Raw genomic sequence first — 57297 nt, 5'->3', positions numbered from 1 at the left:
CCGGCGGCTTTACCCAGGTGTTGATGGAACGCGGCGCCAGCCGCATCTATGCCGTCGATGTGGGCCACGACCAACTGCACCAGCGCCTGCGCGGCAGCGACCGCGTCATCAGCCTCGAGGGCACCAATGCCCGTGACCTGACCGCCGAAACCGTCCCCGAGCCCATCGATGTGCTGGTGTCAGATGTGAGCTTCGTTTCGGTGATCAAGGTGCTGGCTGCACCCCTGGCGCTGTGCACGCCCAACGCCGACGCCGTGATCCTGTTCAAGCCGCAGTTCGAAGTCGGCCGTCGCAATGTCGGCAAGGGCGGTATCGTCACCGACGCCGCCGCCATTGACGCGGCACTGGCCGATGTCATCGCCTTCATGACCGAACAGGGCTTTGCCCACCGCCACTCGGTTACGTCGCCCATCGCCGGTGGCGACGGCAATGTGGAAACCGTGCTGGTGTTCGGGCGGTAGGTTTTTTTCGCGTGGATACCCCCACCTAACCTCCCCCTGATAGGGGGAGGAACAGAGCGAGCACCGGACACAATCGCGCAAAACCCACCGCGCGGATTCCTCCCCCTATCAGGGGGAGGCTAGGAGGGGGTGCTCCGATCTCTCAACCAGCCCCCGCCCCTTAGTTCCGCTCAAACCCCAACGCGCCCTCGCGGCCGGTCTGCCCACGATGCCGCAGCGCATGATCGGCCAGCACCAGGGCCATCATCGCCTCGCCCACCGGCACGGCGCGGATACCAACGCAGGGGTCGTGGCGGCCCTTGGTGATGATGTCGGTGTCCTCATTGGCCGTGGTCACGGTCTGGCGCGGCGTCAGGATCGAGGAGGTCGGCTTGACGGCAAAGCGGCACACCACCGGATCGCCGTTGGAAATGCCACCCAGAATGCCGCCCGCCTGGTTGGACAGGAAATACGGGCGATCCGCCCCGGCGCGCATCTGGTCGGCATTCTCGATGCCGGTGAGGCTCGCGGCCTCAAAGCCAGCGCCGATTTCCACTGCCTTGACGGCGTTGATGCTCATCATCGCCGAGGCCAGATCGGCGCTCAGCTTGCCATAGATCGGCGCGCCCCAGCCGGGCGGCACATTCTCGGCCACCACTTCGATCACAGCACCAACCGAATTGCCGTCCTTGCGGATGCCATCGAGATAATCGGCCCACAGCGCCGCCGCTTCGGCATCAGCGCAGAAGAACGGGTTTTGCCCGACCTGATCCCAATCGAAATTGCCGTAATTGATCTTGTGCGGCCCCACCTGCACCAGGCTGGCGCGTATGGTGATGCCGGCCAGCACGAGGCGAGCCACGGCGCCGGCGGCAACGCGGGCTGCGGTTTCGCGCGCCGAGGTACGGCCACCACCGCGATAGTCGCGAATGCCGTATTTCTGGTCATAGGTGTAGTCGGCATGGCCCGGACGGTATTTGTCGCGGATTTCGGCATAGTCCTTGGAGCGCTGGTCGGTGTTTTCGATCAGCAGCGAGATCGGGGTGCCGGTGGTGCGCGGCCCGTCAGTGCGTTCGTCCTCGAACACGCCGGAGAGGATTTTCACCTCATCGGCCTCGCGGCGCTGCGTGGTGTATTTCGACTGGCCCGGCTTGCGGCGGTCGAGGTCGCGCTGGATGATTTCGGGCGTCAGCGTCAGGCCCGGCGGGCAGCCGTCGATGACCACGCCAAGCGCCGGCCCGTGGCTTTCGCCCCAGGTGGTGAAGCGGAACAGATGGCCGAACGTATTGAATGACATAAGCGTGCCCTTGCGCGGATTGCAGGCTTTCTAGGCAGCGCGGGCACGCAGGTCAATCGGAGCGCTAGTCCCCGGCGCGCAGCAGCTCCATCTTGCCGGGGGTGAAATGCATGATCACGTCCTGCGGCGGCGCCCAGTTGATCACCTCAATGATCGGCGCATGCTCGATCAGCACCCGCAGCGTGCGGGCAATGCCGCCATGGGCCACGACCACCGAAGGGCCCTTCAGCACAGCGGCAAACTCGGCCAGCCGCGCTTCGACATCGCGATAATTCTCGCCATTTTCGGGGCGATAGTCCCAATAGTCCTCAGTACGCTCACCCGGCGCGATCGCCATATTGGCCGGCAACTGCTCAAACAGTTCGCCCTCCAGCACACCGAAGGAAATCTCCATCAGGCGCACGTCGTACTGCACATCCGGCAGCGGGCCATCAAAGCCGGCGCGAACGCGGTCCATGGTGTCGCGGGTGCGATTGAGCGGGGAGGCGTGCCATTCGAAGGCCTGGGGATCGAGCCCGCGCGCCTTGAACAGGGCCGCGAGCGTCTTACCGTTCTGGCTGGCCTGGCCCCTGCCCTTGTCGTTGAGCGGAATGTCCTTGCGCCCCTGATAGCGGCGTTCAGCGTTCCAGGGTGTCTCTCCGTGCCGGACGAAGTAGATTTCCGGCCAGACCAAGGCTGTCATCGTGCTTTCCCCCGTGCAGAAATCCTGCACGTCCTACATAAAATCCCCACGGCCCGGCGACGTCCTGTGCTGGAACCGACCGGCAGGTTGTGGCACATGGAGGCCCGGTGGGGCAAGTTGGCCCGCGCTCGAAATCCTGTGTTCAAGGCTCCCATACCCATGTCGCTCAGCACCGCCGAGATCATCGCCCAGCTCACCGCCCTGCTTGGCCCCGGCGGGGTCATTGCCGATCCCGCGCAGATGGGCGCCTATCTCAATGAGCCGCGCAAGCGCTTCCATGTGCCCGCCATCGCCGTGGGGCTGCCGGCCACGGTCGAACAGGTGCAAGCCATTGCCCGTTTCGCCAATGAACACGGCGTCGGCCTCATTCCCCAGGGCGGCAATACCGGGCTGGTCGGCGCCCAGGTGCCGCTGCGGGGCGATGAGGTCATCATCAGTCTGTCCCGGCTCGACAAGGTGCGCGCTATCGACATCGCCGCCGGGACCATGACCGTCGAAGCCGGGATGATCCTCGAAAACGCCCACAAGGCTGCCGAGGCCGAGGGCGCCATGTTCCCGCTCTGGCTGGCCTCGCAGGGTTCGGCCCGCATTGGCGGCGTGCTCTCGTCCAATGCCGGCGGCGTCAATGTGCTGGCCTTCGGCAATGCACGCGAACTCTGCATGGGCGTCGAAGCCGTCTTGGCCGATGGCCGGCTCTATCAGGGCCTCAGTTCGCTCAAGAAGGACAATACCGGCTACGACCTCAAGGACCTGCTGGTCGGGGCCGAGGGCACGCTGGGGATCATCACCGCCGCAACGCTCAAGATCTTCCCGCAGCCGGAGGAATTCGAAACCGCGCTGGTCAATGTCGCTTCGCCGGAGGTCGCGCTAACGCTGTTCCAGTCGCTACGCGAGCGCGCCGGCTCCCGCCTCAATGCGTTCGAGCTGATCCCCTGGATTGGCCTCGATATCCAGCTGCGCCATGGCATGCTCGACCGAGACCCGACTGCCGGCCCCTCCCCCTGGTATGCGCTGGTGGAAATCTCGCGGATGAAGGGCGGCACATCCGGCGCGCTGCAATCAGCACTGGAAGCGGCGTTTGAAACCGGCCTCGTCGACAATGCCGTCATTGCCGAGTCCCTCGCCGATCGGACCCGGATGTGGGACTTCCGCGAACAGATGAGCGAATGCCAGTCGCGCGAAGGCGCCTCGATCAAGCACGACGTTTCCGTCCCGATCGCCGCCGTGCCGCAATTGATTGCCGAAGGTTCGATTGCCGCGCAGCGCGTGGTGCCGGGCATCCGCCCGGTGCCGTTCGGGCATATGGGCGATGGCAATATCCACTTCAATTTCAGCCAGCCGGTCGGGGCCGATGGCAAGGCCTTCATGGCCGGCGCCGAGCCGGTGCACGCCGCGATCTACGAGATCGTGCTGAAGCTGGGCGGCTCGGTTTCGGCCGAGCACGGCATTGGCCAGCTCAAGACCGAACTGCTGAAACAGGTCAAGGATCCGGTGGCGCTGGAGATGATGCATGCCATCAAGAATGCCCTCGATCCCAAGGGCATCATGAACCCCGGCAAGATGCTGGGCTAAGCGCGCACCTATATGTGCCTACTTGATCGCATGGACGTCTGGCCCCATTTCGGGATCAAACATCCATTCCAGCACCAGGTTTGCTCATGCTGCTCGACATTGGCTTTCTCGACGATGCCACACGCCCACCCCCGCAGAAGCTGGAGGGGCTGACCGAGGCACAGCGCGCGCCCGGCCTGCACCTCAAGCAGATCCACGACCACCTGCGCCACAATATGCAGACATTGGGCGCGCTGATCGAACGCGCCAATGCCGGCACGGTCACGCCTGCCGACGTTGCCGCCGAAACCGGTGACCTGGCGATGATCGCCAATTACCGTCGTTTCGGAAACCTCTGCGGCCAGTATTGCCAGGTGGTCAACACCCACCACTCGATCGAGGATCATCACCTGTTCCCGGTTCTGGCGCAGCAGGGCGAGGCCTTCCGCAAGATTGCCGAGCGGCTGCAGGCCGAGCATGTCGTCGTACACGAATTGCTGGTGCGGCTGGTCGATGCGCTCAATGCCCTGGCTCGCGAGCCCGGCCCCAGTAATTTCGCCGACGCCCGCACGGTCTACGAAGCGCTCGAAGGCGTGCTGCTCTCCCACCTCGGCTACGAGGAAGAGGCCATGGGCGATGCACTGGGGTACTTCGATATCATGTAGGCTGCGGTGCGGAGCTAGCTCCAAGCACAACCTTCGCGGCACTTACCCTACTCGCCCCACCCACCGCGCTGCCCCCGGGCTTGACCCGGGGGTCCCTCTCAATACGGCACAAGCGGCGAATGACCCACGGGTCACGCCCGTGGGCAGTGCGGTGGGGAGGATAGACGAAGGCGACACACGCTCCGCCCCAAAACCCTAGAACAAATCCAGCTGCCCGCCCCCGGCAACCCGTTTGGGCCGCGCCACTGCTGGCTCCGGCTTCTCCAGCGTCAACGGCGCGATCAGCCCGGGATCATCATCCCGCGCAGAATTGACCCGCGTCGATACCGGATGGAACTTCACCACCCCATCGGCCAGCGGCAGTGCCAGCTGGTGGGCGGCCTTGGCCGTCACCCCACGCACATCCAGCCATTGCTCGATGGCGTCGCCCTCAAGAATTGCCGGCATGCGGTCATGCACCACCGATAGCTGCGGATTGGCTGGAACGGTGATGGTAGCAACGCTGTCGATCTCTTCGCCCTCCGGCCCGACCCAGGTGGCATAGAGCCCGGCCAGTGCCATCGGCCGATCATCCTGCAGGGTGATGTAATAGGGCTGCTTCTTCTTGTCGGGCCCGGTGTGCCATTCGTAATAGCCATTGGCCGGGATGATGCAGCGGCCATGCTTGAGCGCGTCACGGAAGGCGGGTTTCTCGTCCATGGTCTCGACGCGGGCATTGATCAGCAGCGGGAATTCGCGCGGATCCTTGACCCAGCGCGGCACCAGCCCCCAGCGGGCGAAATGCGCCTCGCGCCGGCCGGACTCTTCCCAGATAGCGGCGACCGGCTGGGTGGGCGCGATATTGTAGCGCGGCACCATGGCCACCGAGTTCAGCAGCTTGAACAATTCTACCATCTGTTCGGGCGGCAGCGTTGCCGCGTAGCGTCCGCACATGTTCGATGTCTCCTTCGCCTGCAGTTACAGGTAGTCTCGCGCGTGTCGAATCGCAAATGGAGCCATGATGACCATCAATGCCAATGGCGCCAGCGTTGCCCTTATCCACAAGGGCAAGACGCTGCTGATCAAACGCGCCTATGCGCCCTACCAGCATTTGTGGACCCTGCCGGGCGGGCGGCTGGAACCCGGCGAGACCATCGAGGAATGCGCCGCACGCGAAATCCGGGAAGAGCTGGGGTTGACCGTCTTCGCGCTGCGTCATGTGCTGACCCAGGCGCTTGGTCAGGATCAGGCGTTCAAGCTCGCTGTGTTCGCCACAGAGGGCTTTGAGGGCGAGATCGTGCCCTCCGACGAGATCGCCGCGTATCAATGGATCGCGCCCGATGCGATGGGCGGCTTGCGCACCACCTCACGTCTTGATGATGTGCTGGGAAGGGCCTTCGCACTGTTCGAGCGAAGCTGATAAGCAGGACCTGACCACTGCCAGTCGAGAACTACTGGAACCAATGATGCGTTTCCGCCAAGCTACCATCGCCCTGCTGTTCGCGCTCGTCGCGGCGACGCCCGCTGTCGCTATCGATCCACCCTATCAGCGGCAGATGGAGCGCTTGGCCGAGATCATGGGTAGCCTCTATTTCCTGCAGCCATTGTGCCATGCCGGCAATGAGGACTGGCGGGCGCAGATGGCCGAGCTGATCGCGCTGGATGATCCCGATGAAGACCGCCGCCAGCGCCTCGCCGGGGCCTTCAACAGCGGCTACACCGCCTTTGCCCGCTTCCACCGCGCCTGCACCCCAGCCGCCCGCGAGGCCCTCACCCGGCTACTTGTCGAAGCCGAACACACGGCCCGCGACATTCACACGCGTTTCGCCGAATAGGAGCGCTCCGCTCCGGAATTAACCGTCGGGGCAAATGATGCGCGCGAGGCGGAAATCGCCGTGCTACCCCAGCAGCATGACGATCAGCAAACCGCTCTTTCCAATCCCAGAGTCAACCGGCGCCCTCGATGGGGAGCACGGCGAACGCCAGCTCGCGCTCGAATATCTGGCCGAAGCCTGGAATACCGCCGAAGAAGACGGCGTCGAAACCGTCGCCCTGGCGCATGCGTCGCTGTTCGCCGCGCTGGCCACCTTCGTCAAGGTGCATGGCGACGACGTCACCGCCGAACTGGTTGCGCTCCTGCCCGACCGCATCCGCACCGGAGAATACAATCTGGATCGGGTTCTGCAGTAGGCGGCCTTCAGATCGAGTTGCCGTCACCGGCCACCAATTCATCCCACCCACGACATCATTCCGGCGAAGGCCGGAATCCAGTTTTCTTTGGCCGTCCTAAACTGGATCCCGGCTTCCGCCGGGATGACAGCCCGCGCTTTTTCGCATGTCCCCAATCGATCCCCACCCGCCGCGCTGCCCCCGGACGTGATCCGTGGGCCACTCTCAGCACGGCGGGGTGGCGCGTGGTCCCCGGATCAGGTCCGGGGACTAAATGCAGCTCTGAACAGCGCGCCTTAGACCGGCAGCGCTTCCAGGAACCGCATCGCCTGCCCTGTCGACGGCGTCACCAGTTCGCCCTGCCACATCACCGTCTTGCCGCGCACAATGGTGCCCACCGGCCAGCCAGTGACCGTCACGCCATCATAGGGCGTCCAGCCAGCGCGGCTCTTGACCCAGTCATTGGTGATCGTCTCGCGGCGCTGCATATCGACAATGGTCAGGTCGGCATCATAGCCCACCGCAACCCGGCCCTTATTGGCAATGCCGAATAGGCGGTTCGGCCCGGCGCTGGTCATGTCGACGAAGCGCTGCAGGCTCAGCTTGCCGGCATTGACATGGTCGAGCATGGTCGGCACCAGCGTCTGCACCCCGGTCATGCCGGAATGGGACGCGGGATAGGCATGGTCCTTTTCCTCCCGCGTATGGGGCGCATGGTCGGAGCCCAGGATATCGGCCACGCCATTGGCAACACCGCCCCAGATGGCTTCGCGATGCCTGGCGTCGCGCACGGGCGGGTTCATCTGCGCATAGGTGCCGAGGCGGCTATAGGCGGTCTCGTCCAGCGTCAGATGGTGCGGGGTCACCTCGACTGACGCCACGTCCTTATGATCGGCCAGATAGGCAATCTCTTCGCCGGTCGAAATGTGCAGCACGTGGATGCGCTTGCCGGTCTTGTGGGCGAGGCCGACGAGGCGCTTGGTGCAGTTCAGCGCCACTTCGGGCGAGCGCCAGATCGGGTGGCTCGACGGATCGCCGGGCACGCGCAGATGCTTGCGCTCCTCAAGCATGTATTCGTCTTCCGAATGGAAGGCAGCGCGCCGCGAGATCGCGCGCAGAATGGCCTCGACCCCGGCATCGTCCTGCACCAGCAGCGAACCAGTGGAGGAGCCCATGAATACCTTGATGCCGGCGCAACCGGGCAGTTTTTCCAGTTCGGCCAATTCGCCGACATTCTCGTGGGTGCCGCCGATATAGAAGGCGAAATCGCAATGCATGCGATTGGTGCCGGCAGCGATCTTGGCCTCGAAGGTCTCGCGGCTGGTGGTCAGCGGATTGGTGTTGGGCATTTCAAAAACGCCGGTCACACCGCCCATCACCGCCGACAGCGACCCCGATTCCAGGTCTTCCTTGTGCGTCAGGCCGGGTTCGCGGAAATGCACCTGGGTGTCGATGACGCCTGGCAGGATGTGCAGGCCCTTGCAATCGACAACCTCGTCGGCCGTGTCGCCGGCAAGGTTGCCCAGCGCCACGATCCGGCCCTGGCTGATGCCGACATCGCTCAGCCCTTCGCCGTCATGGTTGACCAGCGTGCCGTTCTTGAAAATCACCTCGTAGTGCGCCATGTCTCTGGTCCATCCGCTGGTTAACTCCGGCCGGTTTAGCGGATGGCATGCGCGCAAAGCAAGTGAACTTGGGACCAGTCAACAATGAGCATCCACCTGCGTGCCGACCGTGTCGTGTTCAGGTTTTCCGGCCCAGAGGCCCATAAACTGCTCAATGATGTCGTCACCGGTCCCATCCCCAATAGCGGCGAGATGGCTGCCTGGTGGGCGCTGCTGTCGCCCCAGGGCAAGATCCTCGCCGAAGGTCTGGCCGGCTGGGCTGATGATGCCGTCTGGCTCGACGTGCATGAAAGCGTCGCCGACGACTTCTATAGGCGCATGCGCATGTATCGCCTGCGCGCCAGCGTGATGATCGACGATTTGCGCGCAACCCATCGCGTTGGTTGGTCACGCGAGAAGCCCAATGCCGGCCTCATTCATGGCGACCGCATCGGCCCCGTCGATCTCGGCTGGCGTGTCATCGCGCCGCTGGAGGAAACGAGCAGCTGGGTGCAGGACGATACCGAATATGCCCGCATCCGCATTGCCGCAGGCATTGCCCAATTGGGCCAGGATTTTGCGGCCGATACGACCTTCGCCCATGATATCGGCATGGACATGCTCGACGGCATCGACTTCGTCAAAGGCTGCTATGTCGGCCAGGAAGTGGTGTCGCGCATGAAGCATCGCGGCACCGCCCGCCGGCGTCCTGTGGTCGTTACCGGCATCATGGCTCCAACCGGCACTGCCATCCTCGCCAATGGTCGAGACAGCGGCACGATTGGCCGCGTGGTCGATGGCAGCGCCGTGGGCATTGTCCGCCTCGACCGATTCCCCGCCGATGGCACCGGCACCATTGCTGGGAGCGAGGCAAGCCTTTCTCTTCCCGCCTGGGCCACCTACGCGTTTGGCGAATCGGGCGGAGATGAGTAGCGTTCAGGCCACTTTCTCGGAGCGAATTGGGCACGATGGCACGCGGCAAAGACCGGGCCTGGCAACGCATGTTGTCGGGACGCAGGCTCGATATTCTGGACCCCTCCCCCATTGATGTGGAGCTGTCCGACATTGCCCATGGCCTCGCCCGCGTCGCCCGCTGGAATGGCCAGACGCTGGGAGACTATCCATTTTCCGTCGCCCAGCATTCCGTCCTGGTGCTCGAACTGTTCCGGGCCCATAATCGCGATGTCGATGGCAAGGCGCAATTGCAGGCCCTGCTGCACGACGCCCCCGAATATGTGATGGGCGACATCATCTCGCCGTTCAAGGCAGCGATGGGCGGCAATTACAAGGATGTAGAGAACCGCCTGCTCGGCGCCATTCACCTGCGCTTTTCCCTGCCCGCCATCCCGACAGCTGCAATCACCAAGCTGATCAAGAAGGCCGACCGCGAAGCGGCGTTCTTCGAGGCGGTGCATCTGGCCGGGTTCGAGGACACCGAAGCACGGCGCCTGTTCGGTGCCCCCAGCCTGCCCGCTTTCGACGTCGAAGCGTTCGATCGCCTGATCCGCCCCTGGCCGACGCGTGAAGCCCATGATCGCTTCATCGAAGCCTTCGAGGCAATAACCCCCTAAGCCATTGATAAAGCAGGCCATTGCCTCGCGCTGGCCACTGCATGCCGATTAACCTTAACCAGGGATTAATTTTGCACGTCCGCTAACGGCATGGTTGATAAACCGTTAAGATCGGACAGCCAGGCGCGTCATTTCGGGACAAGTGCAGGAGGCAAGTGCAATGAACCTTCCAAGTCGTCATATGCTGATGGGCATGACATTGGGCGCGCTCTGCGCCTCCGCGCTCGCGGCCACCGGGCCTGGCTTCGTGCTGGCGGCCTTCGCTGATGAAATGGCGCCGGGGATCGATGTGGCGGGCCTCGTGCGCCATGACGGGCGCGATTACGACATCCAGCACGAGGATTGGGTTTCGACCGAGGAAATCTCGCGCAGCCGCATCAAGAAGATCGAGTTCGGACGCGTGTCCTATATCGACGTGGTCACCACCGCGACCGGCACCTATTCAACCGACGCGATGTTTTCCAACCATGTGCGGTATCCGGGCATCATGGTCGCCGAAGCGCCCGCCTCCGCCTTTGGCGGTGCGCTGTCGATGATCGGCGCGCACGGCAACTGGGTTGCCCTGCCGCTGATCAACACCGGTTCCATCGTGCAGGTCCGAACCGCCGCCAGCCGCATCCTCAGCAATGGCCGGGACACCTGCGTCATCACCGCCAATTTCGCCGGCTGCTGAGCGGGCGCGGTCTTGCCAGAGCCACAGGGTCATTCCCGCTTGCGCGGGAACGACGCCGTGAGTGGCGGGCTTGCAGCCCGCTAACCGAACGACCAGCCGTTCTTGAACTTGTAGAAAACGTGCAGCCCGATCTGGGTAACCCGGTTCATGCGCGGCGCCCATTTCGGGCGGACATAGGTGGCGTGGTAGTGGGTCGCATCGGCGACTTCGGTCAGATAGAGCTCGCCATCGGTGAACTTGGTGGCGATTTCCTCGGCCTGGGCCCAGGATTTCTGGTCGTTGATGGTCTCGGGGATACCATCGCAGGCAAAGGAGAACTGGCAGGCATTGCGCTTGGCCTGGTTCTGGAACACCACGCCGCAAATGGTATTGGGATAGCGACGATCCTTGACCCGGTTGAGCACCACCTGCGCCACTGCCACCTGGCCTCGATAGCTTTCGCCGCGGGCCTCGAAATAGACCGCAGTCGCCAGACACCACAATTCCTTGTCGGAAACCTGCATCGCCTGGCCGGTCGCCATCCCGCCGGTGACCGGTGCATTGGCGCGAGCATAGGCCAATTGGTCGGACGCCAGCACCGGTAGCGGCGTCTCCGAAGGCGCGATCCCGGCAATTGCGTCAAGCGCATCCGACCCCAGGACCGGGTTGATCGCAGCAATAGAAATGCGCGGAATGTCCTCCCCCTCGGCGGCAGCAGCTGCTGCCAGGGTGGGAATACCGCTATCGGCCGGACGGGATTGGCCGAGATCGGTTGGATCGGCTGGAGCGCGCAGCGAGGCCATGCGCGTACGCACTTCCTCGAAGCTGCGGGCAATGCTCAGCGCATCGACTGCCGGGCGCACACGGTCGGTCTTGTCGGCACGGTTGGGGCCATTGAAGCTGGCAGTATCGAACAGATGTCCGACAGAGCCGGTGATGATTGCGTCAGTCCCGGAATAGGAGAGGCTGGCTTCGACCAGGTTGATACCCGGCAAGCCCAGGTCACCAAGGGGCTCGGATGCCGGGCCAAAAGCACCGCCTGTCAGGGCTGCATAGCTCAGGATACAAAAAACCCCCGCTGCCGCTATCCTGGCAATGGGGCGTTCCCGACGAGCCGCTCTGGCCGCGCCCTTGCGGGCGGCGGACCGGTGTGGATGGGCCATAGATTTTTACTCAACGCTACGCAACAAACTACTGATCGGCGAAAGTGACGCTAAAATGCCGACAGTTGGAATGATGTCTCATTAGGGTTAGCGGGGAGTTAAATACCTAATCTGGCCGCGGCATGAACAAAGCGTGGCGCTCATCAGGCAGAGTTGTGACGGGCGCATTTGTCGCAGTGAGCGTGGGAACCTTATTCGCAGGCGGCCCGAACCGGGGCGATCTGCGCGGCGATATCGGCAATCCGGAAGCGCACCGAGAGCGAGCGGGAATTGACCGGAGTGACCCGCGCGGTCAGGTTTGTGAAGCCGGAGAGGCTATCGAGAAACGCTGCGGCGTCGCGGGTATTGTCGATCACCAGCGCCGTATTGTCGGCATTGACCGGCAGGGTCCGGCTGCGGGCCGCCTGCAGGTCCAGTTGCAGGGTCAGACCCGCGTCCCTGCCAAGGGCCGACATCGTATTGCCCGCAAAGTCGAACTCCACCGACAACACACCAGCGGTGCAGGCCACTGTCATCACCGCCGGCATGCGGCCGCTGGGCCGCGCCGGGATCAGTTGTTCCGACTCGATGGCGACGGCCAGTGTGGCGGCGGCTTCGGCAGCGTTGCGGTAGACCGCGTCATAGCAGGACAGCCGCTCGCTATCGTCTGGAATGGCGGAGCACGCGGCCCCACCCGATTGCGCCATGGCAACAGGTGCCTGAACCAGAAGAAGTGGCAGCGCAATCAGAGCCGTCAGTATTTTCACGTGGTATTTATCCCATCCCATTGTCCGGTCCATTGCTTCCGGACTTGCGCCTTCCCTGCATATAGGGATGAGCGTCCAGCTATTTAACCAGAAGCCTGCGCCAGCGTCAGCCTTGCTACTGGAACACGATAGGGTGAGCAGCTGACATAGTCGACACCCAGCCCGGCAAAGAACTTGAGCGAGGCCGGGTCACCGGCATGCTCGCCGCAAATGCCGATCTTCAGTTTCGGGTTGGCTTCGCGGCCGCGTTGAATGGCGATTCCGATCAATTCGCCGACGCCCTTCTCGTCGATGGTGACGAAAGGATCGCGCTCATAGACGCCCTTGCGCTGATAGGCGGCCAGGAAGGTCGGCGCGTCGTCGCGCGAAATGCCGAATGTGGTCTGGGTCAGGTCATTGGTGCCGAACGAGATGAAATCGACCATCTGGGCGATATCGCCAGCGCGCAGGCACGCCCGCGGTAGTTCGATCATCGTGCCCAGGGAGAACTTGACCCGCTCGCTGCGCAACAGGCCCGAATTGGCGGCAATGGTCATGGCACGGTCGCGCACCCAGGCCACTTCGGTAGCGGTCGAGACGAATGGCACCATAACCTCGAGCAGCACCGGCTCGGTCTGGGTTTCGCTGGCGGCGCGGGCGCCGGCCATCAATGCCTGCAACTGCATCTGCAGGATTTCGGGATAGGTGATCGCCAGCCGAACGCCGCGATGCCCAAGCATCGGGTTAACCTCGGCAATGCGGTCCAGCCGCTGGCGCAGGGCGCGCACCGCCAGTCCCAGCGAATTGGCGGTCTCCTCGATATCCTCGTCGCTGCGCGGCAGGAATTCGTGCAGTGGCGGATCGAACAGCCGCACATTGACCGGCATGCCAGCCATGGCCGAGAACAGCGCCGAGTAATCGCCGGTCTGGAAATCGACGAGACCATTGACCGCACGGCTGCGATCCTCCTCGTCTTCCGACAGGATCATGCGCCGGAGCGCCACCATGCGCTCGGGCGAAAAGAACATGTGCTCGGAGCGTGCCAGGCCGATGCCCTCGGCGCCAAAGCTCAGCGCGGTACGGGCCGAATCCACGGTTTCGGCATTGGTGCGCACCGCAATCGTGCGGCTGGCATCGGACCAGCCGAGCAGCGTGCCGATCGCGCCACCGATATGGGGCTGGGCCAGCGGCAGCGTGCCGGCATAGACCGAGCCATCGGTGCCATCGATGGTCAGTCGGTCGCCAATGCGGAATTCGCGCTCGCCAATACGGCAGACCATCTCGGCAGCATCCACCGATAGCGTCCGCACCCCCGCGACGCAGGGCTTGCCGGTAATGCGGGCGATCACCCCGGCATGGCTCGACATGCCGCCACGCGCCGTCAAAATGCCGGTCGCGGCTTTCATGCCCTCGATATCGGCAGGGCCCGTTTCATTGACCACCAGAATACAGTGCTTGCCGCGAGCGCGCAGCCGCGCCGCGTCTTCGGCGTTGAAAACAATGACCCCGCTTGCTGCGCCCGGCGACACGCCCAGGCCAGTGGCAATTTTCGACGCCCCCTCGGCCGATTTCAGCCGGGGATGCAGCAGCAGCGCCAGCCGTGACGGATCGACGCGGGTGACGGCATTGTGGGCCGACCAGATCTTGCGGGTCACCCGATCCACCGCCGCTTCAAGCTCGGCCGCCGGGGTCGCCTGCTGTGGCCTGGCCGACAGGAATGTCACCTGCCCGCCATGCACCGTGACGGTGCACACCATGTGCCGGCCCGCCTTGCTGTCGAGCAGCGCCACCAGCGCCTCGACGCTTTCGGGCAGGCGCGGCAGCGCGCCGCCACTTGTGGGCGCGGGCCCCAAGGCCCCCGTCACCGCATTGCGGGTCAGGAACTGCTCGATTTCACCCGGCGCCAGCGCCTGGACCAGCACGATCTGGCGCGCCCGGTCATCCTCGGCGCGCGGGCCCGACCAGCTGCTATAGCCGTAGCTGTCAAAGGCATTCTTGATCGCTTTGGCCAGCGGCCGGCTCGGATCAACCGAATCTTCAGGCAGTGCGGGCGCGGCAATGCCCAGCTTGGCTGGCATCAAGCCACCATTGTGATGAGCCGCCGAAGTGCGTACCACCAGCACGGGCGGCTTGCCGTCCTTGCCGACCAGGCGATACAGGCACGCTACCCAATGGGTGCGCAGCCGCACATCCTTGCGCCCGCGCTCGGCCTGCAGCGCTTCCCAGGCGGCGCGTGTCAGGCAAATGGTCGGCACCGTGGGAAAGCCGGCTTCGCCGACGCGAAAAATCCAGCGCGACTTGCCCGCCAGGAGCTTCAGCTGCCCGGCGGAAAGGTTCGCCTTCCCCGTCGCTGGGGCAATCGCAAACATTTCCTGGGCCAAACTCACTGATTAGTCCTTGCCGTCAACCAGAACGCATAATGCCTATGAGGGTGGGTTGCCGCAACAAGACTTGACTTGGCCACACTCAGAAAGCATCTCATCTCCTATGGAAAAGCGGCCACAACTAGACATTCTGCTGTGTGCCCCGCGCGGATTTTGCGCGGGGGTAGATCGAGCCATCCAGATCGTGGAGCTGGCGCTGGAGAAATACGGCGCGCCGGTCTATGTGCGCCACGCGATCGTTCACAACAAATATGTGGTGGACGGCCTGCGGGAAAAGGGCGCGATCTTTGTCGAAGAACTCGACGAGATCCCCGAAACCGGCGCACCGGTGGTGTTCTCGGCGCATGGCGTGCCCAAGAGCGTTCCCGCCGATGCACGCAGCCGCAACATGTTCTTCCTCGATGCCACCTGTCCGCTGGTCAGCAAGGTGCATGTGGAAGCGCAGCGCCATTTTTCCGAAGGTCATGAGATCGTGCTGATCGGCCACAAGGGCCATCCCGAGGTCGTGGGCACGATGGGCCAGCTGCCTGTCGGCGCCATCACCCTGATCGAGACGGTGGCCGATGCCATGGTATTCGAGCCCAAGGACCCGTTGACGCTGGCCTTCGTCACCCAGACCACCCTTTCCGTCGATGACACCCGCGAGATCGTGACCGCCCTGCAGCAGCGCTTCCCGGCCATCAATGGCCCGCACAAGGAAGACATCTGCTACGCCACCACCAATCGGCAGGAAGCCATCAAGGCCGTGGCGCCCGAGGTCGACGCGATGATCGTGGTTGGCTCGTCCAATTCGTCCAATTCGCTGCGCCTCGTGGAAGTCGCCGAACGGGCCGGTTGCAAGGTCTCGATGCTGGTCGACCGCGCCGCCGAGATCGACTGGAGCCGCCTCGAAGGCATTCGCAGCCTTGGCGTCTCTGCCGGTGCCTCAGCGCCGGAAAAGCTGGTGGACGAGGTCATCGAAGCCTTCGCCCAGCGCTATGAGATCAAGGTCGAGGCCCGCGTCACCGCCCGCGAGAACATCGCCTTCAACATTCCGCGCGAGCTGCGCACCATCGAAGCCTCAGTCGCGCGATGAGCGACGGCATTATCCTGGAAACCGACCGTCTGGTGCTTTGCCAATGGACGGCGTCAGCGGTTGACGAGGTTTTCGCGATGCACAGCAATCCCGATGTGGCGCGCTTTCTCGATATCGAGGGGCGCGTCTACGACCGGGCCAAGGCGGCCGAACGGGTCAAGGGCTGGATCGAGGAACTGGCCACGACCGGTCTCGGCAAGCACCGGTTGATCCGCAAGTCCGATGGCGAGTTTGTCGGCCGCGCCGGCTTTTCGATATACGTCACCGGCGCGCCCGAGATCGGCTATACGCTGGCTCGCCAGCATTGGGGCCAGGGCTATGCCAGCGAAATCGCCATAGGCCTGTCCGACTGGCTGTTCGCTACCCGGGCCGATCCCCATTTCATCGGCTTCGCCCATCGCGACAATCTGGCCTCGCGCCGCGTCCTCGAAAAAATCGGCATGCAGCCGACCCATGAGGACATGGTCGCCGAAATGCCGCATCAATTTTACATCAAGCATCGGCCTGTTTCATGAGCGAAGACGCACAAGTCATCATCCACACCGACGGCGCCTGCTCGGGCAATCCGGGCCCCGGCGGCTGGGGCGCGATCCTGCAATATGGCGAAAAGACCCGTGAATTGTGCGGCGGCGAGCAGCTGACCACCAATAACAAGATGGAACTGACCGCCGCCATCGAGGCGCTCAACGCGCTCAAGCGCCCCTGCAATGTCGAGCTCCATACCGATAGCCAATACGTCAAGAACGGCGTGCAGAGCTGGATGCATGGCTGGAAGAAGAACGGCTGGAAAACCGCCGACAAGAAGCCGGTGAAGAACCTGGAACTCTGGCAGGCGCTGGACGAAGCCACCAAGCGCCATTCCATTGAGTGGCGATGGGTCAAGGGCCATGCCGGCCACGCTCTCAACGAACGCGCCGATCAGCTCGCCAATGAAGGCATGGCCCCGTTCAAGCGCCGCGGCAGCGCCGGATTCTAGGCGCTCACCATCCCCTCACCTTCCACCGGGTCATTCCGGCGAAGGCCGGAATCCATGCTGTGCTTTGTCCGCACACCGGATGTCTGGGAGAACCTTCAGCATGGATCCCGGCCTCCGCCGGGATGACACCGAGCGCTGGAATGCCCCTTACGACCCCACCTGCCCCGGCTTGCGCCAAAGCCCCGTGATCCAGCCCCAGACCGGCTCAACGACATATCCCGCCACCGGGATCAGCAGCAGCCCCAGTACCAGCCCGGCGATACCCGACAGGATCGCCCCAATCGTCCAGGCGGCGAAGTCGGCGATTGCCGGCACCGCATGGCGGGCCGCCGCTTCGGCGCCTTCCAGGATGTGTTCGAACAGCGAAATGCCGAACGAATCGAGGCCGTGGATGACAATGCCACCGCCCACCCAGATCATCGCCGCGGTGCCCACCACGCCCAACGTCTGCATGAAGCCGGGCATGGCCTTCACCAGCCAGCGGCCAAAGCTGCGCCCAAAACCGGTCTTGCCCCTGCGCGCCAGCAGCACACCGAAATCGTCGGCTTTGACGATCAGCGCCACGCCGCCATAAACCAGCGCAGTAATGCCGATCCCGACCAGCGCCAGCACCATGGCCTGGGTGAGGAAATCCCCCGCCGGGATCGCCGCCAGCGCAATCGTCATGATCTCGGCCGAGAGGATGAAATCGGTCTTGATCGCGCCCGAGACCTTTTCCTCCTCCAGCGATTGCGGCGAGGCCCCCACGGGTGACACCTCCACTGCATGGGCGGCCACCTCATGCGGCAGGAAATGGGCAAAGACCTTTTCGGCGCCCTCGTAACAGAGATAAGCGCCGCCAAGCATCAGCAGCGGCGAAATGGCACCCGGCAGGAAGGCGCTCAGCAGCAGCGCCGCCGGCAGCAGGAATACCAGCTTGTTGCGGATCGAGCCCAACGCGATCTTGCCGACAATGGGCAATTCGCGGTCGGCGGTGAAGCCATCGACATAGCGCGGGGTTACCGCCGCATCGTCGATTACCGCGCCCATGGCTTTGGCCCCGGCCTTGGCCGCCTGCCCGGCGACATCGTCCAGCGAGGCGGCGGCGACCTTGACGAGGCCCGCGACGTCATCGAGCAGAGCCAATAGTCCAACGCTCATGATCGTTCTCCATCAACGCCGCCAGCCTATACAGCCCCTTGGGCGCTGAGAAGCGCGACCTTGCAGTGACGATGGCTTGATTTGTCTGCGTGCATTCCGCGGCGCACACTATGGGCATGATCCGCTCCACCGCCCTTGCCGCAGTCCTTGTGGCCGCGCTCACCCTGCCCGCAATGGCCCAGTTTCCGCCGCCGGGAATCTATGCCTGCGTCGATGCGGCGGGAAATGCCTTCGGCACGCTGACGCTATTCGTGGCGGGGGATTATGACTTCACTTCCAGCGTGATCCCGAGTGGCAAGGGTCAACTGGCCTCGGCCGGACCGAGCGTCAATTCGATCAGCGGCCCGCTGGCCGATATCCACCTGACCGGCAGCTTTGCCACCGGCGAACGCGGCGAGGCCGTATTCATCTTCGCCAGCGACAAGGGCGCCCTGCAATGCGCCTTGCCGCCTGAATGAGGCCACTGCAGGACCGGTCCCTCTTGTGGGAGGGACCCGATCGAGTGAGACGGCCGTCCAGGACCTAGCCAGCAACCTTAGAGAAATCCGCCACCAGGTGCATGGTGTCACGCAGGCGTGCCAGCAGGTTCAGCCGATTGACCCGCACTGCCGGGTCGGCATCGTTGACCAGCACAGCGGTGAAGAACGCATCGACCGGGCCACGCAGTGTCCCCAGCTCGGCCATCGCGCCCTTATAGTCGTCGCTGGCCACATGCGTCATGACGGCGGCATGGACTGCGTCGACCGCAAAGGCCAGTGCGGTTTCCTCGGGCAGCTGCAAGGCGTCCTGATTGACAGCGCCGCCATAGGCCTTGCCGTCCTTCTTTTCCTCGGCCGCCAGAATATTGGCGGCGCGCTTGTATCCGGCCAGCAAGTTCACGCCATCTTCCGACGAAAGCAGCGCCGATAGCGCTTCGACCCGCTGGGTGATGGTCAGGATATCGTTGCTGTCGCCCGCGATGACCGCGTCGACCAGATCGTGGCGCGCGCCCGCGTCGCGCAGCGTGCCCTTGAGGCGGTCATGGAAAAAGGCCAGGAGGTCCGGCTCGACCTGCAGCGGGAATTTCAGCCCGTTTTCCGAGATGATGCGGATGACGCCCAGCGCCGCCCGGCGCAATGCGAAGGGATCGCGCGAGCCGGTCGGCTTTTCGTCGATGGCCCAGAACCCGGTCAACAGGTCCAGCTTGTCGGCCAGGGCTACGGCAATCGCCACCGGATCGGTCGGCACCTTGTCGGTCGGGCCCAGCGGCTTGTAGTGCAGCTCGACGGCATCGGCGATATCGGCGGGTTCGCCCTGGGCGGCGGCATAATAGCGCCCCATCAGGCCCTGCAATTCGGGGAATTCACCAACCATGCCGGTGACCAGGTCGGCCTTGGCCAGCATGGCGGCGCGCTTGGCGCGTTCGGGATCGGCGCCAACCTGCGGCGCGATCTCGCCCGCCAGCTTGACCAGGCGCTCGACGCGGGCAAATTGCGTCCCGAGCTTGGCATGGAACACCATGTCCTCGAGCTTGGGCAGGCCATGCTCCAGCGGGCTCGCCAGGTCGCCCTGATAAAAGAAGGCGGCATCGCTGAGGCGGGCACGAATGACACGCTCATTGCCGGCGGTGATCACGTCGCCGCCATCGGTGGGGATCGTATTGGCGGTGATGATGAAATTGGGCGCCAGCTTGCCGCTGGCATCGCGCAGGCAGAAGCATTTCTGATTGGCGCGGATGGTAGCAATGATGACTTCCTCGGGCAGCTTGAGGAAATCGGGATCGAACGAGCCCATCATCACCACCGGCCATTCGACCAGCCCGGCGACTTCTTCGAGCAGTCCTTCGTCGGCAATGACCGTCAGCCCCTGGGCGAATGCCAGCTGCTCGGCGTCGGTCTTGATGATGTCCTTGCGGCGGTCGAGGTCCAGCACCACCTTGGCGCGCTCCAGCGCCATCACATAGTCCTCGAAGCGACGAACGCGGATCGCATCCGGCGCCAGGAAGCGGTGGCCGTATGTAGTCTGGCCGGCCTGCAGCTCATTGGTAGCAAACGGGATGATTTCGGGCTCTTCGTTCTCGGCGCCAAACGTCGCGGTGATGGCACGCAGCGGGCGCACCCAGCTGAAAGTCCCAGTGCCCCAGCGCATCGATTTGGCCCAGGGGAAATCCGCCAGAATTTTGGGTAGCATGGCCGACAGCAGCTCGATGGCACCGGCGCCGGGCTTTTCGATCAGCGCGACATAGAAATCACCCTTTTTGGGATCGCTTTCGATCTTGGCCTGATCGATCGAGTTCAGCCCGGCGGCGCGCAGGAAGCCATCGATGGCGGGCTGCGGGGCACCAACCTTGGGGCCCTTCTTTTCTTCGCGCGTATCGGGCGAGCGGGCGGGCAGACCGGTGACGGTCAGCGCCAGGCGGCGCGGGGTCACGAAAGCCTTGGCGCCCTCATAGACCAGTCCTGCATCGACCAGACCGTTGGTGACGGCCTTCTTGAGATCATCGGCCGCACGGCGCTGAAAGCGCGCGGGGATTTCTTCGGAAAACAGTTCGAGCAGCAGTTCGGGCATGGTGGAACACCAGAGTTGGAAGGCGCGGTTTACCTAACTTGGGGGGCGCCGAATGTCCACTTGGTTGCGGACATCGGTGCAATTGTCGTTGCGCGCTACCAGCCGCCGCCACCGCCACCGCCGCCGCCGCCGCCCGAAAAGCCCCCGCCACCGCCGCCACCGCCGCTGGAAAACCCGGACGACGATGCCTGCACCGGCTGTGCCGCGACCATGGCCGCCGCCATGCCCGAGCTTGCTGCCGCCACAGACTCGGAGATCCGGCCGGGCGAGAACGAACTGCCGCTATACCACACCGGGCGATAGCCCTCCGGCACATCGGGGACCGCATTGCGGGCCAATTCGCCCTCGAAATGCTGCGACCACGGCTTTTCAACGCCCAGCGCAATGGCATAGGGCAGGATGCGTTCAAAGCGCTCCACCGTCATCGGCGGTTCGCCCGCCATGTTCAGGCGCTCTTTCTCGGCTGTCTCCAGATAGAGCTTGAAGCCGTCAATCTCATCCATGACCTTGCGGCCCTGGATGGTGGGCGCCCGCATCAGCACGGCAAACACCACGGTAATGGCGACAATCGACAGGGCAGCCATTGCGGCCGTATTGATCTGGACGCGCGAGAAGCTTTCCAGCGCCACACCCACCAGGTTGAACGCAAAGATCGACACCACGATGCCGGTGATGAAGCGCGACACCAGGCTACCCTGCCAGAAGCGGGTCACCGCGGTCCCGAGCAGGGCCACGATGACGCCGCCGATCACCGCCAGGAACAGCCAGACCGGGTCGAGCACATCACTCCACACCAGCAGCCCGAGGCAAACCACCGCCAGAACCACCCCCAGCACCGCATAACCGGTGTTGGCCCGGAACCAGCGTTCGCGGTTTTCCGACTGGATGGCGGCGACGAATTCGTCCTTGCGCTTGTTGAGCCCGGGACCATTGGCCTTGTCGATCACCGTCGTGCCCCGGGTACTGAAATAGTTGAGCACCAATTGCTCACCCGGCGGCAGCGGCTCACTGGGCGTCTTGCCGGTGACGCTGACCTTGAGTGCCTTGCCGGAATTGTCGATCGTCACCAGCCCCTTGACCCCCAGATCGAAGATCGCGGCAGTAAAGGCGGTCCAGCCACCATTGGCGAAACCCCATTTGTGGACGAAATGGGTGAGCGCCGGTGAGAAACCCTTGGGTGCATGGAACAGCGGAATGATCACGCCCTTTGCCGGGTCTCGCCCCACCGACATCCAGGCCAGCAGATTGTAGAACAGCACCAGTGCCACCGCGAGCAGCGGCACAATGACATCGCGCAGGTCCGACAACCACTGCCAGACAGCATCCAGTCCGGTCGGGCCGGTCAGCACGCCCTTGTTGAAGGCAACGGCGATGGTCATGCCCTCGCCCGGGCCCAGTCGGCGCTGGCTGCGGAACGTCGCCGTCCGGTCCGACGTCCGGGTGATGGTCACCGCCTGTTCGGTGGAGCCGAGCGGGCCGGTATAGGCCACGAGGTCGGCGATCACCGCGCCCGGCGGCAGGGTAACGGTTGCAACCGACTTGATGATCGGAAAGATCCAGTAATTGCCGGTGGCGTTCCAGTAGAGCTCGTCATGGTCATCGAACATGCGCCCCATGCGGCTCATCGTATAGGTCAGTTCATAGCGCTGCCGGCCGCGCCCGAGCAACGTCTCCGACGAGCCGATCCAGATGCGCTGGAAGTCGCCCATCCGCTCCAGCCGGAACGGCTCGTCGGCGCCGTTGCGCCTGACGCTCAGCACATCCAGCACCGGGCGGATCTTGCCGCCATCGGGCGCCAGCATGGTCACCGGGATATCCCGGAAAATGCCGCGCCGGATCTCGATGCCCTGGGCCAGCACATCGATGGTCTCTGTGACCGTCACCGTGCCGTCCGTGGCCAGCACCAGATTGGCGGCAAAGGCGTTGATCTGCTCCTGCGCCCGCGCCGGCAGGGTCAGCAACAGGCCCAGCAACAGCAGGGCAATTGCCCGAACCAGCACGCGCATGGGATGGCTCAGTTGAACTTGACGCTGGGAACGGCCCGGTCGGCCTCGTTCTCCAGCTCGAAATATTCCGCCTTCTCGAATTTGAAGCCATTGGCGACGAGATTGGAGGGAAAGGACTCGACGGTCACATTGAGATTACGCACGGCGCCATTGTAATAGCGGCGCGCCATCTGGATCTCGTCTTCCACGGTCTGCAGCGCCGCCTGGAATTCCAGAAATGTCGTATTGGCCTTGAGATCGGGATAGGCCTCAGCCACGGCAAAGAGGCGCCCCAGCGCCGAGGACAGCGCCCCTTCGGCCTGGGCGCGCTGCTCGGGCGTGCCGTTCTGGGCCGATTGCGCGGCGGTGCGGGCATTGGTCACCGATTCGAGCGTTTCGCGCTCATGGGCCATGTAGCCCTTGACCGTCTCCATCAGGTTGGGGATCAGGTCGGTGCGGCGCTTGAGCTGCACGTCGATGCCCGACCACCCCTCCTCGACCATCTGCCGGTTCTTGACCAGGCTGTTATAGATGGAAACGGCATAGACGGCGGCGATGGCGATGACGCCAAGAATGATCCAGATGGCCATGAGCTTCTCCCAATGCGGCAGCTAACCCCGCCGAGTTGCAGGGACATTCGCATTGGTCAGAGGAGAGCGCAACGGGCCTTATCGGCCCGTCGCAATCAGCCTTCCGCCCCGCCGCCGTCGGTCTGCAGCCAGGCGGCACCGCAGGCCTTGGCCAGGTCGCGGATGCGCAGGATGTAGCTCTGCCGTTCGGTGACCGAAATCACGCCGCGCGCATCGAGCATATTGAAATTGTGCGAGGCCTTGATCACCTGCTCATAGGCGGGCACAGCCATGGTCTGGCGATTGCCTTCGGCCCCCTGAGTCAGGATCGCCTTGCACTCGTCCTCGGCATCCTTGAAGTGCCGGAACAGGATTTCGGTGTCGGCGGCCTCGAAATTATACTTGGAGAACTCGCGTTCGTTCTGCAGGAACACATCGCCATAGGTCACCTTTTCGGCGCCCTCGCGGCCATTGTAATTGAGGTCGTAGACGTTCTCGACGCCCTGCACATACATGGCGAGGCGCTCGAGCCCATAGGTGATTTCCCCCGGTACCGGCGCGCATTCAAAGCCGGCGACCTGCTGGAAATAGGTGAACTGGCTGACTTCCATGCCGTCGCACCAGCACTCCCAGCCCAGGCCCCAGGCGCCCAGCGTCGGGCTTTCCCAGTCGTCCTCGACAAAGCGGATATCGTGCAGCGATGCGTCCAGCCCGATCTCGGCCAGCGAGGCAAGATAGAGTTCCTGGATGTTGGGCGGCGATGGCTTGAGGATCACCTGGAACTGGTAATAGTGCTGCAGCCGATTGGGGTTTTCGCCATAGCGGCCATCCTTGGGGCGGCGCGACGGCTGCACATAGGCGGCCTTCCAGGGCTTGGGGCCCAGCGCGCGCAAGGTGGTGGCGGTGTGGAACGTACCGGCGCCCATCTGCATGTCATAGGGCTGCATGATGACGCAGCCCTGCTCTGCCCAATAGTTCTGCAGGGTCAGGATCAGCCCCTGAAACGAATTCCTGGGGTCCATATGGGGCTTGCGGTCGGTCATGTTCGGTATCCGGGAGAGCAACGGGCGCGAACCTAGTTACTGCGCCCTGCCCGGTCAACTGCGCTTGCTCAACCGGCCAACCTTGCGATCACCGCCGGGCGCTGTCGTCGTCGCCTGGGCGATAGGTGCCGTCCTTGTCGCGCTTCAGGTCGATGATGCCCGGCTTGCCCCGCTCGGCCAGATCGCGCTCGCGCCGCAGGCGCTGGGCTTCCTTGTCCTCGGCCTTGAACTGGCCGGACCAGTCCCGCCAGATCTTGCGGATGCCGAAATAGATCGCCAGCCCGATGGCGGCGTAGATGACGAGACGAAGAATGATACCGGTCATGGTCTAGAGTCCGAAACGCGCCCAGGCGGCGCGATCCTCGACCGTGGCCGAGACGTCCGAGGCAATGGAAAAGCCGAAACGCGGCAAATTGAACAGGCCCCGCTTGGCCTCGATCGGCTTGAGCGCGATATCCTTGCCGTAGCGGCTGCGCAGGGTCTCGTTCAGGTCACCAAGCCCATCGATCAGGCCGAGATCGAGACCGCGCAAGCCCGTCCACCACTCGCCGGTGAACAGTGTTTCGTCGCTGGCCTTGAGCCTGGCGCCCCGCCGCCCCTTCACATGATCGATAAACACCTGATGGATATCGAGCTCGAAACTCTTGATGCGGTCGATATCCTCGGCCTTTTCCGGCAGGAACGGATCGAGCGTCGACTTGTTCTTGCCCGCCGTGTGCACGCGCCGCTCGACGCCGAGCTTGTCCAGTGCGCCGACAAAGCCAAAACCGGCCATGATGACCCCGATCGATCCGACAATGGAGGATGGATCGGCGATGATCTCGTCGCCGGCCACGGCGATGAAATAGCCGCCCGAGGCCGCCGCATCCTCGACAAAGACCAGCACGGTCTTGCCATGCTCGTCGGCCAGGTTGCGGATGCGCTTGGAGATCAGCCGCGACTGCACCGGCGAGCCGCCCGGCGAATTGACGATAATCGCCACCGCAGGCGCCGACTTGATGGCGAAGGCGCGCTTCAGCAAGGGTTCGACATTGGCGATGTTGAGCCGCCCCTGGCGCTGCTCGGCGGCAATGATGCCATGCAGCCGCACCACCGGGATCACCGGCACACGGCGGAACAGGCGGGCCAGCCAGCTTTTGCGCTTGCTCGTCTCGTGCGCCATGGTCGCTCCTTGTTACTCGGCCCAGATTTAGGTGGCCCCGTCGTCAATTACCAGACGAGGCGTGCCTCGCCGCGGAAGATCGCGTCGAATTCTGGCAGGAAGCCCCGGCCCTCATCGCCGTGCAGGGCCCGCGAGGCCAGCATGGTCAGCGGCGCCCGCGATCCCTTGATCGCCCGCACCAGCACCCGCGTCACCGCCTGCCCCGGCCGCGGGGTCAATGGCAACACCGTCACAGCGCCGAAGCGCTGGGTGAAGCCGGCCAGCAAAGGCGAGAGGCTTTCCACCGGATAGACGAAAATCACCTCGCCACCCGGCGTGGCGCAGCCGGCGGCGGTCTTGATCCAGAGATCGAGCGTCGCCGGATCCATATGACGGGCCCCGGCGCGCCCTCCTTCGCCGGCCAGCGTGCCGGCGCCGGCATCAAAGAATGGCGGATTGGCGATTACCGAGGCATAGGCATTCTCCGCCAGCCCGGCCGCATGGCGCTCGGCGCCCTTGGCGGTCACGTCAACGGCCAGCACCGTCGTGCGCGCCGAAAAGCCATTGGCGGCGGCATTGTCCCGCGTCAGGGCCAGAATGTCCTTGTCCCGGTCGGCCAGCGTCGCCACCATATCGGGCCAATGGCTCATCGCCACCAGCCCCGCAGTGCCCACGCCACAGCCCAGATCGAGCAGCCATGGGCTGCCCGGCGCCACTGCTGCGCCCAGCAATACGCTATCGAGCCCGGCACGGAAGCCATGGCGCGGCTGCGACACTATGAGCCTTCCACCCAAAAAGGCATCGCGTGTCGGCGTTTGGTGTTTTACAAAGTCTTGTGGCTGGTCTAGGGACATCGCACCCGAATGGCCGGTTTCGCGCGACCATACATGCGCATCCACATTGGGCTCAACCAGATTTGCCCATAGAGGCGAACGAGGACGGAAAAGCGGTGTCAGTTCTGGCGCAAACCAAGTCGGCGATCAGCGCCAATGCGATCGAGAGGCTGTTGCAGGCGACCGAGGCCGATATGGCCAAGGTCAATGCGATGATTCTGGCCCGGGCTGATTCGCACGTCGAGATGGTGCCCGAACTCGCGCGCTACCTGATCGAGAGCGGCGGCAAGCGCCTGCGCCCGATGCTGACCGTCGCGGCGGCTTCGCTGTTTGGCGGCGGCACTGGCAGCGCGATCAATTTCGCTGCCGCCGTCGAATTCATGCACAATGCCACCCTGCTCCACGACGATGTCGTCGACGAGAGCGACATGCGCCGCGGCAAGCCAGCCGCCCGCATGGTGTGGGGCAACCAGGCCAGCGTGCTGGTCGGCGATTTCCTCCTCGGTCAGGCCTTCATGATGATGGTCGAAACCAAGGATATCGAAGCGCTGGGCGTTCTCGCCGCCGCTGCCGCGGCGATGGCCGAGGGCGAAGTCTTCCAGCTGGCCAAGACCGGCGATCTGGAAACCTCCGCCGCCGATTATGCCGAAGTGATCCGCGCCAAGACCGCGACCCTGTTCGAGGCCGCCTGCGAAGTCGGCGCGATGGCCGGTGGCGCCGATGAAGCCGGGCGCAAGGCGCTCAAGGCCTATGGCCTGGAACTCGGCAATGCCTTCCAGCTGGTTGATGACGTGCTCGACTATCGCGGCGAAAGCGGCACGCTGGGCAAGAATACCGGCGACGACCTGCGCGAAGGCAAGATGACCCTGCCGGTGATTCTGGCGCTGGCCGAAGGCACTGAGGCCGAGCAGGCCACCATCTCGGCCGCCCTCGGCGATGTCGATGCAACGCCGGCACAGGTGGCCGAGATCGTCGCCATTTTCGAGCGCTACAACACGCTGTCGCGCACGCTCGACAAGGCCAATGCCCACGCCCGCGCCGCCCGCGAAGCCCTGAGCGTCCTGCCGCCATCCGACATGGCAACCCTCCTCGCCGACGTCGTCGAATTCAGCGTTCTGCGCGCCTACTAAGCCGTTCACGGCTCTCATTGCGCTGCCCACGGGCTTGCCCCGTGGGTCACTCCCAACACGGCACGCCCCCGCCATTCCATCGTCATTGCTCGGCTTGTCCGGGCAATCCATCTTCGCCCAGACAGCACGACTGGATCACAAGCCGGGTGATGACGGTGGTAATACACATGTCGCAGTCAACGGAGAGCAGGAAAAACCCCGCGCCACCTAAGGCACAATCAACGGCGCCGCCGCAACCCAATGGTCCGGGTTCTGCTCCCGCAACTCATGCGCCGCCTGATGCGCCTGCGCGCCCGAACCAAACAGCCCGAACACCGTCGCCCCCGAGCCCGACATCCGCGCCAGAATACACCCTGGCGCCGCCGCCAGATGCGCGATCAACCGCCCGACCTCGGGCACCAGCGCAATCGCCGGCGTTTCCAGGTCATTGCGCGTCTCGGCCAGCCAGATCCCCAGCTGCGCCGGGCGGGTCAGCGGCACCGGCAAAGCCGGCAGCGGATCGTTGTCGCGGCTGGTCAGCCGGCGAAACACATCCGCAGTGATCACCGGAATCAGCGGATTAACCAGCACCACATGGCAGGCCGGAAATTGCGGCAGTGGCGACAGGATTTCGCCGACACCGCGCGCCACCAAGGGGCTCGAAATCAGGCAGGCCGGCACATCGGCGCCCAGCCGCCCGGCCAGTTCCGATAGTTCCGCCAGCGCAATCGGCCGATCCGCCAGCCCCGCCATCAGCCGCAGGGCCGCAGCCGCGTCGGCCGAACCACCACCAATCCCGGCGGCCACCGGCAGGTTCTTGTGCAGCGTCAGCGCCAGGCCAGCCTCGACCGCATCGGGCCAGCGCTCGCGAAACGCCGCGACGGCGCGTGTCACCAGATTGGTCTCGCCATTGCTCAGCGCCTTGGCAAAAGGGCCGGTGACAGCCAGCGAATCAGTCTTGGCCGGCGCCGCCGTGATCTCATCGGCAATATCGGCAAAGACGATCAGGCTTTCGAGATCGTGATAGCCATCGTCACGCCGCCGCGTGACATGCAGCGCCAGATTGATCTTGGCCGGCGCCGCCTGGGATTGGACTTCAAACATAAGTCCCTTACTCGGTGGCGTTTTCTTCGGTCAGTCCATCGGCCAGCTTGGGCGCGACGCGTTCCTTGACATTGCCAACCTCATCGACCGAAGCGGCGATATTCCACTGGAACCGCGCCTCGAGCTGACGGCCGGCCTTCCAATAGGCATCGCCCAGATGGTCATTGATCTCGGCATCGTTGGGCCGCAGCTGCACGGCCTGTTCCAGCGTGGTCACGGCCTCGTCGATGCGATCCATCTTGTAAAAGGCCCAGCCGAGCGAATCGACGATGTAGCCATCCTGAGGCACCGCGGCGACGGCCTTTTCGATCATTTCCAGCGCCGGCTCCAGGTTCATGTCCTGGTCGATCCAGCTATAGCCGAGATAGTTCAGCACCTGCGGCTGGTCGGGATTGAGCTTGAGCGCCTTGAGAAAATCAGCCTCGGCCTTGGGCCATTCCTTGGCCCGCTCATAGCTGATGCCGCGCACATAATAGAACCGCCAGTCGGCAGGGCTTTCGCCGCCGGACAGTTCCAGCGCCTTGGTATAGGCGTCGGCAGCCTTCACATATTGCTCGTCATAGCGCAGCAGGTCGCCGAGCACCGAGACAGCGTCGAGGTCGTCCGGCTGGGTGGCGACGATATTGCCCAGACGGCGCAGCGCCTCCGGGCGGTCGCCCATATTGTCCAGATTGGTGGCAATGCGCACCACGGCGGTGGGTTTCATCGCCGAGGTCGGGGGCACGCCCTCATAGACCTTGTTGGCCGCGACATGCTGGTCGGCGCTGTCGAGCAACTGGCCCAGTGCCAGCGAGATCACATCGGCATTGGGGTCCAGATAGAGACCGAGGCGCAGGAAAACCAGCGACAGATCCAGGCTGCCATCACGGGCGAGGGCAACGCCGATGCCATGGAACATTTCGGCAGCGCCAACCTGCACATTGGCGGCAAAAATGCCCGGCTTCTGACCGGCATCCACCGCTTCCTTGACGATGGTCACCACCGGGTGGGACAGGCCCTGATTCTCGAACTGGGCAATGGCTTCCTTGGCTTCATCGAAGCGACCGGCATTGGCCAGGATACGTGCATAGACTTCCACGATCCGCGCCACGAAGGGCTCGGTATCGAAGGCCTTGCCGGCCAGCTGGATGGCCCGCTTGGTATCGCCGGAGGCCTCAGCCATCAGTGCCCGGTGGAACACCAGGAAATCGGCGAGGCCGCCCTGCCCGAGCTTGTCGAGCACGGCATCGGCTTCGGCACCGCGATTGTCACCCACCAGCGCCCAGGCGCGCAGGATGCCGCCGGTTATGGCGGTAAAGCTATCCTGGCCGATCTTGGACAGCATGGTGTCGGCGGCGCCATAGCGGCGCTCCTTGAGCGCTTCAGTGGCCACGACCAGCTGGGCCAGCTCATTGGTCGGATCAAGATCGAGCAGGTGTTTTGCCGTCGACGCGGCCTGGCCGATCTGGCCGTCGGCGGCAAAGCCGATAAAGGCGCGCTCGACCAGCACCGGATTGTCCCAGTCCTGCTGCGCGGCCATCATGAAATAGCGCGCGGCTTCGTCGGTCCGCAAATCCTGCAACGCCTGCTGGCCAGCCATATAGGAGCCGGTGACGCTGGCATTGAACATCTGGAGAATATTGGCGGTCACGTTGCCTTGCGCCATGGTCGGGGCGACGACAAGACTGCCCAGGGCCAGCGCCAGCACAGCAGGTCGCACGATACGGTTCATGAGCTTGGTCACGAGGCTGAATTCTCCCTTGGCCCTTGCAGGCCGGTGTGTGCAGTTCCGCTTGCGCGAGTAGCACCTTTTACTGCGTCAAGATTGTCGATTTTGCGACCGCGCCGCAAGGCCAGCTTGGTCAAGAGCTCGTCACTATTGGCTGACCGGTTCACATTCCGTTGTAGTTGGGCCCGCTGCCGCCCTCTGGCGGCACCCAGGTGATGTTCTGGGCCGGGTCCTTGATGTCGCAGGTCTTGCAGTGCACGCAATTGGCCGCGTGAATGCGGAACACCGGGGCGCCACCCTCTTGTGCCATTTCATAGACCCCGGCGGGACAATAAAGCGGCGCCGGCTCGCCATAAAGCGGCAGGTTATCGCGCACCGGCACAGCCGGATCGGCCAGTTTGAGGTGAATGGGCTGGTCCTCGTCATGGGCGAGGTTGGCCAGAAACACCGACGACGTCCGATCGAACGTGGTCTTGCCGTCCGGCCGCGCATAGGTCCGGCGCTTGGCCCCAAGCGGGCGGAGTGCCGCGAAGTCAGGCTGTCGATGATGCAGCGTTCCCAGCGGCGAGGTCTTGAACAGCGCCCGGCACCACATATCGGCGCCCGCCGCCAACACCCCGGCCAGTGTCCCCAATCGCGACCAGAGCGGCTTGACGTTCTCCACCGCGCGCAATTCGTCCTTGATCCCGGTCTGGAAGACGCGGGCCGAAAAATCCTCGATCAGGTCGTGCTGGCGGCCCTTCTCGATCGCCGCCCCCACCGCGTCAGCCGCCCCGATGCCGGAGAGAATCGCATTGTGGATGGCCTTGAGCCGCGGCGCATTCATGAAGCCGGCGGCGCAACCGATCAGCCCGCCACCGGGGAAAGCCAGTGTCGGCACCGATTGCCAGCCGCCCGAGGCCAAGGCCCGTGCGCCATAACTCAGCCGCGTCGCGCCTTCGAGCAGTGGGGCAATGCTGGGATGGGTCTTGAAGCGCTGGAACTCATCGAAAGGCGACAGGCTGGGATCGGCATAGTCGAGATGCACGACCAGCCCCAGATAGAGTTTGCGGTCCTGCGCGTGATAGGCAAATCCACCACCGGACGTGGCATTATCGAGCGGAAAGCCCATATAATGGTCGACCTTGCCGGGCTGATGCCGATCGGCCGGGATTTCCCAGACTTCCTTGATACCCAGTCCATATTTCTGCGGCTGGCGCTCGGTGCCGAATGCCGCATTCAATTGCTTGGCCAGCGATCCCCGCGCGCCCTCGGCGATCAGGGTATATCTGGCTTCCAGCGCAATGCCGGCCGCATGGCCTGGCTTGGGGTTGCCGTCAGCGTCCAGCCCCAGATCGCCGGTGATGATCCCGCGCACCGGGCCATCGCCGCTGCGCAGCACGTCGACCGCCGCGGTCATCGGGAAGATATCGACGCCCAGCTCGGCCGCCTGCTCCCCCAGCCAGCGCACCAAATCGCCAAGGCTGACGATCACCGCATTGGGGGTGCGCATCTGCGGCGGCAGGGCAAAATCAGGAAAGCTGAAATCGCGCCTGGCGGTGAGGAAATGGTAGGTATCGCTGGTCACGTCCGGGCCAACCGGCGCGCGCTTGAGCCGCCAATCGGGCAGCAGCGCGTCAAGCCCCACCGGGTCCATCACGGCGCCCGAAAGGATATGGCCGCCGACTTCCGCAGCTTTTTCCACTACGGTGACGGCGATGTCGGGATGGCGCTGCTTCAGCCTGATGGCCGCCGCAAGCCCGGAGGGGCCGGCACCGACGATCAGCACATCGGTCGAAAGGGTTTCCCGGTTGCCCGCCTCTGCCATATATCCTGCCCTAATCCTGCTTCATGCGCCCCGCCGTCTGGCCGCGCCGGGAGCGCTGTGACATAACAGAGATCATGTCAGAAGATCGACCGCTAAATCACGCCGAAATGGTCTCGGTGCTCGAATGGTATCGGGCCGCCGGGGTCGACATTGCCGTGGGCGAAGAGCCGGTCGACCGTTTTGCACAGCGGCCGCCGGTCCGCCCGCAGCAAGCGGCTGCGCCGGTCAAGGCCGCCTTGCCCGGTATGGCGCCAGAACGCCCGGCGCCACCGCCGCCCCCGGTTGTTTTCCAGGCCGATCCCGCCGAAGCCCGCATGCTGGCCGCCAGCGCCCAGAGCCTGGGCGAACTTGAAGCCACGCTCAATGCCTATGAGGGCTGCGGGCTCAAGCTGCGCGCCACCCAGCTGGTGTTCGCCGATGGTAATCCGGATGCCGAGATCATGCTGATCGGCGAAGCACCCGGCGCCGAAGAGGACCGCCAGGGCAAGCCGTTTGTCGGCAAGTCCGGGCAATTGCTCGACCGTATGCTGGCCGCCATCGGGCTGGATCGCACCAAGGTCTATATCGCCAATACCGTGCCATGGCGCCCGCCGGGCAATCGCACCCCCAGCCCCGAGGAAATGGCGCTCTGCCTGCCGTTCCTGCATCGCCAGGTCGAACTGGTCGCCCCCCGCCTGATCGTGACGCTGGGCGGCCCGGCCATGCAGACCGTGTTCTCCACCACGTCCGGCATCCTCAAGATGCGCGGCAAGTGGAGCGAGGTCGTCGTCGGCAATCACGGCGTCCAGGCCATGCCAACACTGCACCCCGCCTATCTGTTGCGCGCCCCCGCCGCCAAACAACAAGCCTGGCGCGACCTGCTGAGCCTGCGGCTGAAAATGGACGAGCTTGGTATCGGGGGATGATGGCGGCTGCGGCGCCGAGACCGTGTCCGTCTAACTCCTAAGCCACCAGTCACTCCCTTCCCTAACCACCCACCGGGTCATTCCCGCGCAGGCGGGAATCCATTCTTCCTTGGAACCACCGGACCCACCCAAAGAATGGTTTCCCGCCTGCGCGGGAATGACTCCGTGGTGTTGCAAGCGCACGGCGCGACTACCCCCACCGGACTACCGACACGCTAAGGCGCCTCACGCCACCGCAAAAAACTAAATTCCCCAATCGCCGCATTTCAGCCGTGCCAAACGCCGACGCCGCGCTATTGTCACCATTGCGTGATTTGCAACGTTCTCTCGCACCTAGTCCCGGAAGTGCCATGTCGTCCGTCATCAAGATCTACGCCCTGTTCCTCGGCTCCGCCCTCTTGATGTTCGGCGGTGGGCTTCAAGGCTTGCTGCTCTCGGTGCGTGGCGCGGAGGAAGGCTTTTCGCTGCTGGCACTCGGCCTGATCGGCACTGGCTGGTCGGTGGGCTTTGTTGCCGGCTCGATCACCGTGCCGCTGGTGGTGCGCAAGGTTGGCCACATCCGGGCCTTCTCGGTGATGGCCGCCATCGGCACCATCACCATCCTGCTCAATCTGCTGCTGATCAACGATATCAGCTGGATCATCCTGCGCGCGCTGTCCGGCTTCTGTTTTGCCGGCGCGGCGATGATCGTGGAAAGCTGGCTCAACGAAGTCGCCGAAAACCGCAGCCGCGGCACGATCTTTTCGATCTACACCACCATCAACATGACCGCTTCGACCCTGGGGCAGATCGCCATGTCGATCACCGGGGTGGCCGGCTATGTGCCCTTTGTCATCGGCGCCATCAGCTTCATCTGCGCCGTCTTGCCCACCGCACTGACCTCCAGCCCCCAGCCCCGCCCGCTGGCTTCGGCCAAGCTCGACGTCTGGCTGCTCTATCGCACTTCCCCCGTCGCCGCGATTGCAGCCTTCTCGGTTGGCATGGCCAATGGGTCCTTCGGCACGCTGGCCCCGGTCTATGGCTATCAGCAGGGTCTGGATGCCGGCGGCATCGCCTTTCTGTTCGCTCTGGCCGCCACGCTCGGCGCCATCGCGCAAATTCCCTTCGGCCGTCTCAGCGACCGCATCGACCGGCGCAAGGTGCTGATCGGGCTCTCCGGCACTGCCGCCGTGGTCGGCGCCTTGACCGTGCTGATCAATCCGGGCGCCGGCTGGATGATGTATGTGCTGTTCGCGCTCTATGGCTTTTCGGCCAACCCGATTTATGCCGTCGCCGTCGCCCATGCCAATGACTTCGCCAAGGATGGCGAATTTGCCAAGATCGCCGGCGGCATGCTGCTGATCCTGGGCATTGGCCTGGCCATCGGCCCGCTGGTGGCCTCGATGATCATGGGCGCGTTTTCGCCGGTTGGCCTGTTCATCGTCACCGCCACCTTCCATGGCGGGCTGGCGCTCTTCGCCTTCATGCGCATGCGCATCCGCAATGCTCCGGCCGCCGCCGACCGCGCGCCCTTCCAGCCGATGGGCAATGACAAGCAGGTGACGCCGGAAAGCGTTGCGCTCGATCCGCGGGCTGATAGTGATAGCGACGAGATTCCGGATGATCGCGAAGCGCCCGTGCCGGAGGAATTGATCGAGACGCCCGAGGAGAAGCGCGATGTTCAAGACGGAACGATTTGAAGACCGCGCGTTCAAGCCGCTGTCCATTGCCGTCGTTGCCGTGTCCGACACGCGGACGCTGGAAACCGATACCGGCGGCGCCCTGCTCAGGTCGTTGCTGGAAGCCGACGGCCATAGCTGCGCCGACCGCGTCGTGGTGCGCGACGATATCCAGCTGATCCGCCAGGCCGTGCAGGGCTTTGTCGCCAATCCCGGGGTCGACGTCATCCTGACCACCGGGGGCACAGGTTTTTCCGGCCGTGACGTCACCCCCGAGGCGGTCGAGCCCCTGTTCGACAAGCGCATGGAGGGGTTCTCCGTGCTGTTCCACCAATATTCGGCGACCACCGTCGGCACCAGTTCACTGCAGTCGCGGGCGACCGGCGGGCTGATCGGCACCACCTTCGTCTTCTGCCTGCCCGGCTCGCGCGGCGCCTGCCGCGATGCCTGGGAAGGTATCCTCAGCCACCAGCTCGATTATCGCCACAAGCCCTGCAATTTCGTCGAGCTGATGCCGCGCCTCGACGAGCGCTGATCTGGCTCAGGCGGCTCCCCCGCCGACAGGCTCGACAGCGCCGTCACGCCCGAGCATGACCCGATTGCGCCCCGCTGCCTTGGCGGCGTAAAGCGCGGTATCGGCGCATCGCAGCGCATGACGCAGGCTGACATCGTCCGGACCATAGGCAGATACACCGGCGCACAGCGTCACCGCACGATCCACTCCCAGCTGCCGCCAATCCCGGCCGGCACAGGCCAGGCGCACGCTATCGGCCAGTGCGCCGCCTTCGGCCAGCGAGACGCCCGGCAGGAGCGCGACAAATTCCTCGCCGCCAAACCGGGCGATCACCGCCTGTGGCGGCAGCATCGCGCGCAGCAGGCTGGCCTGCCCGGCCAGCACCAGGTCGCCGGTATCATGCCCGAACTGGTCGTTGATTGATTTGAACCCGTCGAGGTCGAGGATCAGCAGGACCCCCTTGCCCTCGGCCCCGCGCACCCGGCGCGCCGCGACCTCGAAACCGCGACGGTTCAACAGGCCCGTCAGCGGATCGTGATGGGCCGCCTGGCGATATTTCCCCAGCATATCCAGTGTGATCGCCGCCAGTCCGGCGAGACCGAACCAGAGGCTGAAGGCGCTGGCCAACAATTGCATGACAAAGGCATAATTGCTCGCAAGGAACTGCGCCACATCCTCGCCGGGCGGCAGCAGAACCCCGAACAATAGCGCCATGCCGGCATTGCTGAACACGCTGAGCAGCGCCAGCAGGCCAATGACCAGATCGATCCCGCGCAGCATGTGCCGCCAGGACAGCGCACAGGCCGTGGCCAATTGCAGGCTGATGCCGAGATCGACCACCAGCACGCTGGCGCCGAGGCTTTCCAGGCCGACGACGACATAGATATCGGCCAGGAACACGCCGACGCCCAGTGCCAGGCGCAACGGCCGGTGCGGTGGCACACCGAAGCGGGCAATGATGGCCTCGCCAAACATGAAATAGGACGCAAGGAACAGTCCGTCGGAGACCAGGGTGAGGACCGTGCCATCAACGGGCAGGATATAGACGGCGATGGCGGCGGCGCTGAGGAGATAGGCCACGCCCCAGTGACCGGCGCTGCGGATACCGGACCGAAACAATAGGGCAAACACCACACCCAGGGAGGCCTGGATGATAGGCAGGATCACCGCAAAATTGTCGATTGGTTCCACGTCCCGCCCCCGCGACGTGCTTCTTAGCCTCGAAAGGTAAGCAAAGCGTTCGATTGCGGCGGACTTGCGGCCTTGCGGTCCCGACAGGATTTCCCCCAACCGACAGCAGTGTTGTCCAAAAATGCCCCTGCCGCGATGGTCGCGGCAGGGGCCGATTGGTTTGACCGTTCTCGGGAAAACGCCCGCCGGCGCTAATGGACGGCGGTGTCACCCGGTGCGGTGGAGGCCGGCTTGCGGACGAACAGCGCCGCCACGACCATCAGCAGCGAAATGATGGCGCCGCACAGGAAGCCCGAGCGGATCCCGGCGGCCAGCGCTTCATTACCCACCAGTCCCTCGGCAGCACCGGCTGCCGTACGCAGGCTCATCACCGCCACGAACAGGGCGATACCGGCCGCCCCTGCCACCTGCTGCACGGAGCCAAGAATGGCACTGGCATGAGAATAGAGCGGCATCGGCACCGAGCTCATCGAGGCGGTGAACAGCGGGGTGAAGGTGAAGGCCAACCCGACGCTGAGCACGATATGGCCGGCAATGACCGCCCAGACCGGGGTAGTGGTGCCGACAAAGGTCAGCGCCCACATCACGGCCGAAACCATAATCGCGCCCGGCACCAGCAGCGGCCGGGGGCCGTGGCGGTCATAGAGCCGCCCCACCACCGGGCCGAGCAGCCCCATAAGCAACCCTCCGGGTAGCAGGATCATGCCGGTCTGCAGCGTATCGAGGCCCAGCACGCTCTGGGTGTAGATCGGCATCAGGATCGAGGTGCCCAGAAGCGCCACCATGGCGGCGGCCATGGTCAGCAGCGCAAAGGTATAGTTCTTGTGCTGCAGCGTCCGGAGGTCGAGCAGCGCCTTGTTCTGGTGCTGCAGCCCAATCTGGCGCCAGACGAAGATTGCCATGGCAACGAGGCCAACCGCGATCGGCACCCAGCTGGGTATGGCCGAACCGTGCTCGGAGGCTTCCCCCAGACTGGACAGCCCGTAGACCAGGCCGCCAAAGGCCAGGGCGGAGACGATTACCGAGAACACATCAAGCGGCGCGAAACGGGGCGTCGACACATTGCGGATGCGCATGGCGCCCAGAACCAGCGTCAGGATGGCGATGGGCAGGGTGAAATAGAACATGAAGCGCCAGTCGAAATTGGCGAGGATGAACCCGCCAATGGTCGGGCCGATGGCGGGGGCCACGGACATGACGATCGAGATATTGCCCATGGTCTTGCCGCGTCCCTCAAGGGGAACGAGCGTCATCACCGTGGTCATGAGCAGGGGCATCATGATGGCGGTGCCGGTGGCCTGAACCACGCGGCCGGCCACCAGCAGTTCGAGGCCCGGCGCCAGCGCGCAGACCAGGGTACCGAGCGAGAAGATGCTCATGGCCGCCACGAAGATCGGCCTGGTGTTGATCCGCTGCAAAAGGAAGCCGGTGACCGGGATCACCACCGCCATGGTCAGAAGGAAGGCCGTGGTCAGCCACTGCGCGGCGCTGGCCGTGACGCCCAGATCCTTCATCAGGTGCGGAATGGCGACGCTCATGATGGTTTCGTTGAGAAACACCACGAAGGTCGAGACCAGAAGAATGACAATGACCAGCCGGTTGCGGGCTGCATTGACGGGGTGGTGCGGCGCCTGTTCGGGCGCAGCATCCATGGTTGCTTCCATTGTCATCCTCAAATCCCTCTCAATGAATGTCATCGCTCCAGCGACGAAGAACGGCGCCGGTATTCGACACGGCAATGCGAATTGCTTGTGACAGCACGTGTCGGCAAGCTGATCGATATGGAACTGGCCCCAGCGGGCGGGCGGGCTGGCGGGCTGGCGGCGCAGTGATCGCCAGACCGGTAGAATGCCGGGGCGCGTTCTCTACTCCTTCTCATCCCGGCCCGTAAAGTCTTGCAATGCCCCTTTGGGGCTTGATTTTGGAAACATGATACATCCCCTCGTCTTTCTACTTGTTCTTGTTATGTTCCGCAACTCCTGTTAGCTTTGTTTGACGTCGAACCGGGTGATTCCCCCTCGCCCCGGCGCTATTGGGAGACGGAACATGGCCCTCTATCAGGCCCCATCCTTTGAAGCCCTGGAACGCTTGAGCCGTAGCCGCGACGCCGATCTCGCGCGGCGCGAACTGGTCGATCCCAGCCGCAATCGCGGCCGGGGCGCGCAGTCCAATCATTCCGGCCGATTTGAAAAGCAGAGCCGCGAGGGCTTTGACGATGGCTGGAGCACGGTCGAGCCATTGCCGCTGTTCGAGACGGTCGAGCACACTGAACGCGCCAAGACCATCATCACCTCCAATGACAGCCCCGACATTGGCTTTGATCGCTCGATCAATGCCTATCGCGGCTGCGAGCATGGCTGTTCCTATTGCTTCGCCCGGCCCAGCCACGCCTTTCTTGGCCATTCCGCCGGGATCGAGTTCGAGCGCGATATTTATGTGAAGACCAATGCGGTCGAGGCGCTGCGGGCCGAGCTCGGCGCTCGGAACTACAAGGTCAAGGCCATCGCCATGGGCACCAATACCGACCCGTACCAGCCCGCCGAGCGCAAGCATAAGCTGACCCGCGGCATCCTCGAAGTCATGCTGGAGACCCGCCATCCGGTGATGATCACCACCAAGTCGGCGCTGATCATCCGCGATCTTGATCTGTTGACCGAACTGGCCAAGCTGAACCTGGTCAAGGTGGCGATCTCGATGACCTCGATGGATCACAAGCTCAGCCGCAAGATGGAACCGCGCGCCTCCTCGCCGGCCCGCCGCCTGGAAGCCATCCGGTTGCTGGCGGAAGCTGGGGTTCCCGTCTCGGTATTTGCTTCCCCGATGATCCCGGCGATCAACGACATGGAGCTTGAACGCATTCTCGACGCCGCCGCTGCCCAAGGGGCCAAGGGCGCGTCGATGATCCTGGTCCGCCTGCCGGGCGAAGTGCGCGATATCTTCCGCGAGTGGCTGCTGCGCCACTTCCCGGACCGGGTTCGCCACGTCCTCGGCCTGATCCGCGACACGCGCGGCGGGCGCGACAATGATCCGCGCTTTGGCTCGCGCATGACTGGCGAAGGCCCCTACGCCACCCTGCTTCGCCAACGCTTCGACAAGGCCCGCGAACGCTACGGCCTCGTCGACAAGCTACCGGGCCTGCGCAACGATCTCTTCCTCGCCCCCAAGGTTGAAGACAAGCAGATGAGCCTGTTCTAGGCATCTGCGGCGCTGCGCTCCAAAGGCAGCGCCGCAGACAGCCTTGTGCACTCGCGGTGCCATTCCCGCGCAGCATTGGATACATTCTGGCGGTGCAGGAGTAGAACTGCATCAGTCTTGAGTTGCTCCGTCTCCCGGCCCGCCTTGCCCTCCAAAGTCCCAGGCGCTAAGGGCCTTGGGCCAGCCGCGAAAGGACATTTCATGCGCGACATGACCCTTGATACCCTGCAATCGGTCATCCTCGCCCGTTTCCCGGAACTGGCCTGCGCCTCGTTTGAACTGCTATCGACCGGCTGGGACAGCGTGGCGCTGGATGTCGATGATGCGTTGATCTTCAAGTTCCCGCGCAATGAGGTGGCCCGCGCGGCGTTGATCCGCGAAGCCAGCATCCTCGCTGCTGTCCGGCCATTTTTGACCATGCCGGTGCCGGACTTGACCCTCTATCAGGAGCCGCGCCTGTTCTCCCGCCACAAGAAGTTGCGGGGTGAACATCTCGTGACGGAGCAGTATGAGGCGCTGCCTGTCTCGGCCCGCGACCGCATGGCGGCGGAGCTGGCGCAGTTCTACAGCCAGTTGCATGCCATCGATAATCACGTCATGGCCGATGTCGGCGCCCGGCCAATCTTCGAATGGCTGGCGCCCGACGCCATTCTCGACCGCGCCTTGCCCTTGCTGCCGCCGAACCTGCACTCCTATGCCCAGCGAACCATCACCGCCTGGCGGGACCTGCCCCCCGATCCTCATGGCGTCACCTATGGCTTCTTCGACGGCCATGGCTGGAACATGGCATTCGACCATTCGGCCCACCGTCTCAATGGCGTCTACGACTTTTCCGATTCAGGCTTTGGCGCTTTGCAGCAGGATTTCATCTATTCCAACTTCATCGCCCGAGACCTCACCGAGCGGACGATCAGCGCCTATGAGACGTTGACCGGCAGAAGCATTGACCGCGAACGGGTCGAATTGCTCAGTGGCGTGCTGCGCCTCAACGAACTGGCAGAGGTCGCGCCGGAGCCGGACCGCCATGCAGAAATGGTCGACTATGTCGGCCGCTGGGTGCAGGGCTAAACGCTCAATAGTCGGCGACGCGCCGCGCATAGGTGGTCATGAAGTCAAGCGAGGCGATGGTGCCGCGCAGCGAGAACCGCACTTCGCGCACCTGCTGGTTGCCAGCACTGATCGGAAACGCCACCGTAACGGCATTGCGCGATTTCATCTGCTCCAGCAGCGCTGCGCTCCGGTCGGGTTCGGCGACATAATACACATTGGTCGTGTTGTAGCGCGTCTCCAGGTCCGTGCTGAAATCCAGCCGAATGGGCAGCGCACCGCCAAAGGTCATGATCAGCGGCCTGCTCTGGTCGACCTCGACCCCGTCCGCTGCCACCGTGACCGCAATGTCGATGTCCCCGGTCAGCCGGTTGAGCATCAGCGTCAGCTTATAGGCGGGCAGGCCCGCCGCATTCAGGTCCGGGCTGCCGGTACTGGCAAAGCAGGAAAATCCGTAATAGTCCGCCGCGTCCTCGTCGATCGCATCCGGACAGGCCGCGAGCCAGTCCTGGTTATACTCGCGCCACTCCCCATAAGGATGGTGGAAGGGTTTTGCAGCCGTCGGCACGATCATACTGACAAGCAAGGCGATGGCGAGAATAGTCTTGTTCATGGCAAACTCTGGCGACCGGCCCCCCGGTGGATAACCATAGCAGGACTTGCCGACACGACGATAGAAATGAGTACGCAAATGCAGACATATACGGCCAACGACGCCATCGTGCTGGAACTTGACCCCATTGGCGCCCCGGTGGGCAGCGAGCGCGATGCCACCGACATTCTGGGCGAAGCCTTTGCCCATAATGCGACAGTGATCATCATTCCCGCCGAACGGCTGGTTCCCGACTTCCTGCGCCTGCGCAGTGGCCTTGCCGGCAATTTCATCCAGAAACTGCAGAACTATCATTGCCGGCTCGTCATTGTTGGCGACATTTCGGAGGCCATCGCCGCCAGCACGGCGCTGCGCGACTTCGTCTATGAGACCAATGCCATCGGCAATCACCGCTTCGTCCCCAATCGTGAGGCGCTGCTGGCTGGCTTGTGAACGCTGGCGATTGACTTGCGCGCGCCCGCGCGGATGCTCGTCCCATGTTGTTCGAATCAGACGCACAGACCGCTCCCGACTATTCCCATGAGCTGGCCGCCCAGGCCCGCGGCGCCCGCATTGTCGCCGGCGTCGATGAGGCTGGGCGTGGCCCGCTGGCTGGCCCCGTCGTGGTCTCCGCCGTCGTCCTCGACGCCAGGGCCATCCCGGCAGGCCTCAACGATTCCAAGAAACTCTCCGAAGAGCAGCGCGAGGCCCTGTTCGAGCAGGTGGTGGCCACGGCCCTTGCCGTCTCGGTGGTCGTCGCGCCGCCCTCGATCATCCTGTCGCACAATATTCGCGGTGCCACGCTCTGGGGCATGGCGCAGGCCGCCATTGGCCTCAGCCTGCCGCCCGACCGTGTCTTGATCGATGGCCGCGACGTGCCGATGGGCCTGCCCTGCGAAGGTCTGGCGCTGATCGGCGGCGACGGGCGCAGCGTTTCCATCGCGGCTGCTTCCATCGTCGCCAAGGTCACGCGCGACCGCATGTGCCGGATCATGGATGGCGATGCGCCCAATTTCGGCTTTGCCGGCCATAAGGGATATTCGACGGCCCAGCATATGCGGGCCCTCGTCGATCACGGCCCCTGCCGCCATCATCGTGAGGAATTTGCCCCGGTTGCGCAGGCTTGGGAGCGGGTGCGGCTGGCCGCCGGTGCCGTCGCCGGAGCGCCGTCTTAACCTCCCGCTAACCCCTTGCAAACGCTCCATTAACTCTGACGCGCTATAACGGCATTGTTAGTACTGCGTTAGGGTTAAGTATATGTTGCGTACCGCGCGTACGGCTGTCACAGCCGCTGCGGAGGAGGCTACCCGCCTCCCCATCGATACCATCCTTGTGGGCGATTGCATCGACCACATGAACGCCCTGCCGGCCGGCTCGGTTGATCTCATCTTTGCCGACCCACCCTACAACCTGCAGCTGGAACAGAGCCTTACCCGCCCTGACCAGAGCAAGGTCGATGCGGTGGATGATGACTGGGACAAGTTTGACAGCTTTGCCCATTACGATGCCTTCACCCGCGCCTGGCTCAAGGCCGCGCGCCGCGTGCTGAAACCCGATGGCGCCCTCTGGGTCATCGGCAGCTATCACAACATCTTCCGCGTCGGCTCGGCGCTGCAGGATCTGGACTTCTGGATGCTCAACGACATCGTCTGGCGCAAAGCCAATCCGATGCCGAACTTCCGGGGTACGCGCTTCACCAATGCGCATGAGACCCTGATCTGGGCCGCCAAGAGCCAGAAAAGCCGCGTCACCTTCAATTATGAGGCGATGAAGCTGGCCAATGACGATACGCAGATGCGCAGCGACTGGCTGTTCCCGATCTGCACCGGGGCCGAGCGGCTGAAGGACGAGGCGGACGACAAGGTCCATCCGACCCAGAAGCCGGAAGCACTGCTGTTCCGCATTCTCAATGCCACGACCAAGCCGGGCGATATCGTGCTGGATCCGTTCTTCGGCACCGGCACCACCGGCGCCGTGGCCCGCAAGCTCGGTCGCCACTTTATCGGCATCGAGCGCGAGGACACCTATGTGTCGGCCGCTCGCAAGCGCATCGCCTCGATCCGCCCCAGTGTGTTCGAGGCCCTGCAATCGGTCACGCCGAAGCGCAAGGAAACCCGCATTCCGTTCGGCTCGCTGATCGAACAGGGATTGATTGAACCGGGCACGCAACTTTTCGACTTAACAAAACGTTACTCTGCCATGGTCCGTGCTGACGGGTCACTCGTCTCGGGCTCGCATCAGGGCTCCATCCACAAGGTGGGCGCGCTGGTTCAGGGTGCCGAGGCATGCAACGGGTGGACCTTCTGGCACTACGACCAGAACGGGCGCGTCGTCCCGATCGACGATCTACGCACGGGTGTCCGTGCAAAACTTGATTTGCTTTCTGCCTGATCCTGACCTCCAATCACGTCTCAGGCTCTATTAACTGGCCGCCGGTTTGCCCCGGCGGCCTTTTTGTTGCCCCCTGCAGGCCCCGGCATCAGCGCATCGCTGCCAGAACGCGATCGGCGACGCGAATCGCATTGGCCGCGATCAACAGGCCGGGATTGATCCCGGCCGAGGTGGGGAAGAAACTTGCATCGGCCACATAGAGATTTTCGACGTCATGGGCCCGGCAGTCCGCATTGAGTACGCTGGTGCGCGGATTGTCGCCAAACCGGAGCGTCCCGCAGGCATGGGTGATGTCAAGTTCGGGCTTGGGCTTGAGAAACATGGTCCGCTGGCCCGAAAGCCGCTGGCGCAGCAATTGCCGGAAGGCCCGGTGGCGCTCCCGCAATTCGTCGGAAAAATTGTAGCTGAACTGCAGGCGCTCCGGATTATCGGGATCGAAGACGACCCGATTGTGCTCATAGGGCAGGTCTTCGATGATGGCCCGAAACACCTTGCCGGTCCCGCGCCGCCGATAGATAACGCGGGCCAGCGCCGAGTTCAGCTTCAGCGTATTGGCCAGCCGCCCAAGTGCCGAACCGGTCAAGTGCGTGCTGAGCGCGTACGACACCTCTCCATATAGGGCATCCAGCCCCGCCGACTGCAGCGCGCCCAGTCGCATGCCCTCGTGCCAGTAGAGGTCGCGCAGGGTTATCGCTTTGGACGGGGCACTGATCCTGGTCCGCCGCTCGGGCCAGATCACGACCGATTCAAGCAGATGGAACATGAGGTTGCGGCCGACGAGGCCCGAGGCGTTCGCCAGGCCGTCGGGCCATTGATCGGATCGCGACGCCAGTAACAGGCGCGGTGATCCGAAGCCACCGGCTGCCAGAATATAGGTCTTGGCCCGCAGGGCATGGCGGACGCCGCCCAGTTCCACGTCCAGATGCGAAATGGTGTTATTGCTGCCGCGCAGGGCAATCGCCGCGCAATTGGCCAGCAGCGCGCTGCGGCCGGTCGCCAGCGCCGGCTCGACCCCCGCCGAGCGGCCTTCCATCTTGCAGTTCCGACCGCAGGCGCGGCCCAGGCAATTCGTACAGCCGGGCACATACCGAACACCCATATGGTTGCGGTAAGGGTGCAGGCCGTGGCGGCGGAAATCTTCGATCAGTGCCATGTCGCCGGCGGGAAGCTCGGGGGGTCTGAGCAGGGTGCCCAGGTCATGCGATAGCGGGTCCTGTTCGCCACAGACGAAAAAGCGTTTTTCCGCCTCGGCAAAATAGGGACTATAGGCGTCGTAGCCAACGGGCCATCCCCCGGTCGGATGGGGCCGCGCGGGGCTGTCGTCCAGGTCGGAGCGCTCGGGGCGTTCCAGCGTTGCGGCATAGAAGGTGGAGGAGCCGCCAACGCCCGCGCCGAATGCATCGTGGAATTTCTGGAGGCGGCCATCGATGGTCCCATCGACCGGCACCTGCCAAAGACCGCGCTCAAAGTCGCTGCTCGGGTCGTCCTGCGCGCTGATCTGGGCGGGGTTGGCAGGACCGCGCTCGATAAACAATACCGAGGCCCCCTGTTCGGCGAGTTGCCGTCCAACGCTGCCGCCCCCCAGGCCAGAACCGATGACGATGGCGTCCCAGTGCTTGGTAAGTATCTCAGAGAACATGCTATTCTCCAGCGAGGCGACCGCCGGATGGGCACGCCCAGTTTGTATTTTCCAATACAAAACAGGCGTGAGCAAGCACATTGCTCGAAACAGCCTGCGATTTTGGATTTCTCGCGCCTCGCTTGCTGAAGCTGACGAAGAAATGGCAGGATTGCGGCACCCCGGCGCGTTGCCGGGTGCCCGGACACCAGCCCGGGCCTGGTCACCTTCGCGCGATCATCAACCAACCGGATGGATCGCGTTTCCGATCCGCCCGATGAGCGGCTAGGATGGTCCGCAAGAGTTCAGAACCGCCGGATCGCCATGCCGAATATGCTTGCCTATCTGATGCTGTGCGTCTGGCCGCTGGTGACGATCCTGCTGTTTCGTCGCCTGCCGCCGGGTCGGGCGCTGATCTGGACGATACTTGGCGGCTATATGATCTTGCCGCCCAGGGCCGCCCTGGACCTGCTGATCCTGCCCGATCTCGATAAATTCGCCATCGCCAGTCTGAGTGCGCTGTTCGCCCTGGCGACTGCGAAGGAGGGCCTGCCAAAGCTGCTGCCGGTGTCGATGCTGGGCCGCCTGCTATTGGCGATCTTCATCCTCAGTCCGATCGGCACCGTCCTGACCAATTCCGATGTCATCCTGTTCGGTTATGGCGGATTGCCCGGCATGCAGATTCAAGAACTGCCGACAATGGTGCTGGAACGCATCATCGTCGCCATTCCCTTTCTGCTTGGCCGCGCGCTCCTGCACGACGACGAGGCGCTGCGCGACATCCTCGTCGCCCTGGTGATTGCCGGCCTGATCTATTCCATACCCATGCTGATCGAGGTTCGCCTCAGTCCGCAGATCAATGTCTGGGTCTATGGCTTCTTCCAGCACGATTTTGGGCAGATGATGCGGTATGGCGGCTTCCGGCCCATCGTCTTCATGCCGCATGGCCTGTGGGTGGCGCTCTTCGCGCTGATGACCTTCCTGGCGGCCCTGGCACTGGCGCGAACCGAGGCTGGCCCCATGCGCACGCGCTACATGTTCGCCGCGCTCTATCTGCTGGTGGTCCTGTATCTGTGCAAGAGCGCCGGCGTGCTGGTCTATGTGGTTTTCCTGGCCCCCGTTGTGCTGTTCATGCGCCAGCGCGCCCAAATTGCTGTTTCGGCGGCACTGGCCTGCCTGGCCTTGCTTTACCCTGCCTTGCGCGGGGCCCAACTCGTTCCCGTCGACTGGATTGTTGCCCAGGCCATGTCCTTCGATGCCGATCGCGCCGGTTCGCTCGTCTACCGGCTGAACAACGAGGCGCTGCTGATCGGACATGCCGCTGAACGGTCCCTGTTCGGCTGGGGCGGCTGGGCGCGCAACCACCTGCACGATGTGATATCCGGGCAGCGCCTGTCGGTCATCGATGGACGCTGGATCGAAGTGATGAGCGTCTCCGGATGGGCAGGCTTTGTCGGCGAATTCGGGCTTCTCGCACTCCCCCTGCTGGTCCTGGCGCGCGTCAGCTTCACCGCCAGGACCAAGCTTTCGCGCTATGCCGGTCCACTGGCGCTGATCTACGCTGCCAACCTGTTCGATCTTCTGCCCAACGCTACTCTGGTCCCCCTCACCTGGTTGCTGGCCGGGGCAATCCTGGGCCATGCAGAATTGGGCAGCGCATCGCGCAGCGCGGCAACGCCGCGGCACCGGCAATCGGAACCCGCGCCCTGGGCGAAATCGCGGTCGCGCGCCGATGCCAATCTGCGGGCCACGCCCAAGTCCTAGCCGCCGACCTGTCCATAAGAGCCACGCCCGCCATGCGCCCCAAGTTTCTCGCCGCACTCGTGTTCACAATTGCACTCTGCACGGCCCAGCTCTGGAGCCTGCCGGCACGCGCGCAGGCAACCGAGGCCGGCGAACTGGGCAATCCGTCCGTCGGCATCGGGTTGAGCGGTCTCGACTATTACGCCAGCCAGCTGCCGTTCCTGGACATCATGAAAACCGCGAGCACCTGGATAGGGCATCTGCCCGGGCAATGGGGCGGCTGGGATCATCAGCGCCTGGCCGATGAGGGTTATCTGGACACACAGGGGTGGCTGAAGGCGATACCCCCGGCGCTTGAATCGGTCAGTACAGTCCTGCTCGCCGACCTGCCGGTGGGCGCGGTTTCCACGCGCGGTGTCTATCGGCTCACCTATGAAGGCGAAGGGCAGATCGAGGTCAGGGCCGGCGGCGCGCCCCGCAGGCCCAGCCGGCCGGGATTGCTCTGGTTCGAGGTCACGCCCGACAATACCATCGTCAATGTGGTCATCTCGCGGACCGATCCACGCCGGATCGGGGAGTATATCCGCAACATCACCATCGTCCACGAACGCGACATTGCCGCCTATGAGGCGGGCGAGATCTTCAATCCCCAATGGCTGGCGCTGATCGAGAACATGCGCATGCTGCGGTTCATGGACTGGATGCAGACGAACAATTCCACCCAGTCGGATTGGGCCGGCCGGCCCCAGGTCAGCGACTATACCTATACCCGGCGTGGCGCGCCGCTGGAGATCATGCTGGCGCTGGCCAATCGCATTGGCGCCGACCCCTGGTTCAACATGCCTCACCTGGCGAGCAATGACTACATGGCCCAGTTCGCCGCCATGGTGCGCGACGGGCTTCGCGACGACCTCAAGGTGCATGTCGAATTGTCCAACGAAGTCTGGAACTTCATTTTCGAGCAGGCAAAATGGGCCGATGAGCAGGGACGCCTGCGGTGGGGGCGCCCCAATAGCTGGGTCCAGTTCTATGCAGTGCGGGCCATGGAGATGGCCAGGATCTGGGAGGCGGCCTTTGCCGGACAAACCGATCGTCTGGTCAAGGTCATCGCAACCCATTCAGGCTGGGAGGGCCTGGAAACCGAAATCCTTGAAGCCCCGCTCTGGATCGCTGAAGATCCGGCAAACCATCGCCCGCCGGCCGCGTATTTCGATGCCTATGCGATCACCGGCTATTTCAGCGCCCAGCTGGGGGGCGAAAAGGCCGATCTGGTGCTCGGCTGGATTGCTCTTAGCCGGTCGGAGGCCGAAGCCGCCGGCAAGGCCCTTGGCCTTGCGGACCAGGCGTTGGCCGACCATATCCAGGCCCACAAGTTCGACGCTGCCATCGCCCTGGCTGCGCGCGAATTGCGGGATGGCTCGGTCACCGGCAATAGCCAGGACAGCATTGCCGGGCTGGCCGATCATGCTTTTCCCCGACAGGCGGGCATCGCCCGGGATCATGGCCTGGACCTCGTCATGTATGAGGGCGGCACGCATGTGGTGGGTGTCGAGGCCGCGCTCGACAACGCGGAACTGACCGCGTTCTACATCGCGCTGAATTACTCCCCGCAGATGGGCGCACTTTACACCGCCCTGCTCGATGCCTGGAAAGCGGCAGGCGGCAAGGCCTTTGCCCTGTTCGTAGACGTGGCGGCACCGAGCAAATGGGGCAGCTGGGGTGCGTTGCGCCATCTCGATGACAGCACGCCGCGCTGGGACGCGATAACCCGGTTCAACGCCGCCAATCCGGCCTGGTGGGAAACGCGCCCCGACGGTGCTTTTCTCGCGCGCCAATAGACGGCGGCGCCCGCAGCCTGGTGGCCGCCTTGTCCTCCACCGCGAATGGCGCTAAGCACCCGCACGCGGTGGGGGCGCGCCTAAGTGATTATGACTAAACGTATTCTGATTTCCGGCGGCGCTGGCTTCCTCGGCGCAAATCTGTGCCGCAAGCTGCTGGCCCAGGGCCATGCAATCGTCTGTCTCGACAATTTCCGCACTGGCGCGCAACGCAATATTGCCGACCTGCTCGGTCACCCCCGTTTCACGCTGCTGCAGCAGGACGTCAGCGAACCGGTGACACTGGCGGTCGACCAGATCTACAACCTCGCCTGCCCCGCTTCGCCAGTGCATTACCAGGCCGATCCCATAGCCACGTTCAAGACCAGCGTGCTGGGCGCGATCAATATGCTGGATCTGGCCCGGCGCCTCGACGTCCCGGTGCTGCAGGCATCGACCTCCGAAGTCTATGGCGATCCCCATATCCATCCGCAGCCGGAAGGCTATTGGGGAAACGTCAATCCGATCGGGCCGCGCGCCTGCTATGATGAAGGCAAGCGCAGCGCCGAAACCCTGTTCTTCGATTACCACCGCCAGCATGGCGTGGCGATCAAGGTGGCGCGCATCTTCAATACCTATGGCCCCGGCATGCATCCGGCCGATGGCCGCGTCGTCGCCAATTTCATTGTTCAGGCACTGCAGGGCGACGCCATCACGCTTTACGGCGATGGCCGGCAGACCCGCTCGTTCTGCTATGTCGATGATCTGCTCGATGGCCTGGTCATGCTGATGAACAGCGGCCCCGAGGTGACCGGTCCGGTCAATCTGGGCAATCCGACGGAATTCACCATGCGCGAACTGGCCGCACAGGTCATTGCGCTGACCCGGTCACGCTCACGCCTTGTGCAACGCCCCCTGCCCATCGACGACCCGCGCCAGCGCCGCCCCGATATCAGCCTTGCCATGCACAGCCTCGGCTGGTCGCCCCGGGTCGAGCTGGACGCGGGCCTCCGCCAGACCATCGCCTATTTCGAGGCCATGCTCGCCGATACCGCGATACCAGCCTAGACCTCCGTCCGGTCCCAATGCGCTTCGATCAGGTCCGCCGCCCGGCGCGCCTCCCTGGCAAAGGTCAGCGTCTGCGCCAGCGCCTGCCCCCGCGCTGCAATCGCCGCGGCTTCGGCGGGGTGACTGCGCACCCAGTCAATCTTTTCGGCGAAATCGGACATGTCCGCCGCGACCGGCACATAGTGTTCGAAGGGACGCAGGGCATCGTAATACCATTGCCGATAGCCGAATTGCGAGCCGACCTTGAGCACGCAGCAGCCATAGAGCAGGCGCACCAGCAGGTTGGACCAGGTATTGGTATAGCCATCGATATCGATGGCGAATTTGTGCCCCAGCCAGGTGGTTGCCGGCAACGGCGCCGCCAGCAGTCCCTGGGCATCGGCCAGAGCGGTGAACGGGGCAACGCTGCGGTGCATATCCATCAGGCGGGCATCCACTCCATCGAGCCCCTTGAGCCGGAACACCATGCGGATGCGCTGCAGCACGGCCGGATTGTCGGCATCCTGCGGCTCCAGGCTCATCCAGCCGGTGCCATTCATGCCACCGCGCCAGACGATTTCGTCGGATCGCCCATGCCAGTCGGGCGCCTGCCTGCCGGCGTCCCGCGCCCGCGCAAAGCCCAGATTCTGGAAAAAATGCGGATCGGGCAGCGCCACATGCTGGGGGAAGCGCACCGAGGGCGAAAACCGCGCCCGCGACACCTCTTCCCCATCCGATGCATTGACGGTGATACCCGTCACTGCCGGTGCACACAGGCTCAGCCAATAGGTATAGGCGCAGACCTTATGGCGCATGAATCGCGTGAACAGCCGCGCGGATGACTGTTCCAGCACGATGGTGAAGCCGTCTCCGCGCCGCTCGATCAACACGTCATGTGGCGGATTGTCGGTCTGGCGATAGCGGATGCGGATTTTCGGGGGCCGCGCCCCCACCCGCTCGAATTCCCGTCTGAAATAGGCCGGGGCCGGCAGGGCACAATAGATCCGCGCCGGATCCAGGCTAATCGCATAGGTCATGAAGGTCTCTGGTCCAAACCGGGCGCACCAAACAGGATTTTGGCAACCATTGCCAGCGCTTAACGGCGCAAGCTGGCTATTGCAGCCCCGCCTCGGCCAGCACCTTGCGAAACAGCGTCGGCAAGGCCTCGCCCGCCAGCGCCCCTGGCTCGGCCCACCAGCCGCCATCGAGGCCGTCCGGCGTCACTTCGGCCGACCAAACTTCCAGTTCCAGCCGGAAATGGGTGAAGATATGGACCACCTGCCCGCGATGGCGCCACGCGCCCTGGGCCGGATAACTGGGCTCGGGCAGCGCCGCAGACCAGTCGGAGCCCGGCACTTCGGTCATCTGGGCCAGCAGGCCCTTGTCGGGGCGGGTCTGCAGATAGACGTCGCCGGCACTGTCCAGCATCACATAGGCATGGCCCTTGCGCACCGGCCGCTCGGCCTTGACCGGCTTGACCGGATAGATCGTTGGATCGCCCGCTGCCGTGGCCGCGCATCCCGGCTGGATCGGGCACAGCATGCAGAGCGCCGTGCGCGGTGCACAGATGGTGGCGCCCAGGTCCATCATCGCCTGGGCAAAATCGCCGGCGCGGGCCGGGACCGCTGCCTGCAGGGCGGCGCGCAGCTCCTCCTTGGCCTCGCGCACCGGTACGGCCAGCGCAAAATAGCGCGCCAGCACCCGGTCGAGATTGCCGTCGAGTACGGCGACCCGTTCATCGAAGCAGATCGCCGCAATGGCAGCGCTGGTATAGGCGCCAATTCCGGGCAGTGCCTGCAGACCCGCCGATGTGGTGGGAAACACGCCGCCATGGTCGCGCACCACCGCCACCGCACAGGCATGCAGATTGCGGGCGCGCGCGTAATAGCCAAGCCCCGCCCATTCCACCAGCACCGCCTCGAGCGGCGCTGCCGCCAGCTCGAACACCGTTGGCCAGAGGCTGGTGAAGCGCAGGAAATAGGTCTTCACCGCCGCCACGGTGGTCTGCTGCAGCATCACCTCGGAGAGCCAGACCCGATAGGGATCGGGCGCCACGCCCCGCGCCCGCTCGGCGGGTGGCACCCGCCAGGGCAGGCTGCGGGCATGGTGGTCATACCAGTCGAGGACCGCTGGCGCGTCGATGGGGGCAGGAGATGGCAGGTGCATGCCAGAGGGATAATCCCGGCAGCCCCTTCTCCACAAGAGGGACGGGGGTTCTTGCCGGGCGCGACCGGTGCTAGAAGATGGCCCATGAGCCAGGCCAGCAAATCCCCGCCCGAACCCAAGCGCCGCAATCGTGCCGTCACGGTGGCCGATGCATTGTCGGGCGCGCTTGATCCAATGCTGAAAAAACGCGGCTTTGCCAGCCGCGATATCATGACCCATTGGGCGGCCATGGCGCCGCGTCCTTATGATAGCGTCGCCATTCCTGACAAGCTGACCTGGCCGCGCGGCGAGCGCAGTGCCGAGGGCGCCACGCTGTATCTGCGCTGCGTGCCCGGCCATGCCATGGCTATTTCCCACGAGGGGCCGGCCATTGCTGCGGCGGTCAATCGCTATTTCGGTTATGTGCTGGTGGGCCAGATTCGCCTGTCGATCGAGCCATTCATCCCCCATTCAGGCGATAAGGGGCAAAAACAGCGTCAACCGAGCCAGAGCACGATTGCAAAGGTCGGGGCCTCGGTCGAAGGGGTCGAAGATGAGGGGCTGCGGGAGGCGTTGCGGGCATTGGGCCACGCACTCTCCAGCAGATCGGAAAACAACGGCGGATAGTGTGTTCACCCTCTGTTGATCCATGTGCCTACTTGCCGACACGTTCTCCCCGTGTAGTGTCGCGCAAATTGAACCCAGGAGCGTCTGAAGTGAAGTTTACCCGTCGCGATACCATTATCCTTGCCGCCGCCGCCAGCGCACTGAGCCTTTCCGGCATTGGTGCTGCGACTGCCGGTGAAGGCGATGTGGTCGATCAGGCCAAGCTCCTGGCCCCGGCCGGCGGCATTGCCGACCGGATGCTGGGCGATGCAGCGGCGAAAGTGACCGTCATCGAATATGCCTCGCCGACCTGCCCGCACTGCGCCACGTTCCACAACGAGGTCTATCCCCAGTTCAAGGCCGACTATATCGACAGCGGCAAGGTCAAGTTCGTCCTGCGCCCCTTCGTGCGCAATGTGCTGGATGCGGCGGTGTTCATGCTGGCGGAAGCCGCCGGCGAGACCAATTACCACAATGTCGTCACCACCTATTTCAAGACCATGCCGGAATGGAGCGCTTCGCCCGCGCCGCGCGACGCGCTGTTTGAGATCGCCAAGCAGCTGGGCTTTACCCAGGAAACCTTCGACGCCGCCTTGACGAATCAGGAGCTGTTCGCCGGGATGGAAGCCCTGCGCGATCAGGCGCTGAACGAATTCGGACTTCAGGGTACACCCACCTTCTATATCAATGGCAAGACGCTCTCTGGGGGCAAGACGCTTGAACAGCTTGCGGCCGAAATCGACCCGCTGGTTTCCTGATAGCCAGGTCCGGTTTGCGGACCGGCCGTATCAGCCTGCCCCATTCACCCCGGCTCGCGCCGGGGTGTTTGTCTTTGCGTGCGTGAGCACCGCGCCATGAAATTCTCCCGCCTCAAGCTGCATGGCTTCAAGTCGTTTTCCGACGAGACCGTCCTTTATATGGAGCCGGGACTGACCGGCATTGTCGGGCCCAATGGCTGCGGCAAGTCCAATCTGGTCGAAGCCATGCGCTGGGTGATGGGCGAAAGCTCCTACAAGGCCATGCGCGCTTCGGGCATGGATGACGTGATTTTTTCGGGCTCCGGCAATCGCCCCGGCCGTAACTCGGCCGAAGTCACCCTCGTCCTCGACAATTCCGACCGCACCGCCCCGGCCGCCCTCAACAATGCCGATATCCTGGAAGTCACCCGCCGCATCGAGCGCGAGGCCGGTTCGGTCTATCGTGTTAATGGCAAGGAAGTGCGCGCCCGCGACGTGCAGCTGCTGTTTGCCGATGCCTCGACCGGCGCCCATTCCCCGGCCATGGTACGCCAGGGCCAGATCGGCGAGCTGATCGCCGCCAAGCCGACCGCCCGTCGCGCCCTGCTCGAAGAAGCCGCCGGGATTTCGGGTCTCCACTCCCGCCGCCACGAGGCCGAGCTGCGCCTGCGCGCGGCCGAGACCAATCTCGAGCGCGTCGACGATATTATCGGCCAGGTCGAAACCCAGCTCGAAACCCTCAAGCGCCAGGCCCGCCTCGCCATTCGCTATCGCACCCTCTCGGGCGATATCCGCCGCACCGAAGCGACGCTGTTCCACATCCGCTGGGTCGCCGCCCGCTTCGCCGAAAAGGAAACCGAGGCGCAGCAGGCGATCCTGATCCGCGAACTGGCCGACGCCAATCACCTGCACCTGCAGGCGCAGAAAAAGCTCGAAGCCGCCGATGCCGCCCTGCAGCCGCTGCGCGACCGCGAAGCGGTGAGCGGCGCCGTCTTGCAGCGCTACACGATCCTGGCCGAACAGCTGGCCGAAGAATCACGCCGCAACAACCAGCGCCGCGCCGAGCTGGAAGACCGCATCCGCCAGCTGGCCGCCGATGGCGAACGCGAACGCGAATTGGTGGCCGAAAGCGAAATCACCCTGGCTGCCTATGAAGAGGAAGAAGAGCGCCTGTTTGTCGAGGGGGAAGCCGCCCAGACCGATTTCGATCGCGCCCGTGGCGAGGCCGACCTGGCTCGCGCCGCCGTGGCAACAGCCGAAATCGAAGCCCGCGCCGCCGCCGATGCGCTGGCCCAGGTGCGCGCCCGCCGCGCCCAGGCCCAGCGCAGTGCCCAGGATGCCGCCGCCCGCATTGCCCGCCTCGGCCAGGAAATCGCCAGTGTCGAGCAGGAAGCCCGGACTGTCGCGGCCAGCCTCGATGCCGACGAGACCCTCAGTCTCAAGCGTGCCGGCCTCGAAGCCGCGCAAGCCGCCGCCGCCGAAGCCGAAGAGCTGGCCATGTCTGCCGAAGAGGCGACCGCCAATGCGCAGGACCGGCTCGACGCCGCCCGCCCGCGCCTCCAGGAAATCGAAGCGGCGCTGACGCGCATCGAGTCCGAAGCCGCCACATTGGGCAAGATGCTCAATGTCGGCGCCAGCCTCTGGCCGGCCATTGTCGACGAACTCAAGGTCGCCCCCGGCTACGAAACCGCGCTCGGCGCCGCTTTGGGCGACGATCTCGAAGCCTCTTCCGATGCCGGCGCCCCGATGCATTGGTCGGTGCCGGTCGATCACACAGATGACGCCGCCCTGCCCCAGGCTGCCGAACCCTTGTCGCGTTACGTCACCGGCAGCGCGCTGCTGAAACGCCGGCTCGACCAGATCGGGTTGATCCATGCCGTCGACGGCCCCGGCCTGATGCATGCACTCAAGCCCGGCCAGCGGCTAGTCACATTGGACGGAGCGCTCTGGCGCTGGGACGGGTTCATCGCCGCCGCCGATGCCCCGAGCGCCGCCGCCCAGCGCCTGGCCCAGCGCAATCGCCTCGCCGAACTCGATGAGGAAATCACCCGCGCCCGCGGCGAACGCAATGCCTGGAAACGCGATGTCGAATCGCTGACCGCGGCGCTCGATGCCGCCCGCCAGGCCGAACGCGAACATCGCGAAGGCTGGCGTTCGGCCCAGCACGCCATCGGCGCGGCCCAGGCCGATGTCGACAAGGCCCAGCGCGCCATCGGCGATCTGACCACGCGCCAGAGCGCGCTTGAGGAGGCGCGCCTCCGCCTCGCCACCAGCCTCGAAGAAGCCGAAGCCATTCGCGCCGATGCCGAAGAGGCGATGATCGATGCCGGCGACGAGGACGAGACCAGCGTTCTGGCCGAAGACAGCCAGATCCATCTCGCGGGCCTGCGCGAACGCGCCGAGCAGGCGCGGCTCAAGCTCGGCACTTTTGAAACCTCGGCGCGCATGCGCGAGGGCCGCCTGACCCAGCTGCAAAAAGACAGCGCCAGCTGGCAGCGCCGCCGCGATGGCGCCATGACCCAGCTGGCGACGCTGGACAGCCGCACCGCCGAAGTCACCGCGCAACTGACCTCTGTCAACGAAACGCCGGACGGCTTTGCCGCCCGCCGCGCCGCGCTTGAAGAGCAGATCGAGACTGCCGGGATCGAACACAAGGCGGCGTCGGATGCCTTCAATGTCGCCCAGACCGGCTATCGCGAGGCCGACAAGGCGCTCAAGACCGCCAGTGACCTGCTTGCCAATGCGCGGATCGAGCTGACCCGCATCGACGAACGGCTCAAGGGCATCATCGCCCAGCGCATGCAGATCGAGCGGCAGATCGAGGAAACCCTCGATATCCCCGCCAGCAAGACCCTGGAAGTCTCCGGCATTCGCCCCGAAGAGGCGCTGCCCGCCGAGGGCGCCACCGAGCAGAAGCTTGATCGGCTCAAGGCCGAGCGCGAGCGGCTGGGCGGGGTCAATCTCTCCGCCGAAAAGGAAGCCATCGAGGTCCAGGAGAAGCTGGATACCATGGTGAAGGACCGCGACGACCTGATCGAAGCCATCGCCAAGCTGCGCACCGGCATCCAGTCACTCAACAAGGAAGGCCGCGCCCGCCTCAACGAGGCCTTCGTCAAGGTCAACGCGCATTTCCAGGAGCTGTTCACCACGCTGTTCGGCGGCGGCACGGCCGAGCTGACCTTCGTGGAAAGCGACGATCCGCTGGAAGCCGGCCTTGAAATCATCGCCCGCCCACCCGGCAAGAAGCCGCAGACCATGACGCTTCTGTCCGGTGGCGAGCAGGCTTTGACCGCGATGAGCCTGATCTTTGCGGTGTTCCTGACCAATCCCGCGCCAATCTGCGTGCTCGACGAAGTGGACGCCCCGCTCGACGATGCCAATGTCGAGCGCTTCTGCAACCTGCTCGAATCCATGCGCCAGCGCACCAATACCCGCTTCATGGTCATCACCCACAACCCGATCACCATGAGCCGCGTCGACCGCCTGTTCGGCGTCACCATGGCCGAACGCGGCGTCAGCCAACTGGTCTCGGTGGATCTCAAGACGGCGGAGACATTCCTCGAAGCGGTGTAGACGGATCGGGCTTGCTGCCCGCACTCGCCCCACCCACCTCCGTCATCCCGGCGAAAGCCGGGATCCAGTTTCCTTGCCACATCCCCAAACTGGACCCCGGCTTTCGCCGGGGTGACGCCGTGTTTGCGGATGCGCCGCCCCCTCAGTCATCGTCCCCTCCCCCTGTAGGGGGAGGGTTAGGGTGGGGGTGGGGAATGAGGGTGCTGCGGTTGTCGCGAGGCAGGAGCGTGTGGAGCGCGCAGAACCCCCACCCTGACCAGCCATTCGAGCATAGCTCTCATGGCCTTCCGCGCTCAAATCGCTCCACTGGAGCGATTTGTCCCTCCGGGCCGCTTGGAAGCCCCTCAAGGGGGAGGGAGAGGACTGCAAATTCGTCATCAATCCGTCGGCCGGCCCCTCCCCCTTGTGAGGGCGGGGTCACCAAACCAGGCCCTCAACGCCGTCATCCCGGTGAAAACCGGGATCCAGTTTCCTTTGCCACATCCCCAAACTGGGCCCCGGCTTTCGCCGGGGTGACGCCGTGTGTGCGGCGGCACCGCGTCGGTCTCCCCCAAAACCGCCCCCTCAGTCTGCGTCCCCTCCCCCTTGAGGGGAGGGCC

Annotated in this window: 52 protein-coding genes (1 of these 52 running past the window's edge); 28 read left to right on the top strand and 24 right to left on the bottom strand. The window is 64.2% G+C overall.

Features of this window, described 5'->3' with window-relative positions; all coding sequences use genetic code 11:
• On the top strand, positions 1-461 hold the 3' portion of the coding sequence (locus BUA69_RS02310) for a TlyA family RNA methyltransferase (protein ID WP_046136284.1). 274 nt of this gene lie to the left of the window's left edge; 461 of the gene's 735 nt are visible here — the last part of the coding sequence; its start codon lies off the left edge, out of view; the stop codon is at positions 459-461.
• 160 nt (positions 462-621) lie between these two features.
• Here the strand turns inward: BUA69_RS02310 and aroC are convergent, their stop codons facing one another.
• Positions 622-1737 carry a chorismate synthase gene (gene aroC / locus BUA69_RS02305; protein WP_046136283.1) on the bottom strand — a complete coding sequence of 372 codons (1116 nt, stop codon included), beginning with the start codon at positions 1735-1737 and terminating at the stop codon, positions 622-624.
• Positions 1738-1801: 64 nt separating this feature from the next.
• Positions 1802-2419 (bottom strand): histidine phosphatase family protein, encoded by a 618-nt coding sequence (locus BUA69_RS02300; RefSeq protein ID WP_046136282.1) that lies wholly within the window; start codon positions 2417-2419, stop codon positions 1802-1804.
• A 159-nt stretch (positions 2420-2578) separates the two neighbouring features.
• On the opposite strand from BUA69_RS02300, the gene BUA69_RS02295 reads away from it, so the two are divergent.
• Positions 2579-3991, top strand: a complete 1413-nt coding sequence (locus tag BUA69_RS02295; protein ID WP_082093915.1) for an FAD-binding oxidoreductase — start codon at positions 2579-2581, stop codon at positions 3989-3991.
• 86 nt (positions 3992-4077) lie between these two features.
• A complete protein-coding gene (locus BUA69_RS02290; RefSeq protein WP_046136280.1) occupies positions 4078-4635 on the top strand; it encodes a hemerythrin domain-containing protein in 558 nt (185 codons plus the stop codon).
• 195 nt (positions 4636-4830) lie between these two features.
• Here the strand turns inward: BUA69_RS02290 and BUA69_RS02285 are convergent, their stop codons facing one another.
• The gene (locus BUA69_RS02285) at positions 4831-5568 is read right to left on the bottom strand and encodes an SOS response-associated peptidase (RefSeq protein WP_046136279.1); all 738 of its coding nucleotides are present in this window, start codon (positions 5566-5568) and stop codon (positions 4831-4833) included.
• Positions 5569-5635: 67 nt separating this feature from the next.
• Here BUA69_RS02285 and BUA69_RS02280 point away from each other — a divergent pair, with 67 nt between their 5' ends.
• From BUA69_RS02280 to BUA69_RS02270, 3 genes are all read left to right on the top strand, one after another.
• A complete protein-coding gene (locus BUA69_RS02280; protein ID WP_052950681.1) occupies positions 5636-6034 on the top strand; it encodes an NUDIX domain-containing protein in 399 nt (132 codons plus the stop codon).
• Positions 6035-6080: 46 nt separating this feature from the next.
• Complete coding sequence (locus BUA69_RS02275; protein ID WP_052950680.1) at positions 6081-6449, top strand: TIGR02301 family protein; 369 nt, start codon at positions 6081-6083, stop codon at positions 6447-6449.
• Between the two features lie 76 nt (positions 6450-6525).
• Positions 6526-6804 carry a hypothetical protein gene (locus tag BUA69_RS02270; protein WP_046136277.1) on the top strand — a complete coding sequence of 93 codons (279 nt, stop codon included), beginning with the start codon at positions 6526-6528 and terminating at the stop codon, positions 6802-6804.
• Positions 6805-7079: 275 nt separating this feature from the next.
• Here BUA69_RS02270 and BUA69_RS02265 read toward each other — a convergent pair whose 3' ends face one another.
• On the bottom strand, positions 7080-8408 hold the full coding sequence (locus BUA69_RS02265) for a dihydroorotase (RefSeq protein WP_046136276.1): 1329 nt from the start codon (positions 8406-8408) through the stop codon (positions 7080-7082).
• 84 nt (positions 8409-8492) lie between these two features.
• On the opposite strand from BUA69_RS02265, the gene ygfZ reads away from it, so the two are divergent.
• The 3 genes from ygfZ to BUA69_RS02250 all read left to right on the top strand — a co-directional run bounded on the left by ygfZ (position 8493) and on the right by BUA69_RS02250 (position 10631).
• Positions 8493-9320, top strand: coding sequence for a CAF17-like 4Fe-4S cluster assembly/insertion protein YgfZ (ygfZ, locus tag BUA69_RS02260; RefSeq protein WP_046136275.1), 828 nt, complete (start codon positions 8493-8495; stop codon positions 9318-9320).
• 35 nt (positions 9321-9355) lie between these two features.
• A complete protein-coding gene (locus BUA69_RS02255; RefSeq protein ID WP_046136274.1) occupies positions 9356-9958 on the top strand; it encodes an HD domain-containing protein in 603 nt (200 codons plus the stop codon).
• Between the two features lie 160 nt (positions 9959-10118).
• A complete protein-coding gene (locus BUA69_RS02250) occupies positions 10119-10631 on the top strand; it encodes a hypothetical protein (RefSeq protein WP_143154380.1) in 513 nt (170 codons plus the stop codon).
• Between the two features lie 80 nt (positions 10632-10711).
• On the opposite strand, the gene BUA69_RS02245 is transcribed toward BUA69_RS02250, so the two are convergent.
• The 3 genes from BUA69_RS02245 to BUA69_RS02235 all read right to left on the bottom strand — a co-directional run bounded on the left by BUA69_RS02245 (position 10712) and on the right by BUA69_RS02235 (position 14885).
• Positions 10712-11605, bottom strand: coding sequence for a cell wall hydrolase (locus BUA69_RS02245; RefSeq protein ID WP_052950679.1), 894 nt, complete (start codon positions 11603-11605; stop codon positions 10712-10714).
• A 359-nt stretch (positions 11606-11964) separates the two neighbouring features.
• Entirely contained in the window at positions 11965-12519 is a 555-nt protein-coding gene (locus BUA69_RS02240) for a hypothetical protein (protein ID WP_046136272.1), read from the bottom strand.
• An 83-nt stretch (positions 12520-12602) separates the two neighbouring features.
• Entirely contained in the window at positions 12603-14885 is a 2283-nt protein-coding gene (locus BUA69_RS02235; protein WP_143154379.1) for a putative PEP-binding protein, read from the bottom strand.
• A gap of 100 nt (positions 14886-14985) precedes the next feature.
• Between BUA69_RS02235 and ispH the strand changes: the two genes are divergently transcribed.
• The 3 genes from ispH to rnhA are packed head-to-tail and all read left to right on the top strand — an operon-like array spanning position 14986 to position 16933.
• On the top strand, positions 14986-15957 hold the full coding sequence (gene ispH / locus BUA69_RS02230; RefSeq protein WP_046136271.1) for a 4-hydroxy-3-methylbut-2-enyl diphosphate reductase: 972 nt from the start codon (positions 14986-14988) through the stop codon (positions 15955-15957).
• Positions 15954-16472, top strand: a complete 519-nt coding sequence (locus BUA69_RS02225; RefSeq protein WP_046136270.1) for a GNAT family N-acetyltransferase — start codon at positions 15954-15956, stop codon at positions 16470-16472. The genes ispH and BUA69_RS02225 overlap by 4 nt, the downstream gene beginning before the upstream one ends.
• Positions 16469-16933, top strand: a complete 465-nt coding sequence (gene rnhA, locus BUA69_RS02220) for a ribonuclease HI (protein ID WP_046136269.1) — start codon at positions 16469-16471, stop codon at positions 16931-16933. Before BUA69_RS02225 ends, rnhA begins: the two co-directional genes overlap by 4 nt.
• A 147-nt stretch (positions 16934-17080) precedes the next feature.
• Here rnhA and BUA69_RS02215 read toward each other — a convergent pair whose 3' ends face one another.
• The gene (locus BUA69_RS02215; protein WP_046136268.1) at positions 17081-18073 is read right to left on the bottom strand and encodes a DUF808 domain-containing protein; all 993 of its coding nucleotides are present in this window, start codon (positions 18071-18073) and stop codon (positions 17081-17083) included.
• 110 nt (positions 18074-18183) lie between these two features.
• Between BUA69_RS02215 and BUA69_RS02210 the strand changes: the two genes are divergently transcribed.
• Positions 18184-18531: a hypothetical protein gene (locus BUA69_RS02210; RefSeq protein WP_046136267.1), complete on the top strand. Its 348-nt coding sequence runs from the start codon at positions 18184-18186 to the stop codon at positions 18529-18531.
• A 64-nt stretch (positions 18532-18595) separates the two neighbouring features.
• Here the strand turns inward: BUA69_RS02210 and glyS are convergent, their stop codons facing one another.
• The 7 genes from glyS to BUA69_RS02175 all read right to left on the bottom strand — a co-directional run bounded on the left by glyS (position 18596) and on the right by BUA69_RS02175 (position 26134).
• Complete coding sequence (glyS, locus tag BUA69_RS02205; RefSeq protein WP_046136266.1) at positions 18596-20620, bottom strand: glycine--tRNA ligase subunit beta; 2025 nt, start codon at positions 20618-20620, stop codon at positions 18596-18598.
• Between the two features lie 95 nt (positions 20621-20715).
• Positions 20716-22626 carry a DUF2207 domain-containing protein gene (locus BUA69_RS02200; RefSeq protein ID WP_083588488.1) on the bottom strand — a complete coding sequence of 637 codons (1911 nt, stop codon included), beginning with the start codon at positions 22624-22626 and terminating at the stop codon, positions 20716-20718.
• A gap of 8 nt (positions 22627-22634) precedes the next feature.
• Positions 22635-23189: a LemA family protein gene (locus BUA69_RS02195; protein ID WP_046135665.1), complete on the bottom strand. Its 555-nt coding sequence runs from the start codon at positions 23187-23189 to the stop codon at positions 22635-22637.
• A 101-nt stretch (positions 23190-23290) separates the two neighbouring features.
• Positions 23291-24196: a glycine--tRNA ligase subunit alpha gene (locus BUA69_RS02190; RefSeq protein WP_046135666.1), complete on the bottom strand. Its 906-nt coding sequence runs from the start codon at positions 24194-24196 to the stop codon at positions 23291-23293.
• A gap of 109 nt (positions 24197-24305) precedes the next feature.
• Positions 24306-24542: a hypothetical protein gene (locus BUA69_RS02185; protein WP_046135644.1), complete on the bottom strand. Its 237-nt coding sequence runs from the start codon at positions 24540-24542 to the stop codon at positions 24306-24308.
• A gap of 3 nt (positions 24543-24545) precedes the next feature.
• A complete protein-coding gene (locus tag BUA69_RS02180) occupies positions 24546-25379 on the bottom strand; it encodes a S49 family peptidase (RefSeq protein ID WP_046135645.1) in 834 nt (277 codons plus the stop codon).
• A gap of 47 nt (positions 25380-25426) precedes the next feature.
• Positions 25427-26134: a tRNA1(Val) (adenine(37)-N6)-methyltransferase gene (locus tag BUA69_RS02175; protein ID WP_052950591.1), complete on the bottom strand. Its 708-nt coding sequence runs from the start codon at positions 26132-26134 to the stop codon at positions 25427-25429.
• A 173-nt stretch (positions 26135-26307) separates the two neighbouring features.
• Between BUA69_RS02175 and BUA69_RS02170 the strand changes: the two genes are divergently transcribed.
• Positions 26308-27321, top strand: a complete 1014-nt coding sequence (locus tag BUA69_RS02170; RefSeq protein WP_046135646.1) for a polyprenyl synthetase family protein — start codon at positions 26308-26310, stop codon at positions 27319-27321.
• A 207-nt stretch (positions 27322-27528) separates the two neighbouring features.
• Here the strand turns inward: BUA69_RS02170 and BUA69_RS02165 are convergent, their stop codons facing one another.
• The 3 genes from BUA69_RS02165 to BUA69_RS02155 all read right to left on the bottom strand — a co-directional run bounded on the left by BUA69_RS02165 (position 27529) and on the right by BUA69_RS02155 (position 31919).
• A complete protein-coding gene (locus BUA69_RS02165; protein ID WP_046135647.1) occupies positions 27529-28404 on the bottom strand; it encodes a 4-(cytidine 5'-diphospho)-2-C-methyl-D-erythritol kinase in 876 nt (291 codons plus the stop codon).
• A 7-nt stretch (positions 28405-28411) separates the two neighbouring features.
• Entirely contained in the window at positions 28412-30127 is a 1716-nt protein-coding gene (locus BUA69_RS02160; protein WP_052950592.1) for a tetratricopeptide repeat protein, read from the bottom strand.
• Between the two features lie 148 nt (positions 30128-30275).
• The gene (locus tag BUA69_RS02155) at positions 30276-31919 is read right to left on the bottom strand and encodes an electron transfer flavoprotein-ubiquinone oxidoreductase (protein ID WP_046135648.1); all 1644 of its coding nucleotides are present in this window, start codon (positions 31917-31919) and stop codon (positions 30276-30278) included.
• Between the two features lie 74 nt (positions 31920-31993).
• Here BUA69_RS02155 and BUA69_RS02150 point away from each other — a divergent pair, with 74 nt between their 5' ends.
• The 3 genes from BUA69_RS02150 (at position 31994) to moaB (ending at position 35017) form a co-directional block, all read left to right on the top strand.
• A complete protein-coding gene (locus BUA69_RS02150; RefSeq protein ID WP_046135649.1) occupies positions 31994-32824 on the top strand; it encodes a uracil-DNA glycosylase in 831 nt (276 codons plus the stop codon).
• A 350-nt stretch (positions 32825-33174) separates the two neighbouring features.
• Entirely contained in the window at positions 33175-34503 is a 1329-nt protein-coding gene (locus BUA69_RS02145) for an MFS transporter (RefSeq protein WP_046135650.1), read from the top strand.
• A complete protein-coding gene (gene moaB, locus BUA69_RS02140) occupies positions 34481-35017 on the top strand; it encodes a molybdenum cofactor biosynthesis protein B (RefSeq protein ID WP_046135651.1) in 537 nt (178 codons plus the stop codon). The genes BUA69_RS02145 and moaB overlap by 23 nt, the downstream gene beginning before the upstream one ends.
• Positions 35018-35023: 6 nt before the next feature.
• Here the strand turns inward: moaB and BUA69_RS02135 are convergent, their stop codons facing one another.
• Complete coding sequence (locus BUA69_RS02135) at positions 35024-36187, bottom strand: GGDEF domain-containing protein (protein ID WP_052950593.1); 1164 nt, start codon at positions 36185-36187, stop codon at positions 35024-35026.
• A 191-nt stretch (positions 36188-36378) separates the two neighbouring features.
• Positions 36379-37857, bottom strand: a complete 1479-nt coding sequence (locus tag BUA69_RS02130) for an MDR family MFS transporter (protein ID WP_046135652.1) — start codon at positions 37855-37857, stop codon at positions 36379-36381.
• 376 nt (positions 37858-38233) lie between these two features.
• Between BUA69_RS02130 and BUA69_RS02125 the strand changes: the two genes are divergently transcribed.
• On the top strand, positions 38234-39382 hold the full coding sequence (locus BUA69_RS02125) for a PA0069 family radical SAM protein (protein WP_082093857.1): 1149 nt from the start codon (positions 38234-38236) through the stop codon (positions 39380-39382).
• Between the two features lie 201 nt (positions 39383-39583).
• On the top strand, positions 39584-40450 hold the full coding sequence (locus BUA69_RS02120) for a phosphotransferase family protein (RefSeq protein ID WP_046135653.1): 867 nt from the start codon (positions 39584-39586) through the stop codon (positions 40448-40450).
• Between the two features lie 4 nt (positions 40451-40454).
• Here BUA69_RS02120 and BUA69_RS02115 read toward each other — a convergent pair whose 3' ends face one another.
• The gene (locus BUA69_RS02115; protein ID WP_046135654.1) at positions 40455-41042 is read right to left on the bottom strand and encodes a hypothetical protein; all 588 of its coding nucleotides are present in this window, start codon (positions 41040-41042) and stop codon (positions 40455-40457) included.
• A gap of 78 nt (positions 41043-41120) precedes the next feature.
• Here BUA69_RS02115 and BUA69_RS02110 point away from each other — a divergent pair, with 78 nt between their 5' ends.
• The 3 genes from BUA69_RS02110 (at position 41121) to BUA69_RS02100 (ending at position 43412) form a co-directional block, all read left to right on the top strand.
• A complete protein-coding gene (locus tag BUA69_RS02110; protein ID WP_052950594.1) occupies positions 41121-41474 on the top strand; it encodes a DUF4180 domain-containing protein in 354 nt (117 codons plus the stop codon).
• Positions 41475-41518: 44 nt separating this feature from the next.
• Positions 41519-42196 (top strand): ribonuclease HII, encoded by a 678-nt coding sequence (locus BUA69_RS02105; protein ID WP_046135656.1) that lies wholly within the window; start codon positions 41519-41521, stop codon positions 42194-42196.
• A gap of 82 nt (positions 42197-42278) precedes the next feature.
• The gene (locus BUA69_RS02100) at positions 42279-43412 is read left to right on the top strand and encodes a site-specific DNA-methyltransferase (RefSeq protein WP_046135657.1); all 1134 of its coding nucleotides are present in this window, start codon (positions 42279-42281) and stop codon (positions 43410-43412) included.
• 88 nt (positions 43413-43500) lie between these two features.
• On the opposite strand, the gene BUA69_RS02095 is transcribed toward BUA69_RS02100, so the two are convergent.
• Entirely contained in the window at positions 43501-45051 is a 1551-nt protein-coding gene (locus BUA69_RS02095; protein WP_046135658.1) for a GMC oxidoreductase, read from the bottom strand.
• Between the two features lie 303 nt (positions 45052-45354).
• On the opposite strand from BUA69_RS02095, the gene BUA69_RS02090 reads away from it, so the two are divergent.
• From BUA69_RS02090 to BUA69_RS02080, 3 genes are all read left to right on the top strand, one after another.
• Positions 45355-46794 (top strand): membrane protein, encoded by a 1440-nt coding sequence (locus tag BUA69_RS02090; protein WP_046135659.1) that lies wholly within the window; start codon positions 45355-45357, stop codon positions 46792-46794.
• Positions 46795-46826: 32 nt separating this feature from the next.
• Positions 46827-48611: a hypothetical protein gene (locus tag BUA69_RS02085; protein ID WP_052950595.1), complete on the top strand. Its 1785-nt coding sequence runs from the start codon at positions 46827-46829 to the stop codon at positions 48609-48611.
• A gap of 90 nt (positions 48612-48701) precedes the next feature.
• Positions 48702-49658 carry a UDP-glucuronic acid decarboxylase family protein gene (locus tag BUA69_RS02080; protein ID WP_178371385.1) on the top strand — a complete coding sequence of 319 codons (957 nt, stop codon included), beginning with the start codon at positions 48702-48704 and terminating at the stop codon, positions 49656-49658.
• Here the strand turns inward: BUA69_RS02080 and BUA69_RS02075 are convergent.
• The gene (locus tag BUA69_RS02075) at positions 49655-50674 is read right to left on the bottom strand and encodes a glycosyl transferase family 90 (RefSeq protein ID WP_046135661.1); all 1020 of its coding nucleotides are present in this window, start codon (positions 50672-50674) and stop codon (positions 49655-49657) included. The genes BUA69_RS02080 and BUA69_RS02075 overlap by 4 nt on opposite strands.
• 76 nt (positions 50675-50750) lie before the next feature.
• Complete coding sequence (locus BUA69_RS02070; protein WP_046135662.1) at positions 50751-51803, bottom strand: A/G-specific adenine glycosylase; 1053 nt, start codon at positions 51801-51803, stop codon at positions 50751-50753.
• Positions 51804-51887: 84 nt separating this feature from the next.
• Between BUA69_RS02070 and BUA69_RS02065 the strand changes: the two genes are divergently transcribed.
• From BUA69_RS02065 to BUA69_RS02055, 3 genes are all read left to right on the top strand, one after another.
• On the top strand, positions 51888-52409 hold the full coding sequence (locus BUA69_RS02065) for a DUF721 domain-containing protein (RefSeq protein WP_046135663.1): 522 nt from the start codon (positions 51888-51890) through the stop codon (positions 52407-52409).
• An 89-nt stretch (positions 52410-52498) separates the two neighbouring features.
• The gene (locus tag BUA69_RS02060; RefSeq protein ID WP_052950596.1) at positions 52499-53146 is read left to right on the top strand and encodes a thioredoxin domain-containing protein; all 648 of its coding nucleotides are present in this window, start codon (positions 52499-52501) and stop codon (positions 53144-53146) included.
• 96 nt (positions 53147-53242) lie between these two features.
• Positions 53243-56698 (top strand): chromosome segregation SMC family protein, encoded by a 3456-nt coding sequence (locus BUA69_RS02055; protein ID WP_046135664.1) that lies wholly within the window; start codon positions 53243-53245, stop codon positions 56696-56698.
• Positions 56699-57297 lie beyond the last annotated feature (599 nt).

Source organism: Devosia limi DSM 17137 (assembly GCF_900128975.1).
Taxonomy (GTDB): Bacteria; Pseudomonadota; Alphaproteobacteria; order Rhizobiales; family Devosiaceae; genus Devosia; species Devosia limi.
This window is presented reverse-complemented; position numbering and strand designations above follow the sequence as displayed.

Coding starts and splice junctions, on each gene's coding strand:
- aroC (WP_046136283.1), bottom strand. CDS start 1,737: ATGTCATTCAATACGTTCGGCCATCTGTTCCGCTTCACCACCTGGGGC.
- BUA69_RS02300 (WP_046136282.1), bottom strand. CDS start 2,419: ATGACAGCCTTGGTCTGGCCGGAAATCTACTTCGTCCGGCACGGAGAG.
- BUA69_RS02295 (WP_082093915.1), top strand. CDS start 2,579: ATGTCGCTCAGCACCGCCGAGATCATCGCCCAGCTCACCGCCCTGCTT.
- BUA69_RS02290 (WP_046136280.1), top strand. CDS start 4,078: ATGCTGCTCGACATTGGCTTTCTCGACGATGCCACACGCCCACCCCCG.
- BUA69_RS02285 (WP_046136279.1), bottom strand. CDS start 5,568: ATGTGCGGACGCTACGCGGCAACGCTGCCGCCCGAACAGATGGTAGAA.
- BUA69_RS02280 (WP_052950681.1), top strand. CDS start 5,636: ATGACCATCAATGCCAATGGCGCCAGCGTTGCCCTTATCCACAAGGGC.
- BUA69_RS02275 (WP_052950680.1), top strand. CDS start 6,081: ATGCGTTTCCGCCAAGCTACCATCGCCCTGCTGTTCGCGCTCGTCGCG.
- BUA69_RS02270 (WP_046136277.1), top strand. CDS start 6,526: ATGACGATCAGCAAACCGCTCTTTCCAATCCCAGAGTCAACCGGCGCC.
- BUA69_RS02265 (WP_046136276.1), bottom strand. CDS start 8,408: ATGGCGCACTACGAGGTGATTTTCAAGAACGGCACGCTGGTCAACCAT.
- ygfZ (WP_046136275.1), top strand. CDS start 8,493: ATGAGCATCCACCTGCGTGCCGACCGTGTCGTGTTCAGGTTTTCCGGC.
- BUA69_RS02255 (WP_046136274.1), top strand. CDS start 9,356: ATGGCACGCGGCAAAGACCGGGCCTGGCAACGCATGTTGTCGGGACGC.
- BUA69_RS02250 (WP_143154380.1), top strand. CDS start 10,119: ATGAACCTTCCAAGTCGTCATATGCTGATGGGCATGACATTGGGCGCG.
- ispH (WP_046136271.1), top strand. CDS start 14,986: ATGGAAAAGCGGCCACAACTAGACATTCTGCTGTGTGCCCCGCGCGGA.
- BUA69_RS02225 (WP_046136270.1), top strand. CDS start 15,954: ATGAGCGACGGCATTATCCTGGAAACCGACCGTCTGGTGCTTTGCCAA.
- rnhA (WP_046136269.1), top strand. CDS start 16,469: ATGAGCGAAGACGCACAAGTCATCATCCACACCGACGGCGCCTGCTCG.
- BUA69_RS02215 (WP_046136268.1), bottom strand. CDS start 18,073: ATGAGCGTTGGACTATTGGCTCTGCTCGATGACGTCGCGGGCCTCGTC.
- BUA69_RS02210 (WP_046136267.1), top strand. CDS start 18,184: ATGGGCATGATCCGCTCCACCGCCCTTGCCGCAGTCCTTGTGGCCGCG.
- glyS (WP_046136266.1), bottom strand. CDS start 20,620: ATGCCCGAACTGCTGCTCGAACTGTTTTCCGAAGAAATCCCCGCGCGC.
- BUA69_RS02200 (WP_083588488.1), bottom strand. CDS start 22,626: ATGCGCGTGCTGGTTCGGGCAATTGCCCTGCTGTTGCTGGGCCTGTTG.
- BUA69_RS02190 (WP_046135666.1), bottom strand. CDS start 24,196: ATGGACCCCAGGAATTCGTTTCAGGGGCTGATCCTGACCCTGCAGAAC.
- BUA69_RS02185 (WP_046135644.1), bottom strand. CDS start 24,542: ATGACCGGTATCATTCTTCGTCTCGTCATCTACGCCGCCATCGGGCTG.
- BUA69_RS02180 (WP_046135645.1), bottom strand. CDS start 25,379: ATGGCGCACGAGACGAGCAAGCGCAAAAGCTGGCTGGCCCGCCTGTTC.
- BUA69_RS02165 (WP_046135647.1), bottom strand. CDS start 28,404: ATGTTTGAAGTCCAATCCCAGGCGGCGCCGGCCAAGATCAATCTGGCG.
- BUA69_RS02155 (WP_046135648.1), bottom strand. CDS start 31,919: ATGGCAGAGGCGGGCAACCGGGAAACCCTTTCGACCGATGTGCTGATC.
- BUA69_RS02150 (WP_046135649.1), top strand. CDS start 31,994: ATGTCAGAAGATCGACCGCTAAATCACGCCGAAATGGTCTCGGTGCTC.
- BUA69_RS02145 (WP_046135650.1), top strand. CDS start 33,175: ATGTCGTCCGTCATCAAGATCTACGCCCTGTTCCTCGGCTCCGCCCTC.
- moaB (WP_046135651.1), top strand. CDS start 34,481: ATGTTCAAGACGGAACGATTTGAAGACCGCGCGTTCAAGCCGCTGTCC.
- BUA69_RS02130 (WP_046135652.1), bottom strand. CDS start 37,857: ATGACAATGGAAGCAACCATGGATGCTGCGCCCGAACAGGCGCCGCAC.
- BUA69_RS02125 (WP_082093857.1), top strand. CDS start 38,234: ATGGCCCTCTATCAGGCCCCATCCTTTGAAGCCCTGGAACGCTTGAGC.
- BUA69_RS02120 (WP_046135653.1), top strand. CDS start 39,584: ATGCGCGACATGACCCTTGATACCCTGCAATCGGTCATCCTCGCCCGT.
- BUA69_RS02115 (WP_046135654.1), bottom strand. CDS start 41,042: ATGAACAAGACTATTCTCGCCATCGCCTTGCTTGTCAGTATGATCGTG.
- BUA69_RS02110 (WP_052950594.1), top strand. CDS start 41,121: ATGCAGACATATACGGCCAACGACGCCATCGTGCTGGAACTTGACCCC.
- BUA69_RS02105 (WP_046135656.1), top strand. CDS start 41,519: ATGTTGTTCGAATCAGACGCACAGACCGCTCCCGACTATTCCCATGAG.
- BUA69_RS02100 (WP_046135657.1), top strand. CDS start 42,279: ATGTTGCGTACCGCGCGTACGGCTGTCACAGCCGCTGCGGAGGAGGCT.
- BUA69_RS02095 (WP_046135658.1), bottom strand. CDS start 45,051: ATGTTCTCTGAGATACTTACCAAGCACTGGGACGCCATCGTCATCGGT.
- BUA69_RS02090 (WP_046135659.1), top strand. CDS start 45,355: ATGCCGAATATGCTTGCCTATCTGATGCTGTGCGTCTGGCCGCTGGTG.
- BUA69_RS02085 (WP_052950595.1), top strand. CDS start 46,827: ATGCGCCCCAAGTTTCTCGCCGCACTCGTGTTCACAATTGCACTCTGC.
- BUA69_RS02080 (WP_178371385.1), top strand. CDS start 48,702: ATGACTAAACGTATTCTGATTTCCGGCGGCGCTGGCTTCCTCGGCGCA.
- BUA69_RS02075 (WP_046135661.1), bottom strand. CDS start 50,674: ATGACCTATGCGATTAGCCTGGATCCGGCGCGGATCTATTGTGCCCTG.
- BUA69_RS02070 (WP_046135662.1), bottom strand. CDS start 51,803: ATGCACCTGCCATCTCCTGCCCCCATCGACGCGCCAGCGGTCCTCGAC.
- BUA69_RS02065 (WP_046135663.1), top strand. CDS start 51,888: ATGAGCCAGGCCAGCAAATCCCCGCCCGAACCCAAGCGCCGCAATCGT.
- BUA69_RS02055 (WP_046135664.1), top strand. CDS start 53,243: ATGAAATTCTCCCGCCTCAAGCTGCATGGCTTCAAGTCGTTTTCCGAC.